Here is a 57,243-nt window from a genome sequence, read left to right on the forward strand (position 1 = left end):
CCAAGCCTACAAGGACGTACTTGCGGCGTCCCCGCAATCCGACACCGCCCCGCCATCCCACGGAATGCAGCTGTTGCTGTTGCTTTGGCCGTTGCTCTGAGCAGGTGCAGGGCGCAGCCCTGCCGACACCCCCCCTTAGATCTCGCTGGGGGAGAGGCCGTACTGCTCGGCGAAGCGCTTGCTGAAGCTGGCGGCGGAGCGATAACCCGCGCGGGCGGCCACGGTCTTCAGCGGCAGGTCAGTGGTGTACAGCAGGTTCATGCCATGGGCCAGGCGCGCTTCGGTCAGCAGTTGGCGCAGGCTGGTCTGTTCGGCCGCCAGGCGGCGGCGCAGGGTGGCGCCGCTCAGCGCGAACTGCGCTTCCACATCGCGTGATTGCCAGTCGCGCGCCGGGTCGGTGGCGATGCGGTCGCGGATCTGTTCGCCCAGGGTAGGCGCCTGCGGCAGCAGCAGGTTGCCGTGGCCCTTGCGGCACCACGCCAGCACCAGGCTGGCCAGGGCCAGGCGCGCTTCGCTGTAATGTCCGTCCTGCAATGCCTGGCGCCAGCGCCGCAGCACCGTGCCGTGGTCGACCAGCCGCGGCTGCGCGATCGCATCGCCGGGCGCAGGCAGTGCTTCGCTCCACAGCGTGCGCGCCGCGCTCAGTACTTCCGCACACAGCGGCACGATGGCGCCGAGGTAGCGGCCGGTGCCCGCGTCGGGCGTGTTGACCACGTCAATCCGGCAGCGCTGGGTAAACAGCAGCATGTCACCGGCGTGGGCGGTCAGCGACTGGTGCGCGGTGCGCACCTGCTTGCTGCCTTCCAGCAGGATGACGAACTGCGGCTGCGGTATCTCCACCGAACTGGCACCGTGCTCACGACGCGCAGTGATGCAGGCATAGCCTTCGGCGCGATCGCAGCCGGCCAGGCTGGCCATCTCGGCCAGCAGGGCAACGTCAGGGGGCAGCATCGTGGTCATGACAGGTGGGCTCCCAGCAGTTTGCCGATGCCCGCGGCGGCGGCCATCGCCAGTGCGCCCCAGAACATCACCCGCACCGCGCCGCGCAGCGGCGGCGCGCCTCCGGCACGGGCGGCCATCGCGCCGGTCAGGCACAGGCCGATCAGGGTGCTGGCGGTGGTCGCCACGGTGACCTGCGCCGTGCTGGAGAACAGGGCGGTCAGCACCGGCAGTGCGGCGCCGCAGGTAAACGCACCGGCCGAGGCCAGCGCGGCCTGCAGCGGGCGTGCGCGCAGGGTGTCGGTGATGCCGAGCTCGTCGCGTGCGTGTGCGCCCAGCGCATCGTGTGCGGTCAGCTGCTCAGCCACCTGCCGGGCCAGTGCCGGCTGCAGGCCGCGATGGCGGTAGATCGCCGTCAGCTCGTCCAGCTCGCTGTGCGGGTCCTCGTGCAGCTCGCGCATTTCCACGGCCAGGTCGGCCGCTTCGGTGTCGGCCTGGGTCTGCACCGAAACGTATTCTCCAGCGGCCATCGACATCGCGCCGGCCACGGTGCCGGCCACGCCGGTGGCCAGGATCGTGCTGGCCGAGGCACCGCTGGCGGCCACGCCGACCACCAGGCCGGCGACCGAGACGATGCCGTCGTTGGCCCCCAGCACGGCGGCGCGCAGCCAGCCGACGCGGTCGGCGCGGTGCAGTTCCGGGTGTCGTGAATGGCGGCTCATGGCCTGAGTGTACGGGGGTCAAGAGGTCGTCGGTAGGATGCTGAAACCCGTCACCGTCGCATGCTGCGAAGGGCCGCCACGCTATAGTGCGCCCTTGCGATGGAAGGCCCCCAGCCCCACATCCCCTGCCACTGTCCAGCGAGTCCTCCCCTTGTCGAGCCCCAGCCACGTCGCCGATACGCCCATTACCGACCGCTCGGAGCTGGTCGAGGTGCTTGCCTCCGGCGAAAAGTCCCGTGCGCAGTGGCGCATCGGTACCGAACACGAGAAGTTCGGGTTCCGCCTGGACGATCTGCGCCCGCCGACCTTCGAAGGCGAGCGCGGCATCGAAGCCCTGCTCAACGGCCTGACCCGCTTCGGCTGGGAGCCGGTGCAGGAGAACGGCAACACCATCGCCCTGCTGCGTGACAACGCCTCGGTGACGCTGGAGCCGGCTGGCCAGCTGGAACTGTCCGGCGCGGCGCTGGAAACCATCCACCAGACCTGCGTGGAAACCGGCACCCACTTGAACGAAGTGGCGCAGGTGGCCGGCGAACTGCAGCTCGGCTTCCTCGGCATGGGCTTCCAGCCGAAGTGGACGCGCGATGAAATGCCGTGGATGCCCAAGGGTCGCTACAAGATCATGCGTTCCTACATGCCCAAGGTCGGTTCGCTCGGCCTGGACATGATGACCCGCACCTCCACCGTGCAGGTCAACCTGGATTACGCCACCGAAGCGGACATGGTGAAGAAGTTCCGCGTGTCGCTGGCGCTGCAGCCGATCGCCACCGCGCTGTTCGCCGATTCGCCGTTCACCGAAGGCAAGCCGAACGGCTACCTGAGCTACCGCTCGCACATCTGGACCGACACCGACGCCGACCGTACCGGCATGCTCGACTTCGTGTTCGAGGATGGCTTCGGTTACGAGCGCTATGTCGATTACCTGCTCGACGTGCCGATGTATTTCTCCTACCGCGATGGCATCTACCACGACGCCAGCGGGCAGAGCTTCCGCGATTTCATGCAGGGCAAGCTGCCGGTGCTGCCGGGTGCGCTGCCGACGCTGCGCGACTGGTCGGACCACATGACCACCGCCTTCCCGGAAGTGCGCCTGAAGAAGTACCTGGAAATGCGCGGTGCCGACGGTGGCCCGTGGAGCCGCCTGTGCGCGCTGCCGGCGTTCTGGGTCGGCCTGCTGTACGACGACACCGCGCTGGATGCGGCCTGGGACCTGGTGCGTGATTTCAGCCTGGCCGAGCGCCACGCGCTGCGCGACGGCGTGCCGAAGTACGCCATGGGCCTGCCGTTCCGCAACGGCACCGTGCGCGACCTGGCCCGCGAAGCAGTGAAGATTTCCGTGGAAGGCCTCAAGCGCCGCGGTGCGCGCAATGCCGACGGCCAGGACGAAAGCAAGTTCCTGGACGTGCTGCAGGAGATCGTCGAATCGGGCCTGACCCCGGCCGAGCGCAAGCTGGCGCTGTTCCATGGCCGCTGGCACGGCGATGTGGACCCGGTGTTCCGCGAGTTTGCTTACTGAGGCAACGCGTGGCCGCCGGGCATGGCCCGGCGCTACCTGCCATGGTTCCGGTAGCGCCGGGCCATGCCCGGCGGGTGTGGCGCGCAGAAAAAAACCCGGCATTGCCGGGTTTTTTTCGTTCCATGACTGTGGCGATCAGGCCTTGATCGTCGCCATGTCGATCACGAAGCGGTAGCGCACATCGTTCCTGGCCATGCGCTCCCAAGCCTGGTTCACGTCCTTGATGTTGATCACTTCAACATCGCTGACGATGCCGTGCTCGGCGCAGAAGTCCATCATTTCCTGGGTTTCGGCCATGCCGCCGATGGCCGAGCCGGTCACGTGCTTGCGGCCGAAGATCACGCTGGCGCCCATCAGCGCCGGATCCAGTTCGGTGATGACGCCGACCAGGCACATGGTGCTGTCGCGCTTGAGCAGGCTCATGTACGGGTTGGTGTCGTGGCTGACCGGCACGGTGTTGAGCAGGAAGTCGAAGCTGTTGGCGTGGGCCTTCATCTGCGCCGGATCGCGCGAGACCAGCACCTCGTCGGCGCCCAGCCGCTTGGCGTCGGCGCCCTTTTCCGGGGTGGTGGTGATCATCACCACGTGCGCGCCCAGTGCCTTGGCGAACTTCACGCCCATGTGGCCGAGGCCACCCAGGCCGATCACGCCCACCTTCTGGCCCGGGCCGACCTTCCAGTGGCGCAGCGGCGACCAGGTGGTGATGCCGGCGCACAGTAGCGGCGCGGCAGCCTTCAGGTCCAGCTTTTCAGAGACCTTCACCACGAAGCGCTGCTCGACCACGATGTGGTCGGAGTATCCGCCCATGGTCAGCTCGCCGGTATTCCGGTCGCGGCTGTTGTAGGTGTAGGTCGGGCCCTTTTCGCAGTACTGCTCCAGGTCGTGGTCGCAGGCATCGCAGTGGCGGCAGGAATCGACCATGCAGCCGACGCCGGCGAAATCACCGGCCTTCAGCGTGGTCACGCCCGGGCCGACTTCCACCACGCGGCCGATGATCTCGTGGCCCGGCACCATCGGGTACTCGGCGCCGCCCCAATCGTCGCGGGCCTGATGCAGGTCGGAATGGCAGATGCCGCTGTACAGCACTTCGATGCGCACATCGTTGGCGCCGACCGCGCGGCGTTCAAAGCTGATGGGTTCGAGCGGGGCGGTGTTGCTGCGTACCGCATAACCGAGGGCGAGGGACATGGGGAATCCTTGGCGGGGTTTGTCGAAAGGCGTTTTACAATACGCCCCTCGCGCGGGGGTAAGAACCCCGGATATCGGCATGATTCATCAAGTGGAACTGCACAATCATGGCCACTGACAACCTGACCCACCTGGCCGCGTTCGCCGCCGTGGCCCGGCACCGCAGCTTCCGCCGCGCCGGGGCCGAGCTGGCCCTGTCCACCTCGGCGGTGAGCTACGCGATCCGCGCGCTGGAAGAACGGCTGGGCGTGGGTCTGTTCCACCGCACCACCCGCAGCGTGGCCCTGACCGAAGCCGGCCAGCGGCTGCTGCAGCGGCTGCAGCCGGCACTGGGCCAGGTGCACGAGGCGCTGGAGGAAATGAACCAGTTCCGGGCCAGTCCCACCGGCCTGTTGCGCATCAACGCCGCGCGCGCGGCCGTGCCGACCCAGCTGGGCCCGCGCTTGACCCGCTTCCTGCATGCGCACCCCGATGTACGCCTGGAGCTGACCGAGAACGACGGCCTGGTGGATATCGTCGGCGAAGGCTACGACGCCGGCGTGCGCCTGCACGAGTTCGTGCCCGAGGACATGGTGGCGGTGCCATTGGGGCCGGCGCTGCGCGGCATGATCGTCGCCTCGCCGGACTACCTGCAGCGGCACCCGGCCCCGCAGCACCCGCGTGACCTGCTGGAGCACGAGTGCATCCGCTTCCGCTTCGCCAGCGGGCATCTGTACAAATGGCAGTTCGACCGCGGCGGTGAATCGCTGGAAATAGACGTGCGCGGGCGGCTGACGCTGAGCGAGCAGACCACCATCATCCGCGCGGTGCTCGATGGCTTCGGCCTGGCGTATGTGCTGGAAGATGCCGCCCGCCCGCATATCGAGGCCGGGCGCATGGTGGCGGTGCTGCAGGACTGGAGCGAGCCGTTCGCCGGCTTCGTGCTGTATTACCCCAAGCAGCGGCAGATGGCCTCGGCGCTGCGCGCGTTCGTGGACATGTTGCGGGAGTGAAGCGCAGCAATGCAGTAGATCCACGCCACGCGTGGATGGCTGGCCCCGATCACTCCACCAACGCGTCATACCCCTTGCCGACGAACTGCAGCAGGCAGAACCCATGCCCGAACGGGTCGGCCAGCACGGCCAGCCGGCCCCATGCGCGCTCGCTGACCGGGCGTTCGATCAGCGCACCGGCGGCGACGGCGCGTGACAGCGCGACGTTGATATCGTCCACCACCCAGCCCAGGTGGATGGGCGTCCAGTGGCGCTCGTAGTCGCGCACATCGCCATCGTCGGCGGCGGCACTGCCGTCGGCGTTCTGCAGCAGGTACAGGGGCGTGGGTCCGCCCAGCAGTTCGGTGGCGCCCGTGCCGAGCCGGCGGCCGATGCGCAAGCCGAACGCCTGGGTGTAGAACGCCTCGGCCGTGGCCAGGTCGGGCACGTCCAGATTGACGATGAAGGTGGGGGCGGGGGAGTCCATGGCGGGGCAGCGTACGGCGGGGCAGTGCAGTCTAGGCCCGTGGCGTGACGGTGCCGGTTCATCTTGCTGGCCGCGCGCGCAGGGTTCAGGCAAGGTAGTCGGCTGGGTTCCAACAAGGATAGGTATGAACACGCTTGCCGACGTCGAACAGGCCACCGGCCAGGTCTTTCCGCCGCTGTACCACCAGTTGTCTGCCGATGGGCAGCTGCAGTGGGGCGCGCTGGGCTGGGAGGGTTTCCAGCAGCAATCCGCGCAACTGCGCGCGCAGCCGCCGCTGCTGCTGTTCGCCGATGAGTTCGAGCCGATCGGTCACGACGAACTGCAGGAAGCGTGGGAAGACCTGACCGCCGAGGACCATTACAACCCGCTGCGCGACGACCTGCAGCTGCTGCCGTTCGCGCGCAGCGGCGCGGGCGATGTGTACTGCTTCTGGACCAATGCGCCGGGCTTCAGCGAGCCGCCGGTGGTGCTGGTGTGGCACGACGATGATCGCGCCGACATCCTGGCCGCCAACCTGCAGGACTTCGTGTTCCGCAAGATGGTGGAGGCGGTGGTGGAACTGGAGACGCAGTATTCGATGCTGGGCAAGGACACGCTGGCCGAGGACCTGCAGGCGTGGCTGGGCACGCACCGCGCGTGGCTGCGGGACGACCAGATGGCGGCGCTGGAACGCCTGTACGCGCGCACCGACGAGATCGTTGCAGGGCGCATCAGCGAGGACGAGGGGCAGGCGCTGCTGACGCAGGTGATCGGCTTTGCGCGCCTGGATGAATCGTTCGCGTACGTGCGCGAAGGGGCGTGAGTGATGGGGTCGGATCCGCGCTTGGCGCGGCTCTGACTCCGTTCTCGCCGCGCCGGGGTCAGAGCCCTTTCCGTGGGAAAGGGCTCTGACCCCATGCCCGATCAGCGGGCGACCGGGTAATCCAGATAGCCCTCGCGGCCACCACCGTAGTAGGTGGCGCGATCCGGCGTGGTCAGTGCCACGTCGGCCTGCAGGCGCTCGACCAGATCGGGGTTGGCGATGAACGGCTGGCCGAACGCGGCGATATCGATGGTGCCTTCGTCCACCAGGCGCAGGGCGCGTTCGCGGGTCATGCCGCCGGCCAGGATGACGGTACCGCCGTAGGCCTGCTTGAAGGCCTTCAGGAACGCTTCGCCGATGGCCGGCGCGCCGTGCAGGTAGTTGTCGTTCAGATGCACATAGGCCAGCCCGCGCTTGCCCAGTTCTTCGGCCAGGTACAGATAGCTGGCTTCGTTTTCTGCATAGGCCGGCATGTCGAAGACCTGGCTGTTCGGTGCCAGGCGCACGCCCACGCGCTGCGCGCCGATGCGTGCGGTCATGGCATCCACGGTGTCCAGGATCAGCCGCGCGCGGTTGGCCAGCGAACCGCCGTAGTCATCCTGGCGATCATTGGTGAGCGGGTTGAGGAACTGTTCGAACAGATAGCCGTTCGCGGCATGCAGTTCGATGCCATCGAAACCGGCGGCGACGGCATTCTCGGCGCCGCGCACGAAGTCGTTGACGATGCCCGGCACTTCGTCGGTGCGCAGGGCGCGTGGCGGGGTCGGGTCGGCCGGGCCGCGGCTGCCGTCGTCGCGATACACGAAGGCGAAGCTGCGGGGATCGTGGGCCACCGCGCGCGTGCTGGCGCTGACCGGCCGGCCACCGTCGGGCTGCAGCGAGCGGTGCGACATGCGGCCCACGTGCCAGAGCTGGGCGAAGATGGCGCCCTGTGCGGCATGCACGGCATCGGTGACCTGGCGCCAGCCGGCCACCTGTTCCTGCGACCAGATGCCCGGCACGTCGATGTATCCCTGGCCCTGCGGCGACACCGGGGTGCCCTCGCTGACGATCAGGCCGGCGCTGGCGCGCTGGCGGTAGTACTGCGCGGTCAGTTCGTTGGCCACGTAGTCAGGATTGCGTGCGCGGGTCATCGGTGCCATGGCGATGCGGTTGCGCAGCGGTGTGCCGGCCAGATCGAACGGTTGGAAGAGCGGGGCGGTCATGTGCAGGTCTCGTGGGGAAGGAGCGCCGGTGGCGCGATGCCTACAGGATGGCGTTGACATCGGGCCCCATAAATGGGTTCCATTTCCCATCGAGCGGGACTATTTGTCCCCAATAAGGCCCCCAAGCATGCTTCCCGTTGAATCCTTGAATGGTCTGGTCACCTTCGTGACCACCGCACGCGCGGCCACCTTCACCGAGGCGGCCGAGGCGCTGGGCATTTCCCGCTCGGCGGTGGGCAAGGCCATCGCCCGTCTGGAAGTGCGGCTGGGCGTGCGCCTGTTCCACCGCACCACCCGGCGCATCTCGCTGACCACCGACGGCGAGGCCTACTACGCGTCCTGCGCCGCCGCCCTGGAGGAAATTTCCGCGGCCGAGGCCTGCCTGGGCCTGGGTGCGCACGTGCCCAGCGGCCGCCTGCGCATCGACATGCCCTCGTCGTTTGGCCGCATGGTGGTCATGCCGGTGCTGCTGAAGCTGTGCCAGCAGTACCCGGACCTGCAGTTGACGGTGACCTTCACCGACCACTTCGTGGACCCCATCGACGAAGGCATCGATCTGCTGATCCGCTTCGGCGGGCTGCAGCAGGCCGAGCACCTGGTGGCGCGGCGGCTGGGCAGCCAACGCCTGGTGACCTGCGCGGCGCCGGCCTACCTGCGGGCACACGGGGTGCCGCGCACGGTGGAGGATCTGCGCCAGCACCGCAGCATCGTCGGCTACCGTCATGGCCAGCCGGTGGCGTGGCGGGTGGGTCTGGAGGGCGAGGGCGGCATCTTCATCCCCAGCGCCACCCACCAGTTGAACGATGGCGATGCGGTGATCGACGGCGCGCTGGCCGGGCTGGGCATCTGCCAGATGCCGATGTCGCTGGTGCGCCCGCACCTGCAGTCGGGCGCGCTGCAGTCGGTGCTGGATGACTGCATGCAGCGCCATGTCGATATCCATGCGCTGTGGCCGCCCACCCGCCACCTGCGGCCGAAGGTGCGCTACGTGGTGGATGAGCTGACCCGGCTGGCGGCCGAAGGTGCCTTCGATTGAGTTCCTGTGGCAGTCCTGTATACTATCCCCCAGTATAGTTCCCTGGGTGGCCGCCCATGCCGCATTCGCCTGAAGAGAAAAAGAAGGTCTTGGCCCGCGTGCGCCGCATCCGTGGCCAGTGCGATGCGCTGGATCGCGCGCTGGAAGCCGGCGCCGAGTGCGGCCCGGTGCTGCAGCAGATCGCGGCCATCCGCGGCGCGGTGAACGGGCTGATGTCCGAAGTGATGGAAGCCCACCTGCGCGAGGAATTCGGCCAGCCGGCCGCATCCGATGAACAGCGCGCCGAGCGCGTTCGCGAGATGAGCGGATTGATCCGTTCGTACCTGAAATAAACGAGGGCGCAACACTGCGCCATCCATGCTGTCTTTGTCTGTCCTTGGAGAACCCGCCATGAAATCCCGTGCCGCCGTCGCCTTTGGTCCCGGCCAGCCGCTGCAGATCGTCGAGATCGACGTCGCCCCGCCGAAGGCTGGGGAAGTGCTGGTGAAGATCACCCACACTGGTGTCTGCCACACCGATGCGTTCACCCTGTCCGGCGATGATCCGGAAGGCCTGTTCCCTGTGGTGCTGGGCCATGAAGGCGCCGGCATCGTGGTGGAAGTAGGCGAGGGCGTGACCAGCGTGAAGCCGGGCGACCACGTGATTCCGCTGTACACCGCCGAGTGCGGCGAATGCCTGTTCTGCAAGAGCGGCAAGACCAACCTGTGCGTGTCGGTGCGCGCCACCCAGGGCAAGGGCGTGATGCCCGACGGCACCAGCCGCTTCAGCTACAACGGCGAACCGATCTACCACTACATGGGCTGCTCGACCTTCAGCGAGTACACCGTGGTGGCCGAAGTGTCGCTGGCCAAGATCAACCCGGAAGCGAACCCGGAACACGTCTGTCTGCTGGGCTGCGGCGTGACCACCGGCATCGGCGCGGTGCACAACACCGCCAAGGTGCAGGAAGGCGACAGCGTGGCCGTGTTCGGCCTGGGCGGCATCGGCCTGGCGGTCATCCAGGGTGCGCGCCAGGCCAAGGCCGGCCGCATCATCGCGGTGGACACCAACCCGTCCAAGTTCGAGCTGGCCCGTGAATTCGGCGCCACCGACTGCATCAACCCGAAGGACTTCGACCAGCCGATCCAGCAGGTCATCGTGGAAATGACCACCTGGGGCGTGGACCACAGCTTCGAGTGCATCGGCAACACCAGCGTGATGCGTGCGGCGCTGGAATGCGCGCACCGCGGCTGGGGCCAGAGCGTGGTGATCGGCGTGGCCGGTGCGGGCCAGGAAATTTCCACCCGTCCGTTCCAGCTGGTGACCGGGCGCAAGTGGATGGGCACTGCCTTCGGCGGCGTGAAGGGCCGCAGCCAGCTGCCGGGCATGGTGGAAGACGCGATGAAGGGCGATATCGAACTGGCCCCGTTCGTCACCCACACCATGAACCTGGACAAGATCAACGAAGCGTTCGACCTGATGCACGAAGGCAAGTCGATCCGTTCGGTCGTCCACTACTGAACCACGCCAGGCGGCAGGCCGCGCGCCTGCCGCCACCGGGAGCACTCCATGGAACGCATTGAACACCGTGCCTGCTTCGGCGGCTGGCAGGACGTCTATCGCCACACCTCCACCACGCTGGGCTGCGACATGCAGTTCGCCGTGTACCTGCCGCCGCAGGCGGCCACGCAGAAGCTGCCGGTGCTGTACTGGCTGAGCGGCCTGACCTGCACCGAGCAGAACGTGATCACCAAGGCTGGCGCGCAGCGTTACGCCGCCGAGCATGGCGTCATCCTGGTGGCGCCGGACACCAGCCCGCGCGGCGATGACGTGGCCGATGCCGAAGGCTACGACCTGGGCAAGGGCGCAGGCTTCTATCTCAACGCCACCGAACAGCCGTGGGCGCAGCACTACCGCATGCACGATTACGTGGTGCAGGAGCTGCCGGCGCTGATCGAGGCGCACTTCCCGGCGACCGATGCGCGTGCCATCAGCGGTCATTCAATGGGAGGCCATGGCGCGCTGGTGCTGGCGCTGCGCAATCCCGGCCGTTACCGCAGCGTGTCGGCGTTTTCGCCGATCGTGGCACCCAGCCAGGTGCCGTGGGGCGAGAAGGCGTTCACCGCCTATCTGGGCGATGACCGTGCGGCCTGGGCGCAGTGGGATGCCACCGCGCTGATCGCCGGTGCCAGCGAGCGGCTGCCGCTGCTGGTGGACCAGGGCGATGCCGATGAGTTCCTGCAGACCCAACTGCAGCCGCAGCGCCTGCAGCAGGCATGCGAAGCCGCGGGCCACCCGCTGACCCTGCGCCTGCAGCCGGGCTACGACCACAGCTACTACTTCATCGCCAGCTTCATTGGCGAGCACATCGCGCACCACGCCAAGGCGCTGCGTGGCTGAGGCGAACGCGGCGGGGCTGAGGCGTAGAGTCGAGCTTGCTCGACTGGCACGGAAAATCAGTCGAGCACGCTCGACTCTACCGAGCAGGGGCAGTGGAGCAAGCACGCGCCCACCCGGGGCGGGCGGGTTTTCTGCAGTCGATCACGCCCCGCTGGCGGGGCAACGCGCTATGGTGCGCGCAGACGGCTTGCCGATGGGGGATCCATGCCGGTAGTGCTCGCGCTGCTGTACGTGCTCAGCCACGGAGTGGTCGTGGCGTTCTGGCCTGGGACGGCCGGGGAAGGATCGTTCGTGTTCCTGACGGCCGCGCCGGTGCTGGCCGCAGCGGCCTGCCTGTGGCGCGCGCGCCGTGACCGGGCCGCCCTGGGCTGGCGCGCCACCGCCCTGGCGCTGCTGCTGTGGGCCGGCGGCATGGCGGTGAACATGGCCGATGCCATCGGCGCCGGTCGCGCCGATCTGACGCCACGGGTCAGCCTGCTGCTGTATGTGATCTATGGCGTGCCGCTGGTGTTCATCCTGGCCCGCGCCCGCCGTGAGCGCTGGACCATCAGCACCATCGACGGCCTGATGGCGGCGCTGCTGGGGGTACTGTTCTTCGTGCATACCCTGTCCTTCGCCGACCGCATCAACGTGGACGACACGGCGATGGCCAACATGCGCCGCATGTTCGACATCCAGAACCTGTGCATCGCCGCGTTCGCCTGCGTGCGCTGGCTGGCCGGCGATGCGACTGAACGGCGCAGCTTCTTCCGGGCACTGGCGCTGTATGCGCTGCTCTATCTGGGCGTGGCGTACTACATCAACCACTTCACTGCCGAACAATCCTTCGGTGCCTACAACGACCTGCTGATCGACGTGCCGTTCCTGCTGCTGGCGGTGCTGGCGCTGCGCCAGGCGCCCGCCCCCGGTGGCGTGCTGCATCCGCGCCTGTCGCGCCTGGTGCAGGCCGGTGGGCCGATGATCCTGCCGCTGCTGCTGCTGGTGGTCGGGGCGCTGGTGGTGGACCACGCGCGCCCGCTGGCGCTGGCCGGCTTCGTGGTGGCCACGCTGGGTTTCAGCCTGCGCAGCACGCTGCTGCAGATCGACCTGCTTGAGGCCCAGGCCCGGCTGGACCAGCTGGCCCGGCAGGACGGCCTGACCGGGGTCGCCAACCGCCGCCAGTTCGATGCGGCGCTGGCCAGCGAGTGGACCCGGGCCCGTCGCAGCGGCAGCGAAGTGGGCCTGCTGCTGGTCGATATCGACCACTTCAAGGCGTTCAACGACCAGCACGGGCACCCGGCGGGCGATCGCTGCCTGCAGGCCGTGGCCGCGGTGCTGCAGGCCACCGCCAACCGCGCGGCCGACACCGTGGCGCGCTACGGTGGCGAAGAGTTCGCCGTGATCGTGCCCGGCACCGGCGTGGAGGGCGTGCTGGCGCTGGCCGAGCGCCTGCGCGTGGCGGTGCAGGCGCTGCAGTTGCCGGAAGGGCAGGTCAGCATCAGCGTGGGGGTGGGGTTCGCCCACCCCCCGGTGATGGCCACGGCCGAGCAGTTGCTGGCCCATGCCGACGCGGGCCTGTACGCGGCCAAGCGGGGCGGCCGCAACCAGGTGGCTGCGCTGCCGTCCGGGCCGATGGGCTTCAGCTTCGCCCGGTAGTGGCCAACCTTGGTTGGCCGTCGTTTCCGGAAGTGCCAACCAAGGTTGGCACCTACCAGAGCGGGCCGGTCAACCGCCGCGGGTTTCCACCAGCACCGGGCACGGCGCGTGGTCCAGCGTCCACTGCGCCACAGAACTGTCGAGCAGGCGCTGCAGGCGCGACAGGTGGCGATGGCCGATGACGATCAGGTCGGCGCCCAGCTCGCGGGCCTGGGCGCTGATGACGTTGCCCGGATCACCGGCCGACAGCAGCGAGCGCGCATCCACGCCGCGCTCCCTCAGCTGTGCGGCGGCATCCTGCAGCAGGCCCTCGGCCTTGGCTCGCTGGCGGGCGGCCGCCGGGTACTCGCGGCGGTCGGCGTTGCTGGCGTCAGCGGGCAGGGCGAACTCGCGATCGATCACGCACAGCAGGTGCACGCGGGTGCGCGGCCCGGCGACATGGGCGACCAGGTCCAGCACCGGGTCGTGCTGGCGGCCGCCATCGAGGGCGACCAGCAGGGTTGTGAACATGGGGAGGTCTCCTTGGCAGGCGGTGATGGTGGCCCATGCCGCGCCGCGCACCCATGCCGTGTGTTGCAGGCAATGCGTGCGCTGGACGCAATCGACATTGAATGAGAGTGCCGTAAAGTCACTCCATCTGTTGGAGACTGCCATGCCCCTGCCCGACCTGAACCTGCTGCTGGCCCTGGACGTCCTGCTGGACGAAGGCAGCGTTGCCGGGGCCGCCCGGCGCATGAACCTGAGTGCGCCGGCCATGAGCCGCACCCTGGGGCGCATCCGCGACGCGCTGGGCGACCCGGTGCTGGTGCGCGCCGGCCGCGGACTGGCGCCCACCCCGCGCGCGCTGGAGCTGCGCGAGCAGGTGCGTGATGTGATCGAGCAGGCGCACCGGGTGTTCAACGACGGTCGCGAAGTGGACATGCTGACCCTGGAGCACACCTTCAGCATCCGCGCCAACGACGTGTTCATCGGCAGCTACGGCGGCCGCCTGCGCGAGGTGTTCCGCCAGCAGGCGCCCGGCTGCACGCTGCGCTTCATGCCCGAAGGCGATACCGACGATGACGCGATGGTGCAGGGGCGGATCGACCTGTACATCAGCACTGCCGGCAAGCACACGCAGGAAACCAAGGTGCAGAACCTGTTCACCACCGCATTGCTGGGTGCGGCGCGCGAGGATCATCCGCTGTTCGATGGGGATATCACCGCCGAGCGGTTTGCTGCCTGCGATCACATCGCGGTGTCGCGGCGCGGGATCGCCCATGGGCCGATCGATGACGAACTGGCGCAGCTGGGCCTGCGGCGCCGGGTGGCGATGGTCATTCCCACCTTCCATGGCGCGATCTTTGCGGCGGCCGCCTCGGACCTGGTGCTGCCGCAGATGCCCAGCGTAATGCTCGACCGCATCACCTACATGGGTCTGCCGCTGCGCATGTTCCCGCTGCCGGTGTCGGTACGCACGGTGGCGCTGGTGCAGGCCTGGCACCCGCGGATGGACAACGACCCGGCGCACCGCTGGCTGCGCCGCGCGATCAAGAGCATGTGCGACGCCGACGCCCCGTAGAGTCGAGCTTGCTCGACCGCTTTGCCTGGGTGCCGGCGGGTGGTCGGCACCCACACCCACACCCGTGCGTTGCACGCACGGCTGGCGTCGCATCCACACCATTTTCCGCAGCAGTTGGCCTGCCTAGACTGCGCTCCCCACTTTCACGGAGCGCACGACATGTCGCTTCACCTGCCGTGCGCTGCACGGATCGGCCGCCGCCGATGAGCGCGGTCGCCATGACCCGGGCCCCGGTTGCCCCCATTGCCCCCGCCTTCGACCGCCGCATCGTCGTCGGCCTCTGCGGCGTGCTGCTGGTGGTGCTGCTGTCGGGCTTCAACGAAAACGTCACCAAGGTCGCGCTGGCCGACATCCGCGGCGCGATGGGCTTCAGCGTCGATGAGGGCAACTGGATCACCGGCATTTACAGCGCCATGTCGGTCAGTGCCATGGCCTTCGCGCCCTGGTGTGCCATGACCTTCTCGCTGCGTCGCTTCGGCCTGGTGATGATCGCTGCGTTCATGGTGCTGGGCGTGTTGTGCCCGCTGGCGCCGAACCTGCCGACCTTCCTGCTGCTGCGCGCGCTGCAGGGCCTGGCAGGGGGGGCGCTGCCGCCCCTGTTGATGAGCGTGGCGCTGCGCTTCCTGCCGCCGGGCATCAAGCTGTACGGCCTGGCGGGCTACGCGCTCACCGCAACCTTCGGCCCCAGCATGGGCACGCCCCTGGCGGCACTCTGGGTCGAGCATGCCGGCTGGCAGTTCGCGTTCTGGCAGATCGTGCCGTTCTGCGTGGCCGGCATGGCGATGGTCGGCTGGGGCCTGCCGCAGGACCCGCTGCGGCTGGACCGCTTCGCCCAGTTCAACGGCGTCGGTCTGGCACTGGGGTTTCCGGCGCTGGTGATGCTGGTGCTGGGGCTGACCCAGGGCGCGCGTCTGAATTGGTTCGATTCGCCGCTGATCACGCTGCTGCTGGGCGGCGGCAGCGGCCTGCTGGTGCTGTTCTTCATCAACGAGTGGTTCCACCCGCTGCCGTTCTTCAAGCTGCAGCTGCTGGCCCATCGTAATCTCAGCTACGCGCTGGTGACCTGCATCGGTGTGCTGTTCGTGCTGCTGGCGGTGATCTCCATTCCGTCCGGCTACCTGGCCAGCGTGCAGGGGTATCGTCCGTTGCAGACCGCGCCGATGCTGTTGTGGGTCGCGCTGCCGCAGGTCGTCGCGTTGCCGCTGGTGGCCACCCTGATGAACCAGCGTGCGGTGGATTGCCGCTGGGTGCAGGCGGCCGGACTGCTGCTGCTGGCAGTGGCGTGCCTGCTGGGCGCGCAGCTGGATGTGCAGTGGAACCGCGACAACTTCCTGTGGGTGCAGCTGCTGCAGGTAGTGGCGCAGCCGATGGCGGTGCTGCCGTTGCTGCTGCTGGCCACCACCGGCCTGGCGCCACAGGACGGGCCCTATGCCTCGGCCTGGTTCAACACCGTCAAAGGCTTTTCGGCGGTATTTGCCGGTGGCGTGCTCGATGCCGTTGGCCAGTCCCGGCGCCACTTCCATTCCACCGCGCTGGTCGACCACCTGGGCAATCAGCCCTGGTTGCAGGCCAGCGCCGATCTGCCCGCGCGCCTGCATATGCAGGTGCAGGCGCTGACCTCGGCGGACCTGTACTGGCTGGTGGCGCTGGTCGCCCTGGGCTGCCTGCCGCTGCTGCCGTGGGCCACCCGCGTCCATCCGCCACGTGCCGTGGCCTGACCCGCATTCGCAAGGAGTCCCCCATGACCGTCAACAAGACAACCCTCAACACCGGCCTGGCCCTGGGCGTGCTGGCCCTGGCCATCGGCGGCTGGCTGCTGCTGCGCGATGGCCGCTACCAGCGCACCGACAACGCCTATGTCAATGCGGATTTCACCGTGGTTGCGCCGAAAGTGGCCGGCTTCGTCAGCAGCGTGGAGGTGCAGGACAACCAGGCGGTGAAGGCCGGTGACGTGCTGGCCCGCATCGATGACCGCGACTACCAGGTGGCGTTGCAGGCCGCACGCGCCGACCTGGCCAATGCGCGTGCACAGCTGGCCAATGCGCAGGCGGCGCTGGCCCAGCAGGGCTCGCTGATCGAACAGGCGCGGGCCAGCGTGGATGTCAGCCAATCCGAACTGACCCTGGCCCGTGCCGACCAGCAGCGCTACCGCGCGCTGGCCAGCGACGGCGCCGGTACGGTGCAGAACGCGCAGCAGGCGCAGTCGAAGCAAGCCGTGGCCCGTGCCCACCTGCAGCAGGGCCAGGCCGCGTTGAGCACCGCACGCCAGCGCACCGACATCCTGGCCGCGGGCGTGCAGGCGGCGCAGGCGGCGGTACAGCGTGCCGAAGCGGCGCAGGCCCGTGCCGAGCTGGACCTTTCGCATACCGAACTGAGGGCGCCGATTGATGGCGTGGTCGGTCGGCGTGCGGTACGCGTGGGTGCCTACCTGACCCCAGGCACTGCGGTGGCGGCGGTGGTGCCGCTGCAGCGTGCCTTCGTGGTCGCCAATTTCCAGGAAACGCAGATGACCCGCATGCACGCGGGGCAGCCGGTGGAACTGACCGTGGATGTGTTTCCTGGCACCTCGCTGCGTGGCCACGTCGACAGCATCGCCCCGGCCACCGGCGTGACGTTCGCTGCGGTCGCGCCGGAGAACGCCACCGGCAACTTCACCAAGGTGGTGCAGCGCATTCCGGTGAAGATCGTGCTGGAACCGGGCCAGCCACTGCTGGACCAGCTGCGTGCCGGCATGTCGGTGGAAGCCCGCGTGGACCTGCAGGGCGGGGAGGGCGCATGAGCGTGCGCAAGGTCATGCAGGCCCTGGCTAGCGCATCGCTGTGCGTGGCACTGGCGGCCTGCACGATGGGCCCGGATTTCGTACGCCCGCAGGCTGCGCTGCCGGCACAGTGGCAGGGCGATGCGGTGGCCACCTCGGCCATCGACGATGACGCAGCCTGGTGGGCCGGTTTCGATGATCCGCTGCTGGGGCAGCTGGCCCAGCAGGTGCTGCAGTCCAACCTGGATCTGCAGCTGGCCGCCAATCGCGTACAGCAGAGCCGGGCGGCGCGTGGCATCAGTGCCGCCGATCGCCTGCCGTCGGTGGCGGCCACTGCCAGCGGTGTGCGCGCGCGCAACAGCGAGGTCGGCCTGAGCGATCCGTCCGGTCATGCAGGGCGCGATGACTATGGCCTGTTCCAGGCTGGCATCGGCCTGAGCTGGGAACTGGATCTGTGGGGCCGCGTGCGCCGCCAGGTGGAGGCGGCCGACGCGCGCGTGCAGATGGCCGAAGAAGATGCGCATGCGGTGCGCATCGCGCTGTTGGCTGAAACCGCACGCAGCTACCTGCAGCTGCGCGCGACCTCGCAGTTGCTGGCCATTACCGAGCACAACCTGGGCATTGCCGCCGACATCCAGCGGCTGACCGAAGCACGCCAGCGGCAAGGCGTCGCCACGACCCTGCAGGTGTCGAGCGCGGCCGCGCAGGTTGCCGCGCTGCAGGCGCGCATCGCCCCGCTGCGGCACCGCCAGTCGCAGCTGCGCAATGCACTGGCATTGCTGCTGGCCAGGCCGCCGCAGGCGCTGGATACCCAGCTGCAGGACGCTCGTGCCGACTGGCCGGCATTGCCTGCCGTCGCAGTGGGCCTGCCCAGTGAACTGGCCGAACGCCGCCCGGACATCCGCCGTGCCGAAGCGGCGTTGCATGCGGCCACGGCGAACATTGGCGTGGCCAAAGCCAGCTTCCTGCCGCGCATCACCTTGAACGGCGATGCCGGGTTCCAGGCAAAACAGCTTGATGACCTGGACGGATGGGATGCCCACCGCTTCAGCATCGGCCCGTCGATCAGCCTGCCGATCTTCCAGGGCGGGCGGTTGCAGGCCAATCTGGCGCTCAGCCGCCTGCAGCAACAGCAATCGGCGCTGCAGTTCCAGCGCACGGTGCTGCAGGCCTGGCATGAAGTGGACGATGCCATCGATGGCTACGCCGCCGAACAGCAGCGCACCACGCAGCTGCAGGTGGCGGTGGCGCAGAGCGAGACGGCGCTCGGCGCGGCGCGCCGCCAGTACCAGGCCGGCGTGGTCGACATGCTGGATGTGTTGAGCACCCAGCGCATTGCGCTGGACAACCAGGCCGCGTTGGCCAACAGCCAGGCCACAGCGGCCATCGCCCGGGTGGAGCTGTACCGTGCGCTGGGTGGTGGCTGGTAGTGCAATGAAAACGCCGGGCCATGTCCGGCGACACGCCTCAGCGCACGTCGCGCAGTTCCCAGTGGTGGCCGGCCAGCAGCCGCAGGCGCTGCTTGAAGACATCGCTGTCGATGCGGGTGGTGGCCACCAGGTTGATGCGCAGGTCTTTCTGTTCGCCGGTCACCGTGGCATCCGGGTCGGTCACGCCCCACTGTGGTTCCACCGCATCGGGATCGGGCTGCTTGGCCTTCCAGCGTTCGAACAGGGTGCCCGTGCGCAGCGCGTCCTGCAGCTCTGCGGCGAAACCGCCGGCGCTCTGCGAATGGAAGGACAGGTCGGGGTCGTTGCCGCGGGCCTTGGACGGGTCGGGCAGGCTGATGTGGTACTGCGCAGGCATGTGGGTTCTCCTTCAGAGGGGGCAAGGCTGGCACACCGGCGGTGCAATGCGCGTGTAGGTGCGCGCGGTCAGTCGAACGCGTGCGGGCCGTCGGCAAAGCCCACCGTTACCGCGCCCTTGCCCACGTTCACCATGCCGGTCAGGCTCATCACCGCTTCGTAAACCGCCACGCCGTGGGCGGCACAGGTTTCCTGCAGCGCTGCATAGCCGGGCAGGGCGCGCAGTTCCTCCAGTTCACCGCCGTAGCTCACGCACACCGAGGGGGTCATCAAGCCGGCGCGCACGCGCTTGCCGACCACGGCGAACAGTTTCTGCACGGCGTTGTCGAAGCCCTTGATCTTGGCCACTGGCCCGGTTTCGCCGCGGTACCCGTGCAGCACCGGTTTGATGTCCAGCGCGCTGCCCAGCGCGGCACTGAGCAGGCCCACGCTGCGGTCGCCCTTGTGCCGGGCACGCGCGCGCATGTAGTACAGATCGCGGGTGACCATGTAGCCATGCACGTTGCCGGCCAGCGCTTCCAGCCGCTCGCGGATCTGCTGCACGCTGGCGCCGCTGTCGCGCAGGCGCACCGCTTCGATGGCGGTGACCGCCTGCGCGGCGAACAGGTTCTGGGTGTCCAGCACGCGCAGTGCGAAGGGCGAATTGAAGCCCGCCGCCTGCCGCACCGGCTTGTAGTCGTTGAGGATGGCGAAGCTGGCCTGCAGCGCGTTGTCGTGGATCGGGCTGCGGGTCTTGGTGATGGTCATGCAGAACACGTGGTCGTAATCGATCACCAGCTGCTGCAGGAACAGATCGCGGATCTGGTTCACGCTGAAGGGAATGGTTTCCGCCTCGGCCCCGTGCTCGGCCACGTGCGCATGCAGGAAGCTGAGCGTGGCCTGCTCATCACGGTGGTCGGCCAGCACCGCTTCGCCAATGCGCACGGTGATCGGCAGCAGCACGATGTTGTGCGCGGCAATGAAATCCTGCGGCAGATCGCAGGCCGAATCGACGACGATTCCGATGCGCATCCGGCTCCCCCTCCAGGGCGGTTGTAGGTTCGGAAAGTGTGAAAACTATCTCAAAACCAAGCCGGGCGCGCGAGGGAATTACGCCATGCCTGTTCAGCGATTGCGCTGCACTGCCACTGGAAGCGTTATCACATGTTGCCAGTCCGGCTGCTGCAGCAGACCCGGGTCGGCCAGCACCGCAGCCATCAGCGGATGGGCGTCGTTGCCCCAGAACAGTTCGCCGTCGATGGACAGGGTCGGCACGCCGAATACGCCCGCCTCGATTGCCGCGTCGGTGTTGCGGCGCAGCTGTTCCTTGATGGCCGGGTCGGCCAGGGCCGCCTCCACGTCGTCCACGCCCAGCCGCTGCGCCGGTTCGCGCAGGGCCTGCGCGCTGTCAGCGCTGTTGCCCTCGCGCCATATCCAGTCGAACAGCACATCCACCGCCTGCGCACTGCCACCGGCGGCCAGGGACAGGCGCAGCACGGCCAGCGGGTTGAACGGATGCCCCGGCGGAAAGCGCAGCGGCGTGCCTTCGGCCTGCGCGGTCCACAGCAGCTGGCGGTAGATGAAGCGGCGCTTGGCCGGAATCTCGGCCGGCCCCAGGTTGCCCAGGTGGTGCAGGATCGCGCCGAAGGCGATCGGTACCGGCTGGATGCGCGGGAACTGTGGCAGATGCTTCAGCTTCTGCCAGTGCAGGTACGAGTAAGGCGAGACAAAATCGAAGTACCAGCGCAGGTTCGCCATGGATGTGCTCTCGGTGGGTCAGGGCTGGGCAGTACGGTGCAGGTAGCGGTCGCGCAGTTCGGTCTGGCGCGAGCGCATGGGCATGGCGCGGCCGCCCAGCCAGACCTGTTCGGCATAGTGGGCCACATCCAGCGGGTCGCCTTCCCACAACACCAGGTCGGCGCGCTTGCCCGGCTCGATGCTGCCGATCTGGTCGGCCACGCCCAGCGCCTGCGCCGGCACCCGGGTCAGCCCGGCCAGACCATCGGCCCAAGGCAGGCCGTTGGCCACCGCGTTGCCGGCCAGCTGGCGCATCTTGCGCGCGTTGTGCGAGGCATCTTCGCGCTGGGCGAAGGCCACTGGTACGCCGGCACGCTGCAACCGCGCGGCGTTTTCCAGGCTGGCGCCGATCTGGTCGAAGGTGCTGGGCAGGTTGCCCAGCGCATCCACGAACACCGGCACCTGCGCAGCGGCCAGGTCCGGCGCCAGCTGCCAGGCTTCGGCACCGCCGGCAATGGCGATCTTCACCTTCTCGCGCGCGGCCCAGCGCAGCAGCTGGCGGATGTCGGCGGCGCGGTCCACCTCCACCACGATGCGGCCCTGGCCCCCCAGGTAGCGGGCCAGCGTGCGACGCCCGGCCGGGGTCAGCAGGGCATGCGGTGAATCGGCCGGGACCTGACCGCGGGCCTCGTCCACCATCTGCTGCAGCAGCATCCACTGCGCGGCGCGCGACTGTCCGGTCAGCTCGGCGGCGGCCGCACCCAGGCGCAGGTACAGCGCCCGCGGGCCGATCGGGTCGGCGCTGCCGTCCAGGCGCACCACGCCGCCTTGGCCAGCCACGAATCCGCCGCCGGTATGTGCGCCCAGCGCAGTGAAGCCGATGCCGTCCAGGCGGGCCACCGGCACCAGCACCGAGGCCGGGTTGTAGGCCAGGGTGACGTCGAATTCAGGGCGCAGCGGCTGCTCGCCGATCTTCAGCGTGCTGTCCACCGTGCTCGATTCACCGGACACTTCCTCGATGCCGATCTCGGTGATGCCGCCGAACAGGGCCGGTGTCAGCGGACGGCCGTTGGCCTCCACCACCGTTACCCCTGCAGGTGCAGCCAGCGCCGGCCCGACCGCGCGGATCCGCCCGCCCTGCACCAGCACGTCGGTGTTTTCCAGGCTGCCGCGCGCACTGGCGGTATGCACCGTGGCATTGCGCACCAGCAGGTCCTGCGCCGACGCCGTACCGGCCAACAGCAGCAACAGCGCGGCGGTAGCGCCGGGCCATGCTCGGCGACGCGTGTTCAACATGCCCATCAGCGCACCTCCTGGCCAAGCTGGAAATCGGAGCGGGGCGTGGCCGCGGGCACGTTGCGGTCATACAAGCGCCGCCCGTCGATGAACACCTGTTCGGCCAGCGCGTAGGAACTGAAGGGGTTGCCGTTCCACACCACTACATCGGCCATCTTGCCGGCTTCCAGGGTGCCGGTCTGGCCCTCGATGCCCAGCGCCTTGGCCGCATTGGCGGTCATCCAGGTAATTGCCCGTTCGGGTGCGATCGCCGGCATCTGTGCGCGGCGCGCCGCAGCGATCACCTTGGCTGCCTCCTGGTTCAGGCGCTGGATGCCTTCGGGCGAATCGGAATGGACGATGGCGCAGCTGTTCTGCGGCCGGTCCACCAGCGCGATGTTCTCGGCAATGCCATCGAAGGCTTCCATCTTGAAGCCCCACCAGTCGGCCCACAGGGCGCCGCAGACGCCGTCGGCGGCCAGCCGGTCGGCTAGCTTGTAGGCTTCCACGCCGTGGTGGAAGGCAGCGACCTTGAAACCGAATTCCTTGGCCAGGTCGAGCATGGTGGCCATTTCGTCGGCGCGGTAGCAGTGGATGTGCACGCGGATGTCGCCCTGGATCGCCCCGGCCAGGGTGTCCAGCTTCAGGTCGCGCTTGCCGCCGGCATCACCGGCGCTGTCGCCCTTGTCGCTGCCGAACCAGCTCTTGCGCTTGGCCGGTTTCGGGCTGTTCTTGGCGATGTAGTCGGCTGCATCGATGAAGGCGGCACGGTAGCCGGCCACGTTGCCCATGCGGGTGCCGGGGGCAACGCCCTTGCCGCCGCCGTAGACGCGCTTGGGGTTTTCACCGCAGGCCATCTTCAGGCCCCACGGCGCGCCGGGGAACTTCATGGCCTGGTAGGTGGTGGCCGGCACGTTCTTCAGCACCACCCCGCGCCCGCCCACCAGATTGGCCGAGCCGGGCAGCACCTGCATGCTGGTCACGCCACCGGCCAGCGCCGCCTGGAAGCCGGGGTCCTGCGGCCACACCGAATGCTCGGCCCAGACGTTGGCGGTGACCGGTGCGGTCATTTCATTGCCATCGCTGTGCGCGCCCACGCCCGGGCTGGGGTACACGCCCAGGTGCGAGTGCACGTCGATCAGGCCAGGGGTGACCCACTTGCCCTGTGCATCGATGCGGGTAACCCCGGCATCGGCCTGCAGGCGTTGGCCGACGGCCACGATGCGGCCATCGCGCAACAGCACATCGGCATTGTCCAGGCGCTGGCCGGTGCCGGTCAGCACGGTGGCGTTGTGGATCAGTACCGGCGTGCCGGGCTGGGCCTGGTACGTGCTGGGGTAAGGGTCGGCCACGAAGCGCGACGCGCCCACCGCCGGTGCGCTGCTCAACGAAACCAATGCCAGCCCCAGGGCGGCGCGCAGCAGCGTCGATGTCATGCAGATGTCCTGGCCAATCGTGGGAACCCAGCGACGCTATCTGTCGCCGATGCCGCTTGCCAAGTGACGTTGGGCAGGGGGGGCGGGGTAGGGATTCCCCTATACAGAAATCGTGAATGAAGTATTAATTTTTCGTAATGCCTGCCGCTACTACGCGGTGGGTTAGCGCGCGCTGATCCGCCGCGAGGGTGCATTTTCATCGCTCCATGACGGAGCTGCACCTGAATTATTCCATGGAATCAAGGACGTAACTGCAGATGACTGTTTCTCCGTTGTATCGCTCCACCGCTTCCCGCCGCTCCATCCTCCCCTCCCCGCTTGCGTCGGCCATTGTCGGTTCGCTGCTGATGGCTGCTGCGCTGCCGGCATTGGCCCAGGCCGGCAACGCAGACGAACTGTCGCGTTACCAGTTCCAGCGCAGCCTGCAGGTCGCGTTTGCCGCACCGGCGGCCACCACCTCGCCGTCGCCGGCGTTGGCCATTGCCGCCGCCGACGTGGACGTCGCCCCGCAACCGATCATGGGCCAGGCCGGCGATGCCGCCAGCTGGCGCACCACTGAATTCAACAACGACTGGGGCCTGCAGGCCATCAACGCCGACGCTGCCTATGCGCGCGGCCTGACCGGCGCCGGTATCCGCCTGGGCGTGTTCGACAGCGGCACCGGCCTGGACCACCCGGAATTCGCTGGCAAGAACCACCGCAGCATCCACCTGGCCGACCGTTTGGCCGATGGTTCGCCGTGCACCAACAGCAGTGCGCTGCGCGGTCCGGATGCGTGCTTCAGCAGTGATGGCGACCAGGTGGCGATCGATGCGCTGGTGTTTGACGCGAGTCTGACCCCGGCACAGCTGGCCCTGCTGGCCGACTACGACTACGTCGAAGGTTTGACCTACAACACTCACGGTACGCACGTAGGCGGCACCATTGCGGCAAACCGCGATGGCAATGGCACGCACGGTGTGGCATTCGGCGCGGACCTGAGCGTGGCCCGGCTGTTCTTCAACAGCGCCAGCCTGATCTACAACGACAACGGCGTCCTGAGCCAGGGGTCGTTGGGCGGCGTGGGCCCGTCCGATGAGACCTTCGCCGACATGTATGCGCAGATGAACGCGCAGCAGGTGCGTGCGGTCAATCACAGCTGGGGCTTCACCCGCGAACCCGTCAGCGCGGCCGAGCAGGATGCGAACTTCTACGAGAACCCCGATTACGAAGACTACTTCAACATCATCGGCGATGGCTCGCGTGCCAACGGCATGATCCAGGTGTGGGCTGCGGGCAATATCTATCCCTACAACACCTCGCCGGAAAGCGCGCCCATCGCTGGCGTGCATGCCACGCTGCCGCGCGTGCAGGCCGATCTGGAGCCGTACTGGCTGGCCGTGGTCAACGTCGACCAGGACAGTGTGCTGGCGATCAGCTCGATGCGCTGTGGCCTGGCTGCCAACTGGTGCCTGGCTGCTCCGGGCAGCGATATCAACTCGACGGTCTATGGCGCCGATTCCCAGCTGGCCGGCAATGTCTATCCCACCGGTGACAACAACGACGGTGTGGCGTTTGACGTAACCGTGCGCATGCCGACCTACGCCTATGACAGCATGACCGGCACTTCCATGGCTGCCCCGCACGTTACCGGCGCGCTGGGCCTGCTGTTCGAGCGCTTCCCGTACCTGGACAACGCGCAGGTGCGCGACGTGCTGCTGACCACCGCCACCGATCTGGGCGCCGAAGGCGTGGACGATGTCTACGGCTGGGGCCTGATGAACCTGGCCAAGGCCATCGAAGGCTACGGCTCGCTGCGCGTGGATACCGACGTGGTGATGAACCAGAAGGCCGGTGGCCTGAAGGTGTGGGAAGGCGATGCGTGGGACGACTGGACCAACGACATCGGCGGCCCGGGCAAGCTGACCAAGAGCGGCATCGGCTGGCTGCGCCTGAGCGGCGACAACAGCTTCAATGGTGCCGTGCTGCGCGAAGGCGTGCTGGAGCTGGACGGTGTGAACACGCTGACCAGCGCAGTGGACGTGACCGGCGGCACCTTCCTGCTCAACGGCACCCTGCAGAACACCGCGCTGAACAGCCTGGGCGGCAGCAGCCGCATCACCACCACCGGCGTGCTGGACGGCTCGAACCTGACCGTCACCGGTGGCGTGGTCTCGTTCAATGGCGTGCAGACCGGCGGCAGCACCTTCGTGGGTGAAAAGGGCACGCTGAAGGGCGTGGGCCAGCTGGGTGACACCACCGTGGCCGGCATCATCGCTCCGGGCAACTCGATCGGTACGCTCACCATCAACGGTGACTACGTGCAGACCGCCACCGGCGTGTACCAGGCCGAAGTGGCCCCGGGCAGCCGCAGCGACCAGCTGCACGTGACCGGAACCGCCACCCTGGACGGTACCCTGGTGGCACTGCCGGAACCGGGCATCTATTACCTGGGCGAGCAGTTCAACTTCATCCAGGCCGACGGCGGCGTGGACGGTCAGTTCGCGACCACCGACTTCAGCGCCTTCTCGCCCTTCATGCAGTTCAGCCTGGCCTACACCGCCGCTGGCGCCCGCATTGAAGTGACCCGCGGCAACGCGCTGGCCAGCTCGGCCACCACCGCCAACCAGCGGGCCGTGGCTACCGTGGCCGACGGCCTGGCAGTCAACCAGGGCCTGCCGCAGCCGCTCACCATGCTGTTCCCGGAACAGGTGGGCAGCGCACTGGACAGCCTGAGCGGTGAACTGCACGCCGCCACTGGCATGGCGCTGCTGGAAGGCAGCCGTTACGTGCGTGACGCGGCCCTGGCACGCCGCGTCGGCGCGGCTGCGCCGGGTGCCGAAGGCGGCGACGCCACCGGTGTGTGGGTGCAGGCGCTGGCCGGCGGCACCACCCTGGACGGCAACCGCAACACCGCCCGCACCGAAGCCAACAGCAACGGCCTGCTGGTCGGTGCCGACCGCGAGTTCGGTGGCTGGCAGCTGGGCGTGCTGGCCGGTACCGGCCGCACCGACGTGAAGCAGGGCGAAGGCCGCCGTGCCAAGTCGAAGGTGGACAACACGCACTTCGGCGCCTACGCCAGCCACAACTGGGGTGGTTTCGGCCTGCGTGGCGGCCTGGCCTGGAGCGAACACGAGGTGGACAGCACCCGTGAACTGGCATTCGCCGGTTACAGCGACACCCTGAGCGCCCGTTACGACGCGCATACCCGCCAGGCGTTCATCGAAGCGGCCTACCGCTTCGGCGGCCGCGAGGCCGGGCTGGAGCCGTACCTGCAGGTGGCCCGCGTGGAAGTGGACACCAAGCACGTGGACGAGCGCGGCGGTGCCGCGGCCCTGCAGGGGTCGGTGGATGACGTGCGCACCACTCTGGCCACGGCCGGTGTGCGCTTCGACAAGGGCCTGAAGGCCTCGTTCCAGCAGGACAGCTGGCTGCACGTGCGCGGCGCGGTGGCCTACCGCCACGCCAGTGGCGACCGCAACCCGGCAGCCCGCCTGGGCTTTGCCAGCGGCGGCGACAGCTTCGTGGTCAACGGTGCCCCCATCGCCGACAGCGCGGTGGTGGCCGAACTGGGCCTGTCGGCGTGGCTGACCGCCAAGCAGCAGCTGGAACTGGGCTACAGCGGCCAGTTCGGCGACGAAAGCCGCGACCACGGTGCCAACCTGCGCTGGTCGATGCGCTTCTAAGCCATCGGTTCGCGCAGCGGAAGCAGAGGGGGCGGCCGCAGGGCCGCCCCCTTCTGTTTGTGTGGCAGGGCAGGCGCGGCGTTGCCTACAATGGCCCCCCCGCCGCACCGGACCGCGCATGAAAAGCAAACAGGAAATCGTCGACAACTGGCTGCCACGCTATACCGGCGTGCCACTGGACCAGTTTGGTGAGCACATCCTGCTGACCAACTTCGGCGGCTACCTGCACACCTTTTCCGAACTGACCGGCGCGCCCATCGTCGGCCTGGACCGGCCCATGGCCAGCGCCACCATCGACGGCATCACCCTGATCAACTTCGGCATGGGCAGCCCCAACGCGGCCATCATCATGGACCTGTTGTCGGCGGTGATGCCCAAGGCGGTGCTGTTCCTGGGCAAGTGCGGCGGCCTGAAGCGCAAGAACGCGCTGGGTGACCTGGTGCTGCCGATCGCGGCCATCCGCGGCGAGGGCACCTCGGGCGACTACCTGCCGCCGGAAGTGCCGGCATTGCCGGCTTTCGCCCTGCAGCGTGCGGTGTCCACCATGATCCGCGACCTGGGCCATGACTACTGGACCGGCACGGTCTACACCACCAACCGCCGGGTCTGGGAACACGACGAGGCGTTCAAGGAACGCCTGCGGGCCATGCGCTGCATGGCCATCGACATGGAAACGGCCACCGTGTTCGCCGCCGGCTTCGCCAACCACATTCCCAGCGGCGCCCTGCTGCTGGTGTCCGACCAGCCGATGATCCCCGACGGGGTGAAAACCGAGGCCTCCGATGCCAAGGTCAGCTCCCAGTTCGTGGAAAACCATATCCAGATCGGCATCGAGGCGCTTAAGCTTATCCGGCGCAACGGCAAGTCGGTCCGCCACCTGCGCTTCGACGAATGATTGATGACGGCCTGGCGCGGCGCGCGGGCCCTGGGAGTAGGTGATGGACGTTGCCGCGCAAGTGGTGGAATTCTGGAGCGAGGCCGGGCCGGCCAAATGGTTCGCGCGCGACGACGCGTTCGACGCACGCTTCCGTGAGCGCTTCCTGGACGAGCATTACGCCGCAGCGGCGCGTGGGCGCGAACACTGGCTGGGCAGTGCCGAAGGCGCGCTGGCGCTGATGCTGCTGCTGGACCAGTTCCCGCGCAACTGCTTCCGTGGCACCGCCCATTCCTACGCCACCGATGGTCTGGCCCGGCACTACGCCATGCGCGCCATCGAAGAAGGGCTGGACCTGCAGCTGGTGCCCAAGCTGCGTGCCTTCATCTACCTGCCGTTCGAACATTCCGAAGATCCGTTCGACCAGGATCGTTCGGTGGCCATGTTCGATGTGCTGGGCGACAAGGAATACCTGCAGTACGCCGAACTGCACCGCGACATCATCCGCCGCTTCGGTCGCTTCCCGCACCGCAACGCGGTGCTGGGGCGCATTCCCAGCCCGGAAGAACTGGATTACCTGGCCGAAGGTGGATTTGCCGGGTAGACCCACGCGATGCGTGGATGCAAAAAAACGCCGGTGAATGCCGGCGTTTTCTGTGCTGGGGTCAGAGCCCTTTCCTGCGGAAAGGGCTCTGACCCGTAGCGGTACCGATCAGTACTTCGGCACGCCGTTGTCCACGTCATCCGACCACGCATCGATGCCGCCGGTCACGTTGAACACCTTGGTGAAGCCCAGGGTGCGGAACTGTTCGGCAGCCTGCGCGCTGCGGCCGCCGTGGTGGCACAGGAAGGCCAGCGCGGTGTCCTTGGGCAGGGCTTCCAGCTCGGCACGGCCGTTGCCGTCGAAGCTCTTGAACGGCACGCCCACCGCAGCGATTGCGCGTTCATCGGCCGGGCGCACGTCCACCAGGGTCACGTTGCCAGCGCGCACCAGATCGTCGGCGTCGCGCACGCTGATTTCCTGCACCGGCTTGGGCGCGTTCGGGTTGTCGATGGCCAGGCCCTTGCCGCGGATATCGTCCACCCAGTCGATGGTGATGCCGTCGGCGCGGCGCGCGCTGGACAGGTCGAACTGCACACGCAGGCCGTTGGATTCGGCGGCGATGGCGCTGTCGTCGTGCGGGGCCAGCTGGAAGTTCGGCTGGAAGCGCGCATCGATGGTCAGCTGCAGCGAGGCACCGGGGGCATCGGCCAGCGCGCCCTTCAGCATTTCCACGGCGGCCGGGGTCACGGTGATGCGCGGCGGGGTACGGTCCGGCGCGGCCAGGCCCAGCACGCTGCTCAGCTCACCGCTGGCGGCCATCTGCAGCACGATGTCGCTGCCACCGACCAGTTCGCCGTCGATGTACAGCTGCGGGATGGTCGGCCAGTCGCCATAGGCCTTGATGCCTTCGCGGATTTCCTGGTCGGCCAGCACGTTCACGTGGGCGAAGTCCACGCCCAGATCCTGCAGGGCGCCCACGGCCTTGGCCGAAAAGCCGCACTGCGGCATGGACGGCTGGCCCTTCATGAACAGCACGACGCGGTTGGCGTTGAGGAGGGATTCGATGCGCGAACGCAGGGCGGGATCGAGGGACATGGCAGTCGTGGTCCGGGAAATTCGAATCGCTCATTCTACGCCCCATGGCATCATGGGGCATGACCAACGCAGGAACATTGCATCGCATCCCCTCCCGGCCCTGGCGCTGGCTGCCCTGGCTGGTGGCGTCGCAACTGGCCGTGATCCTGGTCTGGTGGTGGGCCGGCTGGGCCTGGGGGCTGCCGCTGATGGTGACCAGCCACGCGCTGTTCCTGGTACCGGTGTTCCTGCCCAACAGCCGGTTCTACGCGCCGGTGCTCGACCGCCTGCCGGCCAGCGGCAACAGCGTCTGGCTGACCATCGACGACGGCCCCAGCGCCGAGACCCCGGCCGTGCTGGACCTGCTGGACCGGCACCAGGCCAAGGCCACGTTCTTCCTGGTCGGCGAGCGCGCATTGGCGCATCCGGCCCTAGTGGAGGAGATCCTGCGCCGCGGCCATGACCTGGGCAACCACAGCCACACCCATCCGCAGACCCGCTTCTGGCGGCTGGGGCCGGCAGCCATGCGCGCCGAGATCGAGGCCTGCCACCACGCCCTGCAGGCGGTGGCCGGGCGTCCGGTGCGCTGGTACCGCTCGGTGGTGGGCATGACCAATCCGTTCGTGGCGCCGGCGTTGAAAGCGCTGGGGCTGGTACGGGTGGGCTGGAGCGCGCGCGGCTTCGACGGCGTGGGCTGCACCCCCGAGGGCGTGCTGGCCCGCCTGCTGCCGGATCTGCAGCCCGGTGCCATCGTGCTGCTGCACGAAGGCGCCGCGCATGGCCAGAACCTGGCCATCATCGAGCGGGTGCTGCAGGAGTTGGACGAGCGTGGCCTGAAGGCCGAATTGCCGGCCGCATGACCGGTAGCGCCGGGCCATGCCCGGCGAGCGCAGCGGCCCGCAGGTAATCCGCCGGGCAGGGCCCGGCTAGCGCTGGGCCACCAGCAGCCAGCTGTTGAACGGTGTGCGCCCATGCAGCGGGCGCACCTGGCCCACCTGCAGGCCGCAGGTGACCAGGGTGGCGCGCAACTGCGCCGGGTCCGGGTAGTGGCGCGGCCGCGTGCCCATCCAGCCCACCAGCCAGGCCAGCCGGTCGGCCACCCGGGTGGTGCGGTCGCGCTGGTCGCCGGTCGCCAGCGGCGTGCGCAGCAACAGGCGTCCACCGGGGGCCACGCGCGCGCTGGCGGCCTTCAGCAACGCCAGCTGCGGCTGCGCATCCAGATACTGCAGCACGTCCAGCAGCAGCACGTGGCCGTGGTGGGCCGGCAAGGGCGCCTGTACATCCAGACAATCGAACTGCACGTCGGCCAGGCCGGTGCCCGCGCGCTGCGCACGGGCGATCTTGCCCGCGTCCACATCCACGCCCAGATACGGCGCGTGGCGGCCGCGCTGGCGCAGCACATGGGCGAACAGGCCCAGCCCGCAGCCCAGGTCCAGCAGCGGCTGGCCATCGTCAGGCAGGTGCTGCAGCACCCCGTCGTACAGCGGATCGCTGCCCAGCTTGCCGCGGGTGTAGTAGTAATCGCGGCGGTTGCCCCAGGCCTGCGCAGGCCGGAAGGCTTCGGCAATCGCCCGTGCCTGCGCGGCATCGAGCGGTGAACAGTGCAGCGGTGTGCCGTTCCGTGGCGTGCCGTCCATGTGCTCAGCCGGCTCCGGCCAGCAGGCGCACGGCATCCGGCAATGCGCATGTAGTCCACACCGCATACATCGCCGCCGAAGGATGCAGCCCATCGCTGGCAATCATCGCCGGGTCGTGGCCGTACGCACGGCTGATGTCGGTGATGTCGACGAAAGCCACGGCGTGGGCTTTGCAGATCGCGGCGGCGGCCGCATTGAAGGCATCGGTCTGCGCGGCAACCTGTGCGAGATCGCGGCCACTGCCGGCGCCGAACGGGGTGACGCCCCAATCGGGGAAGGACAGTACCAGCACGCGCTCGGCGCGCCCGCCGGCGAAGCCGATCGCGCGCTTCAGAAGCGCCTGGAACTGCGCGCGGTACTCGTCCAGCGCACGGCCCCGGTACTGGTTGTTCACCCCGATCAGCAGGCTGACGAAGTCAAACGGACCCTGCGGTGCGGCCGCATCGATGCCCGCATCCAGTTCATCGGTGGTCCAGCCGGTGGTCGCAATGGTCTGCGGTTCAGCCACTGCCACGCCCTCGGCCCGCAGCGCGGCGGCCAACTGGTGAGGCCAGCGGCCTGCAACATCCACCGCTTCGCCGATCGTGTACGAATCGCCCAGCGCCAGGTAACGCAGCGCCACGGCTCAGGCCACCGAACGGCGTGGCTTCAGCGGCACGACCTTGGTGGCGTCCTCGGCGCGGCGGGCCAGCACGCGGTCGATGCGTGCGAACACATCGCGCATCACCGAGGCTTCCGGCAGCAGGGTCACGCGGAAGTGGTGGCGGTAGGGCACGTTGAAGCTGGAGCCGGGCACCACCAGCACGCCTTCGTTGTTCATCAGGTCGAGCGCGAAGTTGTGATCGTCGAAGCCCTTGGCGGCGGCGCCCACCACGGCCGGGAACGCGTACAGCGCGCCGGCCGGGGCAACCAGCGAAAGGTGTTCGCTGGCTTCGCAGGCTTCGATCACCGCGCGCCGGGTTTCATACAGGCGCCCGCCGGGGGCGCACAGCTCGGAAATGGTATCGGGGCCGTTTACCGCCGCGTCGATGGCGTACTGGCCCGGCACGTTGGCACACAGGCGCAGCGCGCTGAGCAGGTCCAGCGCGGCGCGGAAATCGCCCAGGCGCGCATCGTCGCCGCTCAGGTGGGCCCAGCCCACGCGCCAGCCACAGGCACGGTGCACCTTGCTCAGGCCGCTGAAGGTCAGGCAGGGGTGATCGCCGGCCAGCGGCGCGACCGGCTGGAACACCGCATCGTCGTACAGGATCTGGTCGTAGATCTCATCGACCAGCAGCAGCAGGTTGTGGCGGCGCGCGATCTCGACCACGCGCTCGAGCAGTTCGCGCGGGTAGCTGGCGCCGCTGGGGTTGTTCGGGTTGATCAGCACGATGGCGCGGGTGCGCGAAGATACCAGCGTCTCGATCTCGGTCGGGTCGGGCTGGAAGCCGTTCTCCGGCGCGCAGCGGTAGTACACCGGGCGGCCGTCGTTGAGGATGGCCGCGGCCGACCACAGCGGGTAGTCCGGCGAGGGCACCAGCACTTCATCGCCCGGGTTCAACAGCGCCCGCAGCGACAGATCGATCAGTTCGCTCACGCCGTTGCCGACGAACACGCGGTCCGGATGCGCATCGGGCGCACCGCGGCGCGCATACGCGGCGGCAATGGCTTCGCGTGCGACCGGCAGGCCCTGCTGGTGGGTGTAGGGGTCGGTACGGCCCATGTCATCGGCAATCGCGCGCTGCAGGTGCTCCGGCGCACGGAAGCCGAAGTTGCCGGGGTTGCCTATGTTCAGCTTGATCAGCTTGCGGCCCTGCGCTTCCAGCTCCCGCGCTCGCCGGGCCAGTTCTCCGCGGATTTCGTAGCGCACTTCGGAAAGGCGCTCGCGGATGGCCAGGGGCTTGGGCGAGGGGGTGGACATGGGGCTGGGCCGTCAAAAGGCATGGGGTTTCCATCCTACCGGAATTGCTGCAGTGCATGGCAAGGGCCCAGGGCCTGCCGTTGCTGGGCTGGCAGGTCATCGGGCCGGTTAGAATGGCGGCGATGACCCAGACCCCCGATTTCAACGCCCTGCAGACCATCGGCTGGCCCTGGCCGGGCCCGCCGCAGCAGGCCGACTGGCAGGCCGCGATGGCCGAGCACCCGCAGGCCCGTCCGGCGCGGGTGATCGAACAGCACCGCACGCATTACGTAGTGGCCGATGGCCCGGAGGCGTCGATCAAGGCCGAATCGCTGCCGGAATGGCAGCGCCCGCGCTTCCCCAGCCATGAGCGGCCGGCGGTGGGCGACTGGGTGCTGCTGGACGGCATCCGCATCGTCGCCCTGCTGCCGCGGCGTACCGCCATCAAGCGCGGTGCCGCAGGTGAGCACTACCACCAGCAGGTGATCGCCGCCAACATCGACACGGTGTTCATCGTCTGTGGCCTGGATGCCGACTTCAATCCGCGCCGCATCGAACGCTACCTGCTGCTGGTCGGTGGTGGTGGTGCCGAGCCGGTGGTGGTGCTGACCAAGGCCGACCAGACCGAGTACAGCGAGGATGCGCTGGCGGTGCTGGAGGAGCTGGAGATGCAGGGTATCGCGCTGCACGCGATCAATGGTCTGGATGCCGACAGCGTGTCCGTGCTGCAGCCGTGGCTGGGGCCGGGCCGCACCGTGGTGCTGGTGGGGTCGTCGGGCGCGGGCAAATCCACCCTGACCAACACCCTGCTGGGCGAGCAGCGCATGAAGACCAATGCGGTGCGCGCCAACGATTCGCGCGGCCGCCACACCACCACTCACCGCGCGCTGATGCCGCTGCCGACCGGCGCCTGCCTGATCGATACCCCCGGCATGCGCGAGCTGAAGCCGACCGGCGAAGAAACGCTGTCCGAGGGGGGGTTCGCCGATATCGAAGCCCTGGCCGAACAGTGCCGCTTCAACGACTGCAAGCACCAGCAGGAACCGGGCTGTGCAGTACGCGCGGCGATCGATGCTGGCGAAATTGAAGAAAGCCGGCTGCTGAACTACTTCAAGCTGAAGGAAGAGGTCGCCGCGGCCGCGGCCAAGCTGGCCGTACGCCAGGCCGAGACCGCGCAGGAACGCGGCGGCAAGAAGGGCAAGGGCCAGCAGTTCCGCCCGGCCAGCAAACCGCGCCGACGCTGATCGCGCGCGGCGGGGTCGGATCCCATTGCACCGCAATGGGCTCTGACCCCTGCAATGAATCTGTCCGCAGCCCGCCTTCGGCGTGTGCCAACCAAGGTGGGCACCTACCAAAGCAAGGGCAGGGCGCTATAGTCCGCCCATGGAACCCACCGTAACGCTGGACCGTGATGTGGCCCATCATGCCGCGCTCGATGCGCGCCTGGTCGAGGCCGTGGGCGGTATTCGCCTGCTGGGGCTCACCAGTTGGCCCGCCACCGCGCAGGCGCCGTTCCTGGCCAGCGTGGCACGTGGCCAACCGGTGCTGCCCCAGGTGGATTACCCCCGCCTGGATTTCAGTGAAGAACGCCGCGCCCTGGAGGCCATCGCCAGCGCGTGCGATGAAAGCCACCCACTGGGGCATTACGTGCGCCAGTCCGCGCAGAGCTGGGATCTGGCCGCGCAGCTGCTGGAAGGACTGGGCACCGCCACTGTCGACCGCTGTTCCGTACAGCTGTTCGGCGCACCCGAGCAGCCACTGCCCGGCAATGGCCCCAGCACGCGCGACGCGGCGCGGCATTTCATCCAGATCGCCGCGGAGCTGGACCACGAACTGCTGGCCCCGGAAGAACAGGTGCCGGTGTCGGCCATCGCGCTGCAGCTGCAGCTGCAGAACGATCTGGACGCCTTCTTCGAATCGCGCATCATCCAGGTGCAGCTTGACCCGGACCTGGTCTCGAAGGCCGCCGCTGGGCCGACCCGAATCCGCCTGCGCACCACCGCGCGTTTCAGTGCCTACGACCGCGCGCAGCTCTTCCACCATGAAGCACTGGTGCATTCGCTTACGGCGTTGAACGGGCGCGATCAGCCGGTGCTGCCCAGCCTGGGCCTGTCCTCGCCGCGGGTCACGGCCACCCAGGAAGGGCTGGCGACGTTTGCCGAACAGATCACCGGCAGCATCGACATCGAGCGCCTGAAGCGCATCAGCCTGCGCACCGAGGCCATCGCGATGGCACGCGAGGGCGCTGATTTCATCGAGGTCTACCGCTACTTCTGCGAGGCCGGGCAGAACCCGGAAGAAAGTTTCGCTTCCGCGCAGCGGGTGTTCCGCGGCGTGCCCCCCAGCGGCGGCCTGGCGTTCACCAAGGACACCGTCTACCTGCGCGGCCTGGTGTCGGTGCACACCTTCTTCCGCCACATGCTCGCGCAGGATCGCTTGCAGGTCTGCCGCTGGCTGTTCGCCGGCAAGATGAGCCTGACCGACGCCATCGCGTTCGCACCATTGTTTGAAGCCGGCGTACTGAAGCCCCCGCGCTGGCTGCCGCACTGGGTCAGCCGCGCCAACGGCCTGGCCGGCATGCTGGCGTTCTCGCTGTTTGCCAACCGCATCCGCATGGACCAGCTGGCCCCAGAGTAAATGGCGTACGACAGCAGTAGATCCACGCCATGCGTGGATGAATCCGTCAAACATCGATAAACAACATGGGGTCGGAGCCCGTTGCTACGCAACGGGATCCGACCCCGTGCCGTTCCAACAGCTGGCGGCCAACTGTCGAAGGCGGGGTGGGTCCGGTTGCGGGGGTGTCCGCGGCATGGATGCCGCGGCCAAGCCTACACGGACGTACTTGCGGCGTCCCCCGCAACCGGACCCACCTCGCCACCCCACGGATAGCAGGCCGTTGCCGTTGCCGTTGAAGTGAGCAGGTGCAGGGCGGCAGCCCTGCCGACACGCCCACCCCCACAAACGAGACGCACGTCACCGCCCGCAGCACGCGCGCCGCTTCGTAAACAACCTTTCATCTTCCATTCGCATAGTGGCGGCGCGCCGCGCGCAGACGCGCCGGTCTTCCCCCATGCAATGGACTCACATGCAGACCCGATACCTGACGATCGCCGTGGCGATTGCCCTTTCCGCCGCCGCCAGCACCCATGCCGCCGAAACCACCGCCGCCAGCACCGATGCCGCGCTGAGCGCGCAGACGCTGGACACGGTCTCCGTGATCGGCCAGGGCGAAACCCGCCAGGTGCAGCGCATCACCGCCGTCGACAAGCAGGTGCTGCCGCCGGGCACCAGCGGGCAGAAGATCCTCGACCGCCTGCCGGGCGTATCCGTGCAATCCAACGATGCGTTCGGCGCCAATGAAGAATCGCAGACCATCAGCCTGCGCGGCTTCGACAAGAGCCGCCTGGGCTACACGCTCGATGGCATTCCACTGGGCGACAACAGCTACGGCAACTACAACGGCCTGAGCATTGCCCGCGCGATCATTGCCGAAAACCTGGCCGGTGCCGAACTGTCGCAGGGCATCGGCTCGCTGGGCGTGGCCTCCACCAGCAACCTGGGCGGCACCATCCAGTACTTCTCGATGGACCCGTCCACCGAATTCGGCGGCCGCGCCAGCATCACCGTGGGCGACGACAACCAGCGCCGTGGCTACCTGCGCGTGGATACCGGCGATATCAATGGCTTCTCGGCGTACGTGTCCGGCGTGCACCAGGACCAGGACATGTGGGCCGCACCGTACCAGAACCAGACCACCCGCCAGTTCAACGCCAAGGCGGTATGGAACGTGGGCGACCATCGTTTCGGTGCGTTCGTGGCGACCTCGCGCGCCAGCCAGGCCAACTATGCCTACCTGTCCAAGGACATGCTGGCGCGCGGCCTGGGCTGGGACTGGAACATCTACGCGCCGGACTGGGACCGTGCCGTGGCCGCAGCCTACTGCGCACCCGGTACCCGTGATCCGGCCAAGTGCGCCTTCAGCGGCGGGGTCAACAGCATCGACGACGCCTACTACCAGAGCCGCGCACTGCGCGATGACAATCTGTATTCGGCCGATGCCGATCTGCGCCTGGGCGAGCAGGGCCGCCTGAAGCTGCTGGCCTACCACCACGACAACCGCGGCCAGGGCCACTGGTGGGCGCCGGGCCAGCCGTCCCACCCGGGCACCGACCGCATGCTGCCGATCTCGATCCGCAGCACCAACTACACCATCAACCGCGATGGCCTGACCGCCGCGCTGTCGTGGACGGTAGGCATCCACGAGCTGGAAGCGGGCCTGTGGTACGAGCAGAACGACCATAACGTCTCGCGCAATTTCTACTACATCAGCGGGCCGTTCCTGGACGATCTGTACCTGCAGAATCCTGACCGCCTGCTGTTCAACCAGGACTTCGACATCCGCACGCGCCAGTTCTACGTGCAGGACCGCATGCGCTTCCTCGACCAGCGCCTGACCGTGGATGTGGGCATCAAGAGCCCGAACACCCGCATGCGCGCCACTGCGAAGGGCGGCGTTGAAACCAGCATTGCTTCGGGCACGCTCACTGCCAAGGAATCGGTGCTGCCGCAGCTGGGCCTGGGCTTCAAGCTCAACGCCAACAACGAGCTGTTCGCTTCGTACGCGGAAAACATCGCCGCGTTCGTGGGCGGTGGCAGCGGCGGCCCGCTGCAGGTGTCGCCGGAATCGTTCGCGGCCAGCGCCGGGCTGGAGCCGGAAAAGTCCAAGAGTCTGGAAGCCGGCTTCCGTACGTTCGGTGAGAAGTACCAGGCCTCCATCGCCGCCTACAACGTGACGTTCGACAACCGCCTGCTGTCGCTGAACCCGTGCTCGAGCATCGAAGTCGGCACGCGTCCTGAGTGCGTGACGCGCTTCATCAACGTCGGTTCGGTGAAGAGCCATGGTGCCGAGCTGACCTTCATCCTCAAGCCCATCGACGGCCTGCAGTGGTACAACGCGCTGTCCTGGAACAAGACCACCTACGAGGATGACTACACCTCTGGCGGTGCGATCGTGCCGGTGGCCGGCAAGATCACCGTGGACACGCCGCAGCGCATGGCGTCCAGTGAAATCAGCTGGAACCGTGATGGCTTCTTCGCCAGCCTGCGCGCCAAGTACACCGGCAAGCGCTACTACACCTACACCAACGACCAGTCGGTGCCGGGCGTGACCACCTTCGATGCCGGCGCCGGCTATGACTTTGGCCCGGGGCTGGGCCTGCGCAACGTGCGTGTTTCCTTGAACGCCACCAACCTGACCAACAAGCGCTACGCCGGCCAGTTGAGTTCGTTTGCACCCACCGACCCGAACGGCACGCGCTACGCGATCCATGCCAGCGCACCGCGCCAGGTGTTCATGACCGTCGCCGCCGAGTTCTGATGCGATGGGGTCGGATCCCTTTCGCCTGCGAAAGGGCTCTGACCCCGGTGCAACGGGCCGCTAGACTACACGCGCCCCTGAGCCACGGAAGCCCCACGTGACCCCCGACGAATACCACACGTCCTGCAGCCGCCTGCTGCAGGACTACCTGCACACCGCTTCGCCCGAACAACGCCACATCTACGTTGCACGGCGCAACTACGATGACAGCCCCGACGTGCTGGCCTGGCTGGCGGAGCAACGCGATCTGGACCGTGCCACGGCACGGCTGATGCACGCATCGCTGGGCGCCGGCCGGTTCGCCCAGTACGCAGACGCCAGCGAGGTGCCTAGCCACGAGCAGGAGGCGTACGCGCTGGCCCGTCGCATCGAGCAGCGGTGTCTCGATGGCTTCTACACCGACCATGGGCTGGACTTCGATCCGTTTGCCGAGGCGATCGATGATGCGTACGACGATGGCCTGCCGTTCGTGGTCGCGCAGCAGCTGCACGATCTGGCTGCGGCGTTTGAACCCGAACGCGGCCCGGCACTCGGTGATGCCACCGCAGGTGATGTCGATATCTGGGCAGAGGTCGTGCCGCCGACGCTCTCACCCGTAGCGACCGCGTTGGACGCGGGCTGGCCGGTCCTCGAACCCTTCCTGCAGCAGGCCACGGCGCAGCAGCGCCACCAGCTGATGCTGTTCGCTGATACCCACACGTTGTCGGATGCGCTGCAATGGCTGCTGGAACAGCCGTCGTTGGCCGCCTCCAGCGCACTGGCGCTGTACTGGAACCTGGGAGCGTCCTGGTATGTGCCGTTCGCCACGGTCGACGATGTTCCTGTATCGCACCGGCACACCGCCGCTGTGCTGCGCAGCATCGAACAACGGCTGGCCGAGGGTGGCTACGCCGCCCAGGGCCTGGGCTTCGACCTGGCGCAGAACCGGCCACGCTTCCCGGCACGATGGCCGGGACGGCCGGTGCTGCGCGCGATTCCCGAGGCGATGTGGGTGCCGCGCGACGGCCACATCGTGGAGGAGTCGGACGAGGTGGATTTCATCTCCGGCCTTCCGGAGGAGGTGGCTACCGCACTGGCGCAGGCGCGCGGGTAGATCGCAGAACGCATCGGGGTCAGAGCCGTTTCGCGCGCGAAAGGGCTCTGACCCCAGGGGCGACCGAGCATCCACGCATGGCGTGGATCTACTGCAACGCGTGGGGGTCAACCCATGTACAAGCCACCATTGACCGCGTAATCGGCGCCGGTCACGTACGAAGCCTCGTCCGAGGCCAGCCAACCCACCAGCCCGGCCACTTCCTCCGGCCGGCCCAGCCGGCGCACCGGCACCGAGGCGGCCAGCCGATCCAGCACATCCGGCGGGAAGCTGCTGATCGCCTGGCTGGCGATGTAGCCGGGCGACAGGGTGTTCACCGTTACGCCGCGCGAGGCCACTTCAGCGGCCAGTGCCCGGCTGAAACCGTGCATGGCGGCCTTGGCCGTGGCGTAGTTCACCTGGCCGATCTGTCCCTTGTGGGCGCTGACCGAGCCGATGTTGATGATGCGGCCCCAGCCGCGCGTGGCCATGCCATCAACCACCTGCTTGGTCAGGTTGAACAGCGCGTTGAGGTTGGAGGCGATCACCGCGTTCCAGTCCTCCACGGTCATCTGCCGGAACAGCAGGTCACGGCTGCCGCCGGAATTGTTTACCAGCACGTCGATCTCGCCCACTTCCGCGCGCACCTTGGCGAAGGCGGCGCTGGTGGACGCCCAATCGGTGGCGTTGCCCTCCGAGGCGATGAAATCAAAGCCCTGTTCGCGCTGTTCGCGCAGCCAGTTGGCCTTGCGCGGCGAGTTCGGTGCACAGCCGGCCACCACGGTGTGGCCGGAACGGGCCAGGCCCTGGCAGATGGCAGTACCCACGCTGCCCATGCCGCTGGTGACGTAAGCGATTCGAAGCGTCATTGCACAAGACTCCTGGAGACGTGGATCAGGCAGCGAAGGGATACAGGCCGAACAGCAGGCCACCGACCATCAGCAGCAGGGAAATGGCGACCGCCCATTTCAGGGTGAACTTCTGGTGGTCGGCGAACTCAACCTTGGCCAGGCCCACCAGCAGGTAGGTGGACGGCACCAGCGGGCTGAGCAGGTGCACCGGCTGCCCGGCCAGCGATGCGCGGGCCATTTCCACCGGGGTGATGCCGTAGTTGCCGGCGGCCTCGGACAGGATCGGCAGCACGCCGAAGTAGAAGGCGTCGTTGGACATGAAGAAGGTGAATGGCATCGAGGCCAGTGCGGTAATCACTGCCAGGTAGGGTCCCCACGCATCGGGAATGATCGCCAGGAAACTGCGCGACATCGCCTCGACCATGCCGGTGTTGTTCAGGATGCCGGTGAAGATGCCTGCCGCGAAGATCAGCGACACCACCGACAGCACGTTGCCGGCATGGTTGACCACGCGGCGGCGCTGTTCGGCCAGGTTCGGGTAGTTGATGACCAAGGCGATGGCGAAGCCGACCATGAACAGCACCGGCATCGGCAGCACGCCAGCGATCAGCGCGCCCATCAGGGCCAGGGTCAGCGCCAGGTTCACCCACAGCAGCCTCGGGCGCTTGATGTCCTCGGCGTCTTCCACCGACGGCAGCGCGTTGTTGTCATCGGAGACGGTGCTGTCCATCCAGCTGCCGCTCTGCGGCAGGGTGACCACGCCCAGCCGGCGGCGTTCCTTCATGCCCAGGTACCAGGCCAGTACCAGTACACCGGCGCAGGCGATCACCATCGACGGGATCAGCGGCACGAACACATCGGCCGGGTCCACGTGCAGCGCGGTGGCGGCACGTGCGGTGGGCCCGCCCCACGGGGTCAGGTTCATCACGCCGCCGGCCAGGATGGTCACGCAGGTCATGTTCAGCGCGCTCATGCCCAGGCGCTGGTACAGCGGCAGCATCGCCGAGACGGTGATCATGTAGGTGGTCGAGCCATCGCCATCGAGCGAGATCAGCATGGCCAGCACCGCGGTGCCGAGCACGATCTTCATCGGATCGCCCTTGACGAAGCGCAGGATCACCCGCACCAGCGGATCGAACAGGCCCGCATCGATCATCACCCCGAAGTACAGGATGGCGAACATCAGCATCACGCCGGTGGGCGCGATCTTCTTGATGCCTTCCAGCATCATTTCGTCGATGTTGGCGCCGAAGCCGCCCAGCAGGGCGAAGATGATCGGGATGGTGATCAGGGCGACCAGCGGCGACAGTCGTTTGCTCATGATCAAGTACATGAACGTAATGACCATGCCAAAGCCGAGGATGCTCAGCATCATCTACGGACTCCTTGCGTACTGCGGTTGAAGAGGGCGGAGGGGAGAGGGAGTGCGTGGCTCAGAAGTCGAACTGCAGGCGGCCGGTGACCGCGCGCGTGCGGTCCAGCGTCACCCCGGCCAGGCGGTCGCGGTTGCGGCTCTCGATCACGTTCACCATGAAGCGCAGGTTGTCGCGCAGGTACCAGTTGCCGCCCAGCGTCCAGGCTTCGGTGCTGCCGCGGCGCAGGTCGGGCGCGCCATCCAGGTGCTGTGCGCCCCACATCTGGTCGTAGCGCAGCGCTACTTCGAAGGCGCCGGCCTTGTGACGGATGTTCTTCACCCGTGCGAAGCGGCCGGTCTTGCGGTCGTAGGCGCGGCTTTCGCCGGTCACGAACCAGCTCAGCATGCCGTAGGCGGCCATGACATCGCCGCGCTGGGCGCCGTCATCGAACGTGGCGCCACTGAATTCGCCCTGCCAGGACAGCGGGCCGCGCACCTGCGCGTACTCCAGCGACCACTTGTTGACGTCGGTGTCGCGGCCGGCGGAGAAATCGACCAGGGTCAGGCGGCTTTCATCGGACAGGTGGCCGGCCGGGCGCGGGCGTATCTTCAGTCCGGACGCGCCATTCGCGCCGGGGTTGTCGTAGGCCTCGCGGGCCAGCGAAAGGCCCAGGTGCAGCACGTCGCCATCGCGGGGGGCCGGTGCCCAGGTCACGCGGCCGCCGGCAGCGCGGCCCTTCACCTGCCAGGCGTCGATGCTTTCCAGGCTGTAAACGCTGGCGGCCCAGGTGAAATCGCCCGGATTGGCCTGCCAGGACGCGCCCAGGCGGTACAGCGGCGCCAGCGTGGTACCGGCGTTGCCGCGCTCCAGGAAGCTGCCGTAGTTGGACCCGGTGCGGTCATCCAGCGAGAAATACTGCTTGAACTGGCCCACGGTCAGCCGGCCGGCGCTGCCGAAGCCACGGCTCAGGTAGACGTCCTTGGCCTCCACGCGGTCGCCGGAAAAATCCGCTTCCATCTTGTAGTCGACCACGAAGAACTTGCCGGACACGTCCAGCCAGGCGCGGCGTACTTCGGTGTCGTCCTTGTTCGGGGTGCCGCGGTCGTCGTTGTCGAACGTGGCGAAATCCAGGTGCAGGCGGCCGCCGACGGTGGCGGTGACCGGCCGGTCGTCTTCAGCAAAGGCCGGCGCGGCCAGCGCAGCCAGGGCCATCATGGCGGCGGGGCGCTGCCAGGCAAACTTCAGTTCCACAAACCCTCCCAGGTGCGCGCCAGGCGCGCGGCAATCGTGGGCACCGGATGGTGCGCGGCCGCAGTCTGGGTTGCGGTAGCTGTCATCGTCCTGTCAGCGGTTTGTGCGGTGCAGCGTAAACGCGGCCGCTACGCCCCCGGTACCGCCGGGCCATGCCCGGCGGAATGCACCCGCCACACGCCATCGCGCCGCACGCGGTAGCATTCGCTTCCCCCCGCGCCCCGTGCTCCCCGCCAATGCGCCTGCTGCTGGTCGAAGACAACCCGGACCTGGCCGATGCCATCATCCGCCGCATGCGCCGCAGTGGGCATGCCGTGGACTGGCAGGCCGACGGCCTGGCCGCCGCCAGCGTGCTGCGCTACCAGAGCTTCGATCTGGTGGTGCTGGATATCGGCCTGCCCAAGCTGGATGGCCTGCGCGTGCTGGCTGGCATGCGCGAACGCGGTGACAGCACCCCGGTGCTGATGCTGACCGCGCGCGATGGCATCGAAGACCGCGTACAGGCGCTGGACGTAGGCGCCGATGACTATCTGGGTAAACCTTTCGACTTCCGCGAATTCGAAGCACGTTGCCGCGTGCTGCTGCGGCGCGCGCGCGGCCAGGCCAGCGAGGTGGTGCAGGTAGGCGGCTTCCAGTTCGACAACGCGGCGCACCGTGTCACCCTGGATGGTGAACCGATCGAACTGCCCAACCGCGAATACCGTCTGCTGGAAATCCTGGTAGGCCGCATGGGGCAGGTGGTGGGCAAGGACGAGATCGGCAACGGCCTGTTCGGCTTCGACGACGAGGCCGGGCCGAACGCGATCGAACTCTACGTGGGGCGCCTGCGCAGGAAGCTGGCCGATGCACCGGTGCGCATCACCACCGTGCGTGGCGTGGGCTATCTGCTGGAACCCACCGATGGCGGCACTGACGGCGATGGCTGAGGCACGCGCCACGGCGCCGGGTTCATTGCGGCGCACGCTGCTGCTGTATCTGGGCGGGTTGCTGGCGGTGTTCGCGGTGGCGCTGTTGTTTGCCGCGCGCGACTACGGCCAGCGTGCCGCCAACCGGTCCTACGACCACCTGCTGGTGTCCTCGGCGTTGTCGATTGCCGATTCGGTGGCGCTGGTCGATGGCCAATGGCAGGTGGATCTGCCCTATGCCGCACTGGACCTGCTGTCGATGGCGGCAGAAGACCGGGTGTTCTACCGGCTGACCGACAGCCGCGGCAACCTGATCACCGGCTACGGTGACCTGCCCGCGCCGCCGCGCCGTCCGGGCCTGCAACCGCAGTTGTTCGATGCCGCGTACAGCGGTGAAACCGTGCGCTTCGTGGTGGTCAGCCGCAGTTTCGCGGCGGCGTCTGCACAGGGCGACGTGCAGGTGCAGGTGGGCCAGACCCGGCGTGCGCGCGAAGCGTTGGCGCAGGACATGGTCAACCGCGCGCTGTTGGCCATTGGCGTGCTGTCCGGGCTGCTGCTGGCCCTGGTGGCGTTCGGCGTGCATCGCGCGTTCCGTCCGCTGGTACGTGTGGAACGTGAGTTGTCGCGGCGCGAGCCGTCCGACCTGAAACCGCTCGATGCGCGCGTACCGCGCGAAATGGACCAGATGGTCGCGGCCTTGAACCGTTTCATGGAGCGCCTGTCCAGCAGCAACGAGACACTGCGCGCGTTCATGGCCGAGGCCGCGCACCAGATGCGCACGCCGCTGGCGGCGTTGCGCGCTCAGGCGCAGTTGGCGCTGGACGATGATGATCCGCAGGACATGCGCCGCAGCCTGCTGGCGATCGAACGCAATGCCACCCACATGAGCCGCCTGCTGAACCAGCTGCTGAGCGATGCCAGCGTGATCCATCGCTCGCACCTGCAGCGCTTCGCGGCGGTTGACCTGGCCGAGACGGTGCACCAGGCCCTGCACGAAGCGCTGCCGCAGGCCGGGCCGGCACCGCGCGTGCAGCTGGCCATGACCGCCGAGCCGGTGCAGGTGCAGGGCGATGCGCTGCTGCTGCGCGAGGCCATCAAGAACCTGGTCGACAATGCACTGAAGTACGGTGGCGACGGCGCGCTGCAGATTGCGCTGACCGTGGAAGGCGGGCAGGCCGTGCTGACCATTGCCGACCATGGCCCCGGCATTGCCGCGGCCGATGCCGGGCGCGTGTTCGAACGTTTTGCGCGCGGCGAGGGCGCGGCGGCCGGCGGCGCCGGCCTGGGCCTGGCCATCGTCAAGCGCGTGGTGGACAGCCACAACGGCCACATCGACCTCAGCAACCGCCCGCAGGGCGGCCTGGTGGCCACCATCCGCCTGCCCCGGAGCACCCCATGATCCGCCTGTTCGCCGCCGCGCTGGCGCTGCTGCTGGCTGCCCCCGTACTGGCTGCGCCCGGTGATGTGCGGCGCTTTCCCGCGCAGGGCCCGGCGACCGCGCAGCTGCGCATCCACGGCACCACCGATATCGAAGTGTTTGCCGAGGTCATCGCCGATTACCAGCGTCTGCACCCCGGCACCACGGTGGTCTACGAAGACATCATCACCCAGGACCTGTACGCGCGTTACCTGCACGACCGCAGCGGCCCAGATTCGCCGGACCTGCTGATTTCCAGCGGCATGGACCTGCAGACCAAACTGGTGAACGATGGCCACGCGGTGCCGCACCGTTCGGCGCAGACGGCCGCGCTGCCGGCGTGGGCACAGTGGCGCAGCGAGGCGTTCGGTATCAGCTACGAACCGGTGGTGATGGTCTACAACACGCGTGTACTGCCGGCGGCCAAGGCGCCGCGCACGCGCCGGCAACTGCTGGACCTGCTGCGTGCCGAGGGCCTGCCGCTGCGTGGCAAGGTCGGCACCTACGATATCGAACGCAGCAGCGTGGGCTACCTGCTGGCCACCCAGGATGCGCAGCGCGGCAGCATCGCCGGCGCGCTGCTGGGCGCGCTGGGTGACAACGCGGTGGTGCGCGAGGAACGCACCGGCGTGCTGCTGGACCAGGTGGCCAGTGGCCAGTTGTCGCTGGTCTACAACGTGCTGGGCTCGTATGCGCAGGCGCGCATCGACGCCGGCGCACCTCTGGCCATCGTCGAACCCGAGGACTACACCCTGGTGGTGCTGCGCACGGCGGTGATTCCGCGCACCGGCGCGCACCCGGAAGAGGCCGGGCGCTTCCTCGATTACCTGCTGTCGCCGCGTGGCCAGCAGGTGCTGTCACGCCAGGCGCGGCTGATGCCGATCGTCACCGGCAACGCACGCAGCGAAGATGCGCCGGGCCGCAGCCGTCGCCCGATCCAGCTCGGCCCGGGGCTGCTGGTCTACCTGGATGCGCTGAAACGCCGCCAGTTCCTGGATGCCTGGCGCAGCAGCGTGGAACCGGCCGGGCGCTGAGCCCGTGGGCGCGCCGGGCCACGCCCGGCGGATGCGCGGCAGTGCCCGTACAATGGGCCCATGAGCGAATACACCATCCTGATCGCCGACGACCATCCGCTGCTGCGTTCGGCGGTGGTGCAGTCGTTGCGGCAGAGCCTGCCGCTGGCCCAGGTGCGTGAAGTGGCCAGTGCCGATGCGCTGGCACAGGCGCTCGACGCCCAGCCGGATGTGGACTTGGTGCTGCTGGACCTGACCATGCCCGGCGCGCACGGGTTTTCCGCGCTGCTGCACGTGCGCGGCTCGCACCCGGACATCCCGGTGGTGATCCTGTCTTCCAACGACCACCCGCGGGTGATCCGCCGCGCCCAGCAGTTCGGCGCCGCCGGTTTCATTCCCAAGTCGGCCCCGGCCGAAACCATCGGCGAAGCGGTGCAGGCGGTACTGGACGGCAGTCTGTGGTTCCCGGCGATGGCGCCGGAGCGCAGCGAATCCGATGCCCTGCTGGCCGCACGCCTGGCCCAGCTCACCCCGCAGCAGTTCCGCGTGCTGCTGTGCCTGGCCGATGGCCTGCTGAACAAGCAGATTGCCTACGAACTGGGCCTGGCCGAAAACACCGTGAAAGTGCACGTGACCGCCATCCTGAAGAAGCTCGAATGCCACAGCCGCACCCAGGCCGCCGTGCTGGTGAAGGCGCTGGAGCCGGAAGGCGACGCGGGCGGGATCTGACCCTTTCCGGTTTGCGGGTCCGGTGGGCCTGCCTTCGGCCGCAAGGATGATTGATCAGCCGCTTTCGTAGAGTCGAGCTTGCTCGACTGGCTCTTGCATCGTACGCACAGCAGTCGAGCAAGCTCGACTCTACGGGGGCGCTGCGGCAGTCGAGCAAGCTCGACGCTACCCCCGATGCCGCAACAACATCTGGGTCATCAATGCGCGCAGGGCCGGGGGCCGCACTGGCTTGGGCAGGAAGCCCCAGCCCTGTTCGGCGGCGTCCGCCTTCAGCGCTTCGTCGCGCTCGGCGGTCACCAGAATCACCGGTGGCCTCGCCTGCCACAGGCTGCACAGCGCTTCGTACAGGTCCGGGCCATGCCACTGGCCCATGCGCACGTCCAGCAACAACAGCTGCGGCACGTTCAGCGCGCTGGCGATTTCCAGCGCACCCTGCGGGCCATCGGCCAGCTCCACGTTGCAGCCCCAACGTTCCAGCAGGGCGCGGGTGGCGGCGCAGACGCGCGGGTCGTCGTCGATGCTCCACACCCGGCACTGGCGCAGCGGGCTGTCGTCGGTCAGCTCGGCGGCGACCACCGGTGTGGAGGCTGGCACCACCACGTCCTCGGCCTGCCCCAGCGGTACGCTTACGGCGAACACGCTGCCTTTGCCCAGGGTGGAGCGCAGGCTGATGCGATGGCCGAGCAGGCGGCCGATGCGCTCGACGATGGCCAGACCCAGGCCGGCGCCGCGCTCCTGTTCCACGCCGTCGTTCAAGCGGCGGAACTCCTCGAAGATTTCACCCTGCAGGCTCTCCGGAATGCCTGGGCCCTGGTCGTGCACCTCGATGCGCAGGTGGTCGCCCACGCGCCGGCAGCCGATCAGCACGCGCCCGCGCGGGGTGTAGCGCAGGGCATTGGACAGGAAGTTCTGCAGGATGCGGCGCAGCAGCGCTTCATCGCTGACCACCACGGCGCGCGTGTCCACCCAGTCCAGCTGCAGGCCACGGCCCTGCGCGGCGATGCCGAACTCGCGGGCCAGTGTTTCCAGCAGCGGCGACAGCGCGAACGCACGTACCCGGGTCTGCAGCGCACGCGATTCCAGCCGCGAAATGTCCAGCAGGCTGTTGAGGATGGCATCCTGCGCGGCCAGGGCCGCATCCACGTGTTCGCTCAGTTCGCGCGCATCACCGCTCAAGCGGCCGCGCAGCACCGATACGAACATGCGCGCGGCATTCAACGGCTGCAGCAGGTCATGCACGGCCGAGGCCACGAAGCGGGTCTTGTAGCGGTTGGCCTGCTCGGCCTCGCGGCGTGCTTCGTCCAGATCGTGGGTGCGCTCGGCCACCCGGTGTTCCAGCGCATCGGCCAGCGAGCGCAGTTCGCGCGCGGCGTTCTTGTAGCTGGTGATGTCCGCGTAGCTGGTAACGAAGCCGCCGTCGGGCAGGGGATTGCCGCGGATCTCAAGGACGGTGCCGTCGTCCTTCTCGCTTTCACGCATATGCGGGCGGCCGCTGCGCAGGTGGTTCAGGCGGCGCTCGATGGCTTCGTCGATCGGACCCGGGCCGAGCAGGCCGCGGCGTGCATTGAAGCGGAACAGTTCCTCGATCGGCCGGCCCACCCGCACCAGCCCCGGCGGGAACCGGAACAGTTCGACGTAACGCGAATTCCAGGCGACCAGACGCTGGTCGCGGTCGATCACCACCACGCCCTGCGGCAGGTGTTCCAGGCTGCGGCTGAGCCCGCTGTCGGCATCAGTGGCCGCCTGCAGCAGGCCATCCTGGGCGGTGCGCAGTTCCTGCGCGTGCTGTTTCAGCAGGGTCTCCAGCTCGCGGCGGCTGCGCTGGCGGTGCTTGGACAAGCGCCGACGCTGCTGCACGAACAGCACCAGGAAGCCCAGCGCCAGCCAGGCGGCGGCACCGGCGATGGCGGCACCGCGGCCGGCACTGCCGGCAGCACTGGCATCGTGCAGCAGGTGCAGGCTCCAGTCTTCATCGTCCAGCGCCAGGCTCTGCCACAGCATGGGCGTGGCCAGCACCGGGTCCAGCAGGCGCACCATGCGCCCGCCATCGGCCAGCACGTCTTCGGTGCGCACCCGCAGCGGTTGCAGGGAACGGTCGGCGTACTGGCGCGCGGCCAGCATCTCGCGGCGCTCGCTGGCACCCAAGGGGCGCAGCAGGCGGTAGCGCCAGGCATCGCGGTTGGCCAGGAACACCACGTCGTGGTTGTCGCTGGCCAGCACCACGTCGGGGCTGCTCAGCCACTCCTGTTCCAGTGCCGACAGCTCGATCTTGATTACGATCACACCGATGCGCTGGCCCTGCGCATCCACGATCGCTTCGGACATGAAGTAGCCCGGCACGTTGGTGGTCATGCCGATGCCATAGAAGCGCCCGCGACCATGGGCCATGGCCTGCTGGTAGTAGGGGCGGTAACTGTAGTCCTCGCCGACGTTGCTGGCCGGCTCGTCCCAGTTGCTGGCAGCCACGGCCACGCCGTCGCGACCGACCAGGGTCAGCGTGGAGGTGCGGGTGACCTGGTTGGCGCGCTGCAGCTTCAGGTTCAGGCGCTGCCGCTCGGCGGCCGACAGCGGCGCCTGCAGCGCCTGCAGCAGGTCCGGGTCCAGCGCCATCACCTGCGGCAGCGTGCCGAAGCGGTCGATGCGCTGCTGCAGCCCTTGTCCATACAACTGCAGCTGGCGCTGCACCTGCGCGCTTTCGGCAGCCAGCGCGCGGCGCCAGGCGTAGTGTCCGGCCGCGACCGCGCACAGCACGGTACCGCCGATCATCACCAGCAGGGTCAACAACAGCAGGCGGTGGCGGCTGAGCCAGTACATGGCGGCAGTCTACGCAGGGGCGGCGGGCGTGGGGAGCACGCCCGCCGCAGGCACTGTGGAAGGAAGTGCCGGGGAACGGATCAGAAGTGCATCTGCGCGCGCAGTTCGAAGATTTCCGGGGTGCTGTGCACGCCGCGACGGCTGGCGTCGACCTTCACGTAGTTGGCCTGGAACTTGAAGTGGCTGGTCAGGTACCAGTTGGCACCGATGGTCAGGTCGTGCTGGCGGCCGCCCAGGATGGAGCCATCGTCCAGGTCCAGACGGCTGTAACGGGCCAGCAGTTCCACCGCGCCGTAGTCGTGGGCGGGCTTGATGTTGGCCACTGCACCGGCGTTGTACGGGCGCGATTCGCCGGTCAGCACCCAGCTGGCCATCGCGTACTGGCCATTGCCGGTGTAGTCAGGCAGGCCCTTGCGGGTCACCGTGGCCTGCAGGGCTTCGGCCTGCAGCGAGAACGGGCCACGGATCCAGATGCCTTCCAGGCCGGTGCGGCGGATCTGGTCGGCGGTCACCAGTGCACCCGAATCCACCAGGCGGATGTCGGTCAGGCCGGCTTCCGGGCGGGCACGCAGGCGTGCGCTGGCTTCATGGTGCACATCGCGGCCATCGTGGTAACCGCGCGGGTTTTCCTGCGAATAGGCCAGGCCCAGGTGGACCACGTCGCCCGGTGCCTTCACCGGGGTCCACACGGCACGCACGGCCTGGGTGGTGCCGGGGTTGTCACCCTGCAGATCCTTGCCGCCGTAGGCGCCGGCCTGCAGCAGGTACTGCGGGCGCTCCAGCACCCATTCCACGCCCGTGCGGCGGCCGGCGTAGAACGCCTGCACCGGCAACGCGGTTTCCAGGAAGCTGCCGGCGCGCGAGGAGGTGTTGGCATCCAGGCCAACCGGGGTCTTCATGTAGCCGAAACGGAAGCGGCCCACGTCGCGGCCGAAGAACGCCTTGCTTTCAAAGCGCACGAACACGTCCAGCCAGGTATCGGCCTGGAAATCGTAGTAGACCATCGCGTCATACACGCCCTTCTTCTTCAGGGTCGCGCCGAACTCCTTGCGGCGCACCGCATCGTCATCCTCGATGCCGCTGGCCGAAGAGAAGTCGTTGTAGTCGTAGGCGATGTTGGCCGTGGCGGCCAGTTCGGTGCCGTCGCCGAAGGTGTACTTGGTCGGCCAGTTGTCGAAATCGGCGGCGGAGGCGAAGGCGGGCAGTGCGGCCAGCGACAGGGCCAGCAAGGTGGGAATCGGGCGCATGGGTGGTGCGGCTCTCTCAGATTGCGTGTGGACAGGACAACAACGGCCGCGATGGCCGGAACTTGCGCGGGAACGTGCCCGGCCGTTCAGCTCGGGCCACCGGCATCCCCGGGGGCGTCGGTACGGCGCCAGTGTAGGCACCGCAGCCGCCTGAACCGGGGGGCTAGTACCAATAGGTTATCTGCGCCGGCGTGCCCGGCGCGTACAAAGGCGTCCATTGGTCGCGCCGGCGCTTACCGCCGGGCCGCGCCCAGATCCACGGAGACGGCCCCGCCACAGCGGGAACCGTATGCGCCAGAACCGCCCCTTCCGGAGTCCGCCATGCACATCCCGACCACCGCACCGGTGCCCAGCAAGCCGTTGCCGCTTTACCGCCAGCTGTATTTCCAGGTGATCGTGGCGATCATCCTGGGCGCCGTCCTGGGCCATTACGAGCCGCTGATCGGCGAAAAAATGAAGCCGCTGGGCGATGCCTTCATCAACCTGGTGAAGATGATCATCGCCCCGGTCATCTTCCTGACCATCGTCACCGGCATCGCCGGCATGACCCACCTGCGCACGGTGGGCCGCGTATTTGCCAAGGCGATGGCGTACTTCCTGTTCTTCTCCACCCTGGCCCTGATCGTGGGCATGGTCGTGGCGCACGTGGTGCAGCCCGGCGCGGGCATGAACATCAACCCGGCCGAGCTGGACCAGACCGCGGTGCACAGCTACGTCGAGAAGTCGCATGACCTGACCCTGGTCGGCTTCCTGATGGACATCATTCCGAAGACGCTGCTGAGCGCCTTCGTCGATGGCAACATCCTGCAGGTGCTGTTCGTGGCGGTGCTGTTCGGCATCGCACTGGCCATGGTGGGCGAGAAGGGCAAGCCGATCCAGGCCTTCCTGGAAGCGCTGGTGGCGCCGGTGTTCAAGCTGGTGCACCTGCTGATGAAGGCCGCCCCGATCGGCGCCTTCGGTGCCATTGCCTTCACCATCGGCAAGTACGGCGTGGGTTCGCTGGTCAACCTGGCCTGGCTGGTGGGCTCGTTCTACATCACCGCCTTCCTGTTCGTGGCGGTCATCCTGGGCGTGGTCTGTCGCCTGTGCGGGTTCTCCGTGTTCAAGCTGGCCCGTTACCTGAAGGCCGAACTGCTGCTGGTGCTCGGCACCTCCTCGTCCGAATCGGCACTGCCTTCGCTGATGGAAAAGATGGAGCGCGCTGGCTGCAGCAAGTCGGTGGTCGGCCTGGTGGTGCCCACCGGTTATTCGTTCAACCTGGACGGCACCAACATCTACATGACCCTGGCGGCGCTGTTCATCGCCCAGGCCACCAACACCGAACTGAGCCTGGGCCACCAGATCGCGCTGTTGCTGGTCGCCATGCTCAGCTCGAAGGGCGCAGCGGGCGTCACCGGTGCTGGCTTCATCACCCTGGCCGCCACCCTGGCGGTGGTGCCGGAAGTGCCGGTGGCCGGCATGGCGCTGATCCTGGGTGTTGACCGCTTCATGAGCGAGTGCCGCTCGCTGACCAACTTCATCGGCAATGCGGTGGCCACCGTGGTGGTGTCGCGCTGGGAAAACGCGCTGGACCGTGACCGCCTGAAGCTGGCGCTGGACGGCCGCGAAAGCGAGCTGCCGCCGCCGGTCGATGCGGTGGCACCGGTGCTGACCGAGGCCTTGCCGGCCAAGGGCTGACGCCAGGTGTGTGGTACTGCGGGGCCGGTCACGACAGTGGTACGGCCCCGCAACGTTTCAGGGCGTCGCTTGGCTGTCATCAACGGCGCCCACGCTGGACCAGACGCGTTGCATACGGCACGGAATTGTGCGGTCGCAGCATGATTGCGACAGGATAGCGACAGGTCCAGCTCCTCCAACGGGGGTATCATCCCCTGTCCCTCTTGCCCATTCATGTAACCCACGTCGATGTCCAACGAAGATTTCAAACAGGCCGCCCTCGATTACCACCGCATGTCGCCGCCGGGCAAGATCCGCGTCGCTGCGACCAAGCCGATGCTGACCCAGCGTGATCTGTCGTTGGCTTATTCGCCGGGTGTGGCCTATGCCTGCGAAGCCATCAAGGCCGACCCGCAGCAGGCCAGCGAACTCACCGCCCGCGGCAACCTGGTGGCGGTCATTTCCAACGGCACCGCCGTGCTGGGCCTGGGCAACATCGGCCCGCTGGCCGGCAAGCCGGTGATGGAAGGCAAGGGCGTGCTGTTCCAGAAGTTCGCCGGCATCGATGTGTTCGACATCGAAGTGGACGAAACCGATCCGGACAAGCTGGTCGATATCATCGCTTCGCTGGAGCCGACCTTCGGCGGCATCAATCTGGAAGACATCAAGGCGCCGGAATGCTTCGTGGTCGAGCGCAAGCTGCGCGAACGCATGAAGATTCCGGTGTTCCATGACGACCAGCACGGCACCGCGATCATCGTCGGCGCCGCCGTGCTCAACGCCATGGCCATCACCGGCAAGAAGATCGAGGAAGTGAAGCTGGCGACCACGGGCATGGGCGCGGCCGGCATTTCCTGCGTGAACATGCTGGTGCAGCTGGGCCTGAAGCCGGAAAACATCCTGGCCTTCGACCGCGAGGGTGTGATCCACACCGGCCGTACCGATCTGGACCCGGAAAAACAGCGCTATGCGCGCGACACCGACAAGCGCACCCTGGCCGAGATCGTCAACGGCGCGGATATCTTCCTGGGCCTGTCGGCCCCGGGCATCCTGACCGCCGAGATGGTCAAGACCATGGCGCCGGACCCGGTCATCTTCGCGCTGGCCAACCCGACCCCGGAAATCATGCCCGAAGAGGCGCGCGCCGCCCGCCCGGACGCGATCATCGGCACCGGCCGTTCGGACTACCCGAACCAGGTCAACAACGTGCTGTGCTTCCCGTACCTGTTCCGCGGCGCGCTGGACGTGGGCGCCACCGCGATCAACGAAGAAATGAAGATCGCCTGCGTGCGCGCCATCGCCGCGCTGGCCCGCCGTGCGGCCACCGACATGGGCTCGGCCTATGGCGGCGACACGCCCAGCTTCGGCCGTGAATACCTGATCCCGCGTCCGTTCGACCGCCGCCTGCTGGTGGAACTGTCCGCCGCCGTGGCCCAGGCCGCGATGGATTCGGGCGTGGCCGCGCGCCCGATCGCCGACATGGATGCCTACCGGCAGAAGCTGTCGCAGTTCGTGTACCGCACCAGCCTGATGATGAAGCCGGTCTACGACCGCGCCCGCGCCGACAAGCAGCGCGTGGTGTATGCCGAAGGCGAAGAGGAAGTGGTGCTGCAGGCGGTGCAGAACGTGGTCGATGAAGGCCTGGCGCACCCGATCCTGATCGGCCGCCCGGACGTGATCGAAGCGCGCATCGAACGCCTGGGCCTGCGCCTGAAGGTGGGCGAGAACATCGAGATCACCAACATCAACGATGATCCGCGCTTCAACGAATACTGGCAGTACTACCACGGCCTGACCGGCCGCCGTGGCGTGACCGTGGCCGCGGCGAAGAACCTGATGCGATCGCGCCCGACCCTGATTGCCGCGGTGATGGTTGCCCGTGGCGAAGCCGATGCCATGCTGACCGGCATCGTCGGCCGCTTCCACAAGAAGCTGGGTTACGTGCGCAGCGTGCTGCCGCTGGAATCGAAGGTCACCTCGACCTCGGCCATGACCGGCGTGATCAACCAGCAGGGCGTGTTCTTCTTCGTGGACACCCACGTGCAGGAAGACCCGACCGCCGAGCAGATCACCGAAGCCACGCTGCAGGCGGCCTACCGCATGAAGCTGTTCGGCATCGAGCCGAAGGTGGCGCTGCTGTCGCACTCCAACTTCGGCAGCCACGATTCCAAGGACGCACTGAAGATGCGCCAGGTCCGCGAGATGCTGCTCAAGCGCAACCCGCGCCTGAACGTGGACGGCGAAATGCAGGGCGACACCGCGTGGGACGAAGCCCTGCGCCAGAAGCTGCTGCCGGGTTCGACCCTGCAGGGCCGTGCCAACCTGTTCGTGCTGCCGAACCTGGAAGCGGCCAACATCGCCTACAACCTGGTGCGCGTGTTCACCGATGGCGTGGCGATCGGCCCGATCCTGATGGGCGTGAACAAGCCGGTGCACATCCTGACCACCAGCGCGACCTCGCGCCGGATCCTGAACATGTCCGCCATTGCCGCGGTCGATGCGCAGATCCGCAAGCAGCTGGAAGCGGAAAAGAAGGCGTAAGCCTTCGTTGCCGCGACAGTTGCAGAAACGCGCCCCGCCGGGCGCGTTTCTGTTTCCGCACAGCGGAAACCGGATCGGGTAGCGCCGGGCCATGCCCGGCGAGCGCGCAGCGCGGCGAATCAGGCATTCCGCCGGGCATGGCCCGGCGCTACCGCTCAGCGCTTGCCGCGTCGTGCCGGTGCCGGCGGCGGGGCATCCAAACGAGGCTTGGCGTACTGCGTCCACAACACCGGAAGCGTCTTGCCGGTCTGCTTCTGCCACAGCGCGGGCACGTAGCGGCCGTCACGCAGCGCCTTGTCCAGTGCCAGCACCAGCCCCGGGTGCTCGCCCTCGGCCCACTTCAGGAACGCACCGGTAACCCGGTAGCCGCTTTCCACGGTCTGGCCCTTGCCCACTTTCAACGGCAATGCCCAGCCCGCGGCGCCGTTGTCCATGCCGTAGCGGTCGCGTGCGTAATCGGCAATGCCTTCCACCAGCCAGCCCGGCACGCGCTTGTCGCCGTAGCTGGGGTAGCCCTGCACGATGTGCATCGCTTCGTGGGTCACCAGATCGATGTCATCGGGGTGCTTCAGCAGCCAGCCCGGACTGATGGTGATCGTGCTCGCCTTGTCCTTGTCGCCCACATAGGCCACGCCGTTGTAGGCAGGATCGATCACGATGCGCACTTCGTTCGGTGCCGTGGGGCGGAAATCCGCCCGTTCGCGCAGGTAGGCGAAGTAGAACGTGTCGATGATGCGCTTGCGCAGCGGTGCGGCCAGCGCGCCGCTGGCGTCCTGGTAGTACAGGGTCACCCCATCACGGCTGACCTGGCCATCGAAGGCCTGGGTCTGGGCCAGGGAAACACCAGGCAGGCCCAGGGCAACAAAGAGCAGGGGAATCAGGCGAAGGCGCATGGCGTCATTGTACGGTGGCCGGTGCCAGCAGTTCGATCTCCGCCAACTGCAGGCGGCCGGGACCGATCACGCGCAGGCGGTACTCGCCGAAGCGTGCCGGCGATGCGATGCGGAACGGGCGGGTCTGCCGCGGCGAAGTGAAGTCTTCGCCCTCGCGCTGGTCCAGCACCCGCCAGCGTCCGTTGCCGTTGCGCGCTTCCAGTACCCACTGGCCGCCACGGATCGCGCCATCTCCACTGGTCAGCGTGTACATCGTCGGCACGCCATCGGCGCCGCCGGTCAGGTCGATGGTGGCGCCCGCGCCCAGCGCCGCCACCGTGGTGGCATCGTCATCGGTCAACGCGGGCAGGGCACGGCCATCGGCCAGTGCCGCGCGCGCGCTGCTGCCCAGCAGGTCGTGCAGCAGCTGCGGGCGCTGTCCCGCGGCGGTCAGCGACGGCGGAACATCATCGGCGCCGCTGCCCCAGCGCGACGGCTGCGGGCCCATGACGAAGTCCAGGGTGGCACCCTGGGCGATGAGCGCGTGCGGCACCCAGGTCTTCGTCCACGGCTTCCCATTGATCTTCAGCGACTGCACGTACACGTTTTCCGGCGAATTGTTCTCGGCGTTGACGGTCAGCACCGCGCCACCCTGCAGTTCCACCCGTGCGTGGGCGAACGCCGGCGAACCGATCACGTACTCCGGCGCACCCATGCGCAGCGGGTACAGCCCCAGCGAAGCGAACAGGTACCACGCCGAGGTTTCGCCGTTGTCCTCGTCACCGGGGTAGCCCTGGCCGATCTCGCTGCCCACGTACAGCCGCGACAGGATCTCACGCACGTGCTGCTGGGTCTTCCACGGCTGCCCGGCGTACAGGTACATCCATGGGATGTGGTGTGCCGGCTGGTTGCTGTGCGCATACATGCCCATGCGCACATCACGCGCCTCGGTCATCTCGTGGATGATGCCGCCGTAGGAACCGGCGAATTCCTTCGCGGCGGTTTCCGGGGTGGCAAAGAAGGTGTCCAGCTTGGC

At 67.9% G+C, this 57,243-nt stretch carries 48 protein-coding genes (1 of these 48 only partly in view); 26 read left to right on the top strand and 22 right to left on the bottom strand.

All coding sequences use genetic code 11. The features are described from left to right. Positions 1 to 135 precede the first annotated feature (135 nt). Both RTY46_RS06315 and RTY46_RS06320 read right to left on the bottom strand, forming a co-directional pair. Positions 136 to 960 carry a helix-turn-helix transcriptional regulator gene (locus tag RTY46_RS06315; protein ID WP_312707243.1) on the bottom strand — a complete coding sequence of 275 codons (825 nt, stop codon included), beginning with the start codon at positions 958 to 960 and terminating at the stop codon, positions 136 to 138. Beyond that, on the bottom strand, positions 957 to 1,661 hold the full coding sequence (locus RTY46_RS06320) for a VIT family protein (RefSeq protein WP_312707245.1): 705 nt from the start codon (positions 1,659 to 1,661) through the stop codon (positions 957 to 959). Before RTY46_RS06320 ends, RTY46_RS06315 begins: the two co-directional genes overlap by 4 nt. A gap of 151 nt (positions 1,662 to 1,812) precedes the next feature. Here RTY46_RS06320 and RTY46_RS06325 point away from each other — a divergent pair, with 151 nt between their 5' ends. Beyond that, on the top strand, positions 1,813 to 3,177 hold the full coding sequence (locus RTY46_RS06325; RefSeq protein ID WP_312707246.1) for a glutamate--cysteine ligase: 1,365 nt from the start codon (positions 1,813 to 1,815) through the stop codon (positions 3,175 to 3,177). Positions 3,178 to 3,312: 135 nt separating this feature from the next. Here RTY46_RS06325 and RTY46_RS06330 read toward each other — a convergent pair whose 3' ends face one another. Continuing rightward, a complete protein-coding gene (locus tag RTY46_RS06330; protein WP_312707247.1) occupies positions 3,313 to 4,365 on the bottom strand; it encodes an NAD(P)-dependent alcohol dehydrogenase in 1,053 nt (350 codons plus the stop codon). A 107-nt stretch (positions 4,366 to 4,472) separates the two neighbouring features. On the opposite strand from RTY46_RS06330, the gene RTY46_RS06335 reads away from it, so the two are divergent. Beyond that, positions 4,473 to 5,357 (top strand): LysR family transcriptional regulator, encoded by an 885-nt coding sequence (locus RTY46_RS06335; protein ID WP_312707249.1) that lies wholly within the window; start codon positions 4,473 to 4,475, stop codon positions 5,355 to 5,357. A gap of 49 nt (positions 5,358 to 5,406) precedes the next feature. On the opposite strand, the gene RTY46_RS06340 is transcribed toward RTY46_RS06335, so the two are convergent. Beyond that, on the bottom strand, positions 5,407 to 5,823 hold the full coding sequence (locus RTY46_RS06340) for a VOC family protein (protein ID WP_312707251.1): 417 nt from the start codon (positions 5,821 to 5,823) through the stop codon (positions 5,407 to 5,409). 124 nt (positions 5,824 to 5,947) lie between these two features. On the opposite strand from RTY46_RS06340, the gene RTY46_RS06345 reads away from it, so the two are divergent. Beyond that, positions 5,948 to 6,625 (top strand): SMI1/KNR4 family protein, encoded by a 678-nt coding sequence (locus tag RTY46_RS06345; protein WP_312707253.1) that lies wholly within the window; start codon positions 5,948 to 5,950, stop codon positions 6,623 to 6,625. 101 nt (positions 6,626 to 6,726) lie between these two features. Here the strand turns inward: RTY46_RS06345 and RTY46_RS06350 are convergent, their stop codons facing one another. Continuing rightward, the gene (locus RTY46_RS06350) at positions 6,727 to 7,830 is read right to left on the bottom strand and encodes an alkene reductase (RefSeq protein ID WP_312707255.1); all 1,104 of its coding nucleotides are present in this window, start codon (positions 7,828 to 7,830) and stop codon (positions 6,727 to 6,729) included. 127 nt (positions 7,831 to 7,957) lie between these two features. Between RTY46_RS06350 and RTY46_RS06355 the strand changes: the two genes are divergently transcribed. From RTY46_RS06355 to RTY46_RS06375, 5 genes are all read left to right on the top strand, one after another. Then, positions 7,958 to 8,866: a LysR family transcriptional regulator gene (locus tag RTY46_RS06355; protein ID WP_312707257.1), complete on the top strand. Its 909-nt coding sequence runs from the start codon at positions 7,958 to 7,960 to the stop codon at positions 8,864 to 8,866. Positions 8,867 to 8,922: 56 nt separating this feature from the next. Then, positions 8,923 to 9,198 (top strand): metal/formaldehyde-sensitive transcriptional repressor, encoded by a 276-nt coding sequence (locus tag RTY46_RS06360; RefSeq protein WP_108757140.1) that lies wholly within the window; start codon positions 8,923 to 8,925, stop codon positions 9,196 to 9,198. A gap of 58 nt (positions 9,199 to 9,256) precedes the next feature. Continuing rightward, positions 9,257 to 10,366 (top strand): S-(hydroxymethyl)glutathione dehydrogenase/class III alcohol dehydrogenase, encoded by a 1,110-nt coding sequence (locus tag RTY46_RS06365; protein WP_312707259.1) that lies wholly within the window; start codon positions 9,257 to 9,259, stop codon positions 10,364 to 10,366. A 48-nt stretch (positions 10,367 to 10,414) separates the two neighbouring features. Next, complete coding sequence (gene fghA / locus RTY46_RS06370) at positions 10,415 to 11,245, top strand: S-formylglutathione hydrolase (protein WP_312707261.1); 831 nt, start codon at positions 10,415 to 10,417, stop codon at positions 11,243 to 11,245. Between the two features lie 204 nt (positions 11,246 to 11,449). After that, positions 11,450 to 12,880 (top strand): GGDEF domain-containing protein, encoded by a 1,431-nt coding sequence (locus tag RTY46_RS06375; protein ID WP_312707263.1) that lies wholly within the window; start codon positions 11,450 to 11,452, stop codon positions 12,878 to 12,880. Positions 12,881 to 12,949: 69 nt separating this feature from the next. On the opposite strand, the gene RTY46_RS06380 is transcribed toward RTY46_RS06375, so the two are convergent. Continuing rightward, positions 12,950 to 13,390, bottom strand: coding sequence for a universal stress protein (locus tag RTY46_RS06380; protein ID WP_312707265.1), 441 nt, complete (start codon positions 13,388 to 13,390; stop codon positions 12,950 to 12,952). 142 nt (positions 13,391 to 13,532) lie between these two features. Between RTY46_RS06380 and RTY46_RS06385 the strand changes: the two genes are divergently transcribed. The 4 genes from RTY46_RS06385 (at position 13,533) to RTY46_RS06400 (ending at position 18,629) form a co-directional block, all read left to right on the top strand. After that, a complete protein-coding gene (locus RTY46_RS06385) occupies positions 13,533 to 14,441 on the top strand; it encodes a LysR family transcriptional regulator (RefSeq protein ID WP_312707267.1) in 909 nt (302 codons plus the stop codon). 203 nt (positions 14,442 to 14,644) lie between these two features. Then, positions 14,645 to 16,159, top strand: a complete 1,515-nt coding sequence (locus tag RTY46_RS06390) for an MFS transporter (protein ID WP_312707269.1) — start codon at positions 14,645 to 14,647, stop codon at positions 16,157 to 16,159. 23 nt (positions 16,160 to 16,182) lie between these two features. Next, positions 16,183 to 17,220, top strand: coding sequence for an HlyD family secretion protein (locus tag RTY46_RS06395; RefSeq protein ID WP_312707271.1), 1,038 nt, complete (start codon positions 16,183 to 16,185; stop codon positions 17,218 to 17,220). Then, entirely contained in the window at positions 17,217 to 18,629 is a 1,413-nt protein-coding gene (locus RTY46_RS06400; RefSeq protein WP_312707273.1) for an efflux transporter outer membrane subunit, read from the top strand. Before RTY46_RS06395 ends, RTY46_RS06400 begins: the two co-directional genes overlap by 4 nt. A gap of 37 nt (positions 18,630 to 18,666) precedes the next feature. Here RTY46_RS06400 and RTY46_RS06405 read toward each other — a convergent pair whose 3' ends face one another. The 5 genes from RTY46_RS06405 to RTY46_RS06425 form a co-directional block, all read right to left on the bottom strand. Then, positions 18,667 to 19,005, bottom strand: a complete 339-nt coding sequence (locus RTY46_RS06405; protein ID WP_312707275.1) for a hypothetical protein — start codon at positions 19,003 to 19,005, stop codon at positions 18,667 to 18,669. Between the two features lie 68 nt (positions 19,006 to 19,073). After that, positions 19,074 to 20,015, bottom strand: coding sequence for a DegV family protein (locus tag RTY46_RS06410; RefSeq protein WP_312707276.1), 942 nt, complete (start codon positions 20,013 to 20,015; stop codon positions 19,074 to 19,076). A 93-nt stretch (positions 20,016 to 20,108) separates the two neighbouring features. Then, a complete protein-coding gene (locus RTY46_RS06415) occupies positions 20,109 to 20,741 on the bottom strand; it encodes a 2-hydroxychromene-2-carboxylate isomerase (protein ID WP_312707278.1) in 633 nt (210 codons plus the stop codon). Positions 20,742 to 20,759: 18 nt separating this feature from the next. Further along, positions 20,760 to 22,022, bottom strand: a complete 1,263-nt coding sequence (locus RTY46_RS06420; protein WP_312707280.1) for an amidohydrolase family protein — start codon at positions 22,020 to 22,022, stop codon at positions 20,760 to 20,762. Further along, positions 22,022 to 23,431 carry an amidohydrolase gene (locus RTY46_RS06425; RefSeq protein ID WP_312707282.1) on the bottom strand — a complete coding sequence of 470 codons (1,410 nt, stop codon included), beginning with the start codon at positions 23,429 to 23,431 and terminating at the stop codon, positions 22,022 to 22,024. The genes RTY46_RS06420 and RTY46_RS06425 overlap by 1 nt, the downstream gene beginning before the upstream one ends. Before the next feature lie 257 nt (positions 23,432 to 23,688). Here RTY46_RS06425 and RTY46_RS06430 point away from each other — a divergent pair, with 257 nt between their 5' ends. From RTY46_RS06430 to RTY46_RS06440, 3 genes are all read left to right on the top strand, one after another. Continuing rightward, entirely contained in the window at positions 23,689 to 27,096 is a 3,408-nt protein-coding gene (locus RTY46_RS06430; RefSeq protein ID WP_312707284.1) for an autotransporter domain-containing protein, read from the top strand. A gap of 118 nt (positions 27,097 to 27,214) precedes the next feature. Continuing rightward, entirely contained in the window at positions 27,215 to 27,991 is a 777-nt protein-coding gene (locus RTY46_RS06435) for an AMP nucleosidase (RefSeq protein WP_108754113.1), read from the top strand. 43 nt (positions 27,992 to 28,034) lie between these two features. Then, the gene (locus RTY46_RS06440) at positions 28,035 to 28,574 is read left to right on the top strand and encodes a DUF924 family protein (protein ID WP_108750569.1); all 540 of its coding nucleotides are present in this window, start codon (positions 28,035 to 28,037) and stop codon (positions 28,572 to 28,574) included. A 108-nt stretch (positions 28,575 to 28,682) separates the two neighbouring features. Here RTY46_RS06440 and grxD read toward each other — a convergent pair whose 3' ends face one another. After that, complete coding sequence (gene grxD, locus RTY46_RS06445) at positions 28,683 to 29,609, bottom strand: Grx4 family monothiol glutaredoxin (protein ID WP_312707286.1); 927 nt, start codon at positions 29,607 to 29,609, stop codon at positions 28,683 to 28,685. 59 nt (positions 29,610 to 29,668) lie between these two features. Here grxD and RTY46_RS06450 point away from each other — a divergent pair, with 59 nt between their 5' ends. Continuing rightward, on the top strand, positions 29,669 to 30,448 hold the full coding sequence (locus tag RTY46_RS06450; protein ID WP_312707288.1) for a polysaccharide deacetylase family protein: 780 nt from the start codon (positions 29,669 to 29,671) through the stop codon (positions 30,446 to 30,448). Positions 30,449 to 30,514: 66 nt separating this feature from the next. On the opposite strand, the gene RTY46_RS06455 is transcribed toward RTY46_RS06450, so the two are convergent. From RTY46_RS06455 to RTY46_RS06465, 3 genes are read right to left on the bottom strand one after another with little or no spacing between them, the layout of a single operon-like run. Then, entirely contained in the window at positions 30,515 to 31,225 is a 711-nt protein-coding gene (locus tag RTY46_RS06455; RefSeq protein ID WP_312707290.1) for a class I SAM-dependent methyltransferase, read from the bottom strand. Positions 31,226 to 31,229: 4 nt separating this feature from the next. Then, positions 31,230 to 31,847, bottom strand: coding sequence for an SGNH/GDSL hydrolase family protein (locus RTY46_RS06460; RefSeq protein ID WP_312707292.1), 618 nt, complete (start codon positions 31,845 to 31,847; stop codon positions 31,230 to 31,232). Positions 31,848 to 31,850: 3 nt separating this feature from the next. Next, positions 31,851 to 33,125 carry a pyridoxal phosphate-dependent aminotransferase gene (locus RTY46_RS06465; RefSeq protein ID WP_312707294.1) on the bottom strand — a complete coding sequence of 425 codons (1,275 nt, stop codon included), beginning with the start codon at positions 33,123 to 33,125 and terminating at the stop codon, positions 31,851 to 31,853. Positions 33,126 to 33,238: 113 nt separating this feature from the next. On the opposite strand from RTY46_RS06465, the gene rsgA reads away from it, so the two are divergent. The 4 genes from rsgA to RTY46_RS06485 all read left to right on the top strand — a co-directional run bounded on the left by rsgA (position 33,239) and on the right by RTY46_RS06485 (position 39,577). Then, the gene (gene rsgA / locus RTY46_RS06470) at positions 33,239 to 34,348 is read left to right on the top strand and encodes a ribosome small subunit-dependent GTPase A (protein ID WP_312707408.1); all 1,110 of its coding nucleotides are present in this window, start codon (positions 33,239 to 33,241) and stop codon (positions 34,346 to 34,348) included. 139 nt (positions 34,349 to 34,487) lie between these two features. Next, positions 34,488 to 35,741, top strand: coding sequence for a flavohemoglobin expression-modulating QEGLA motif protein (locus tag RTY46_RS06475; RefSeq protein WP_312707296.1), 1,254 nt, complete (start codon positions 34,488 to 34,490; stop codon positions 35,739 to 35,741). A gap of 451 nt (positions 35,742 to 36,192) precedes the next feature. Continuing rightward, positions 36,193 to 38,484 (top strand): TonB-dependent receptor, encoded by a 2,292-nt coding sequence (locus RTY46_RS06480; protein ID WP_312707298.1) that lies wholly within the window; start codon positions 36,193 to 36,195, stop codon positions 38,482 to 38,484. A gap of 97 nt (positions 38,485 to 38,581) precedes the next feature. Beyond that, complete coding sequence (locus tag RTY46_RS06485; protein WP_312707300.1) at positions 38,582 to 39,577, top strand: DUF4274 domain-containing protein; 996 nt, start codon at positions 38,582 to 38,584, stop codon at positions 39,575 to 39,577. 107 nt (positions 39,578 to 39,684) lie between these two features. Here RTY46_RS06485 and phbB read toward each other — a convergent pair whose 3' ends face one another. The 3 genes from phbB to RTY46_RS06500 all read right to left on the bottom strand — a co-directional run bounded on the left by phbB (position 39,685) and on the right by RTY46_RS06500 (position 42,977). Continuing rightward, positions 39,685 to 40,425: an acetoacetyl-CoA reductase gene (gene phbB / locus RTY46_RS06490; protein ID WP_108757118.1), complete on the bottom strand. Its 741-nt coding sequence runs from the start codon at positions 40,423 to 40,425 to the stop codon at positions 39,685 to 39,687. 25 nt (positions 40,426 to 40,450) lie between these two features. Continuing rightward, positions 40,451 to 41,779: a CitMHS family transporter gene (locus RTY46_RS06495; protein ID WP_312707409.1), complete on the bottom strand. Its 1,329-nt coding sequence runs from the start codon at positions 41,777 to 41,779 to the stop codon at positions 40,451 to 40,453. Positions 41,780 to 41,840: 61 nt separating this feature from the next. Next, a complete protein-coding gene (locus tag RTY46_RS06500; RefSeq protein ID WP_312707410.1) occupies positions 41,841 to 42,977 on the bottom strand; it encodes a porin in 1,137 nt (378 codons plus the stop codon). Between the two features lie 272 nt (positions 42,978 to 43,249). Between RTY46_RS06500 and RTY46_RS06505 the strand changes: the two genes are divergently transcribed. Genes RTY46_RS06505 through RTY46_RS06520 form a run of 4 tightly spaced genes read left to right on the top strand, consistent with a single transcriptional unit; the run spans position 43,250 to position 47,077 of the window. Next, entirely contained in the window at positions 43,250 to 43,939 is a 690-nt protein-coding gene (locus tag RTY46_RS06505; RefSeq protein ID WP_312707302.1) for a response regulator transcription factor, read from the top strand. Then, the gene (locus tag RTY46_RS06510) at positions 43,932 to 45,317 is read left to right on the top strand and encodes a sensor histidine kinase N-terminal domain-containing protein (protein WP_312707411.1); all 1,386 of its coding nucleotides are present in this window, start codon (positions 43,932 to 43,934) and stop codon (positions 45,315 to 45,317) included. Before RTY46_RS06505 ends, RTY46_RS06510 begins: the two co-directional genes overlap by 8 nt. Further along, complete coding sequence (locus tag RTY46_RS06515; protein ID WP_312707304.1) at positions 45,314 to 46,369, top strand: ABC transporter substrate-binding protein; 1,056 nt, start codon at positions 45,314 to 45,316, stop codon at positions 46,367 to 46,369. Before RTY46_RS06510 ends, RTY46_RS06515 begins: the two co-directional genes overlap by 4 nt. A 60-nt stretch (positions 46,370 to 46,429) precedes the next feature. Further along, positions 46,430 to 47,077 carry a response regulator transcription factor gene (locus RTY46_RS06520; protein WP_108754101.1) on the top strand — a complete coding sequence of 216 codons (648 nt, stop codon included), beginning with the start codon at positions 46,430 to 46,432 and terminating at the stop codon, positions 47,075 to 47,077. 165 nt (positions 47,078 to 47,242) lie between these two features. Here the strand turns inward: RTY46_RS06520 and RTY46_RS06525 are convergent, their stop codons facing one another. Together RTY46_RS06525 and RTY46_RS06530 are read right to left on the bottom strand one after the other, a co-directional pair. After that, positions 47,243 to 49,891, bottom strand: a complete 2,649-nt coding sequence (locus RTY46_RS06525) for a PAS-domain containing protein (RefSeq protein WP_312707306.1) — start codon at positions 49,889 to 49,891, stop codon at positions 47,243 to 47,245. Positions 49,892 to 49,971: 80 nt separating this feature from the next. After that, positions 49,972 to 51,138, bottom strand: a complete 1,167-nt coding sequence (locus RTY46_RS06530) for a porin (RefSeq protein ID WP_108754098.1) — start codon at positions 51,136 to 51,138, stop codon at positions 49,972 to 49,974. Positions 51,139 to 51,459: 321 nt separating this feature from the next. Here RTY46_RS06530 and RTY46_RS06535 point away from each other — a divergent pair, with 321 nt between their 5' ends. Continuing rightward, positions 51,460 to 52,815, top strand: coding sequence for a dicarboxylate/amino acid:cation symporter (locus RTY46_RS06535; RefSeq protein ID WP_312707308.1), 1,356 nt, complete (start codon positions 51,460 to 51,462; stop codon positions 52,813 to 52,815). Positions 52,816 to 53,043: 228 nt separating this feature from the next. Beyond that, complete coding sequence (locus RTY46_RS06540; protein WP_312707310.1) at positions 53,044 to 55,335, top strand: NADP-dependent malic enzyme; 2,292 nt, start codon at positions 53,044 to 53,046, stop codon at positions 55,333 to 55,335. Positions 55,336 to 55,490: 155 nt separating this feature from the next. On the opposite strand, the gene RTY46_RS06545 is transcribed toward RTY46_RS06540, so the two are convergent. Then, positions 55,491 to 56,228: a basic secretory protein-like protein gene (locus RTY46_RS06545; RefSeq protein ID WP_312707312.1), complete on the bottom strand. Its 738-nt coding sequence runs from the start codon at positions 56,226 to 56,228 to the stop codon at positions 55,491 to 55,493. 4 nt (positions 56,229 to 56,232) lie between these two features. Continuing rightward, positions 56,233 to 57,243 carry the end of a GH92 family glycosyl hydrolase gene (locus tag RTY46_RS06550; RefSeq protein ID WP_312707314.1) on the bottom strand. The gene runs 2,334 nt beyond the window's last position, so 1,011 of the gene's 3,345 nt are visible here — the last part of the coding sequence; the start codon falls outside the window, past its right edge; its stop codon occupies positions 56,233 to 56,235.

The sequence above is a fragment of the Stenotrophomonas sp. genome (assembly GCF_032056425.1).
Classification (GTDB): Bacteria; Pseudomonadota; Gammaproteobacteria; order Xanthomonadales; family Xanthomonadaceae; genus Stenotrophomonas.

Coding starts and splice junctions, on each gene's coding strand:
- RTY46_RS06315 (WP_312707243.1), bottom strand. CDS start 960: ATGACCACGATGCTGCCCCCTGACGTTGCCCTGCTGGCCGAGATGGCC.
- RTY46_RS06320 (WP_312707245.1), bottom strand. CDS start 1,661: ATGAGCCGCCATTCACGACACCCGGAACTGCACCGCGCCGACCGCGTC.
- RTY46_RS06330 (WP_312707247.1), bottom strand. CDS start 4,365: ATGTCCCTCGCCCTCGGTTATGCGGTACGCAGCAACACCGCCCCGCTC.
- RTY46_RS06335 (WP_312707249.1), top strand. CDS start 4,473: ATGGCCACTGACAACCTGACCCACCTGGCCGCGTTCGCCGCCGTGGCC.
- RTY46_RS06340 (WP_312707251.1), bottom strand. CDS start 5,823: ATGGACTCCCCCGCCCCCACCTTCATCGTCAATCTGGACGTGCCCGAC.
- RTY46_RS06345 (WP_312707253.1), top strand. CDS start 5,948: ATGAACACGCTTGCCGACGTCGAACAGGCCACCGGCCAGGTCTTTCCG.
- RTY46_RS06350 (WP_312707255.1), bottom strand. CDS start 7,830: ATGACCGCCCCGCTCTTCCAACCGTTCGATCTGGCCGGCACACCGCTG.
- RTY46_RS06355 (WP_312707257.1), top strand. CDS start 7,958: ATGCTTCCCGTTGAATCCTTGAATGGTCTGGTCACCTTCGTGACCACC.
- RTY46_RS06360 (WP_108757140.1), top strand. CDS start 8,923: ATGCCGCATTCGCCTGAAGAGAAAAAGAAGGTCTTGGCCCGCGTGCGC.
- RTY46_RS06365 (WP_312707259.1), top strand. CDS start 9,257: ATGAAATCCCGTGCCGCCGTCGCCTTTGGTCCCGGCCAGCCGCTGCAG.
- fghA (WP_312707261.1), top strand. CDS start 10,415: ATGGAACGCATTGAACACCGTGCCTGCTTCGGCGGCTGGCAGGACGTC.
- RTY46_RS06375 (WP_312707263.1), top strand. CDS start 11,450: ATGCCGGTAGTGCTCGCGCTGCTGTACGTGCTCAGCCACGGAGTGGTC.
- RTY46_RS06380 (WP_312707265.1), bottom strand. CDS start 13,390: ATGTTCACAACCCTGCTGGTCGCCCTCGATGGCGGCCGCCAGCACGAC.
- RTY46_RS06385 (WP_312707267.1), top strand. CDS start 13,533: ATGCCCCTGCCCGACCTGAACCTGCTGCTGGCCCTGGACGTCCTGCTG.
- RTY46_RS06390 (WP_312707269.1), top strand. CDS start 14,645: ATGAGCGCGGTCGCCATGACCCGGGCCCCGGTTGCCCCCATTGCCCCC.
- RTY46_RS06395 (WP_312707271.1), top strand. CDS start 16,183: ATGACCGTCAACAAGACAACCCTCAACACCGGCCTGGCCCTGGGCGTG.
- RTY46_RS06400 (WP_312707273.1), top strand. CDS start 17,217: ATGAGCGTGCGCAAGGTCATGCAGGCCCTGGCTAGCGCATCGCTGTGC.
- RTY46_RS06405 (WP_312707275.1), bottom strand. CDS start 19,005: ATGCCTGCGCAGTACCACATCAGCCTGCCCGACCCGTCCAAGGCCCGC.
- RTY46_RS06410 (WP_312707276.1), bottom strand. CDS start 20,015: ATGCGCATCGGAATCGTCGTCGATTCGGCCTGCGATCTGCCGCAGGAT.
- RTY46_RS06415 (WP_312707278.1), bottom strand. CDS start 20,741: ATGGCGAACCTGCGCTGGTACTTCGATTTTGTCTCGCCTTACTCGTAC.
- RTY46_RS06420 (WP_312707280.1), bottom strand. CDS start 22,022: ATGGGCATGTTGAACACGCGTCGCCGAGCATGGCCCGGCGCTACCGCC.
- RTY46_RS06425 (WP_312707282.1), bottom strand. CDS start 23,431: ATGACATCGACGCTGCTGCGCGCCGCCCTGGGGCTGGCATTGGTTTCG.
- RTY46_RS06430 (WP_312707284.1), top strand. CDS start 23,689: ATGACTGTTTCTCCGTTGTATCGCTCCACCGCTTCCCGCCGCTCCATC.
- RTY46_RS06435 (WP_108754113.1), top strand. CDS start 27,215: ATGAAAAGCAAACAGGAAATCGTCGACAACTGGCTGCCACGCTATACC.
- RTY46_RS06440 (WP_108750569.1), top strand. CDS start 28,035: ATGGACGTTGCCGCGCAAGTGGTGGAATTCTGGAGCGAGGCCGGGCCG.
- grxD (WP_312707286.1), bottom strand. CDS start 29,609: ATGTCCCTCGATCCCGCCCTGCGTTCGCGCATCGAATCCCTCCTCAAC.
- RTY46_RS06450 (WP_312707288.1), top strand. CDS start 29,669: ATGACCAACGCAGGAACATTGCATCGCATCCCCTCCCGGCCCTGGCGC.
- RTY46_RS06455 (WP_312707290.1), bottom strand. CDS start 31,225: ATGGACGGCACGCCACGGAACGGCACACCGCTGCACTGTTCACCGCTC.
- RTY46_RS06465 (WP_312707294.1), bottom strand. CDS start 33,125: ATGTCCACCCCCTCGCCCAAGCCCCTGGCCATCCGCGAGCGCCTTTCC.
- rsgA (WP_312707408.1), top strand. CDS start 33,239: ATGGCGGCGATGACCCAGACCCCCGATTTCAACGCCCTGCAGACCATC.
- RTY46_RS06475 (WP_312707296.1), top strand. CDS start 34,488: ATGGAACCCACCGTAACGCTGGACCGTGATGTGGCCCATCATGCCGCG.
- RTY46_RS06480 (WP_312707298.1), top strand. CDS start 36,193: ATGCAGACCCGATACCTGACGATCGCCGTGGCGATTGCCCTTTCCGCC.
- phbB (WP_108757118.1), bottom strand. CDS start 40,425: ATGACGCTTCGAATCGCTTACGTCACCAGCGGCATGGGCAGCGTGGGT.
- RTY46_RS06495 (WP_312707409.1), bottom strand. CDS start 41,779: ATGCTGAGCATCCTCGGCTTTGGCATGGTCATTACGTTCATGTACTTG.
- RTY46_RS06500 (WP_312707410.1), bottom strand. CDS start 42,977: ATGATGGCCCTGGCTGCGCTGGCCGCGCCGGCCTTTGCTGAAGACGAC.
- RTY46_RS06505 (WP_312707302.1), top strand. CDS start 43,250: ATGCGCCTGCTGCTGGTCGAAGACAACCCGGACCTGGCCGATGCCATC.
- RTY46_RS06510 (WP_312707411.1), top strand. CDS start 43,932: ATGGCTGAGGCACGCGCCACGGCGCCGGGTTCATTGCGGCGCACGCTG.
- RTY46_RS06515 (WP_312707304.1), top strand. CDS start 45,314: ATGATCCGCCTGTTCGCCGCCGCGCTGGCGCTGCTGCTGGCTGCCCCC.
- RTY46_RS06520 (WP_108754101.1), top strand. CDS start 46,430: ATGAGCGAATACACCATCCTGATCGCCGACGACCATCCGCTGCTGCGT.
- RTY46_RS06525 (WP_312707306.1), bottom strand. CDS start 49,891: ATGTACTGGCTCAGCCGCCACCGCCTGCTGTTGTTGACCCTGCTGGTG.
- RTY46_RS06530 (WP_108754098.1), bottom strand. CDS start 51,138: ATGCGCCCGATTCCCACCTTGCTGGCCCTGTCGCTGGCCGCACTGCCC.
- RTY46_RS06535 (WP_312707308.1), top strand. CDS start 51,460: ATGCACATCCCGACCACCGCACCGGTGCCCAGCAAGCCGTTGCCGCTT.
- RTY46_RS06540 (WP_312707310.1), top strand. CDS start 53,044: ATGTCCAACGAAGATTTCAAACAGGCCGCCCTCGATTACCACCGCATG.
- RTY46_RS06545 (WP_312707312.1), bottom strand. CDS start 56,228: ATGCGCCTTCGCCTGATTCCCCTGCTCTTTGTTGCCCTGGGCCTGCCT.